The sequence below is a fragment of the Rhodococcus sp. 06-156-4 genome (assembly GCF_002259345.1).
GTDB lineage: Bacteria > Actinomycetota > Actinomycetes > Mycobacteriales > Mycobacteriaceae > Rhodococcoides > Rhodococcoides fascians_E.
The window spans coordinates 230,303-274,862 of sequence record NZ_NPGB01000026.1; the positions used below are offsets into that span (position 1 = coordinate 230,303).

Consider the following 44,560-nt stretch of genomic DNA (forward strand, 5'->3'; position numbering starts at 1 on the left):
GGTGTTGGCGAAGGCGAGGTGATGACCACCGAACTGCAGCTCCCACGTTCCGGAGTCGGACGGTGTACCGAGGAAGGCGATGTAGTAATTCCCCGAGCCGTAGTCCGTGCCACCACCGTTGGCAGCAAGGTAGTCGTCGGCGTTCAGCAGCTGCTGGATCTCGTCGTACCCGTCGCCCGCCGACGAACCGGTAACGGCCTGAAGGAGGGTGTCGAGCGCTGCGAGCTGTGCGTCGTCCAAATCGCTGAGCTGCAATCCGATCCGACCCTGGCCTCCACGCAGGAGCGCCTGAGGCAGGTTCGACCACTTCTCCGCGTTTTCCAGCGAATACTCCTGCTGCAGCGACGTCTTCTGCTCGTCGGTCAGGGTCGCAGCGAATGCGTCGGCAGCGGCAACTACCGAGCCCCCCTCGGCAGCCGAGGTCGACGGAGAAACAGTGGTGGTAGCAGCGGCAACGCTTGTCGCTGCCGCGGTGGAGTCGCTGTCCGTGCCGCATGCAACGAGGGAAAGACCGAGGAACGCCGTCATCGATGACGCGACGACCAACTTTCTTGCACGTGTGTAGCGGTAGATGTGTGTTCGCATAGAAGAACAGTAAAAAGGAAGTGTCCGTTTTCTCTGTACGCTAGCTGTGAACTCACTGTGAGCCGCGTCCAGCAGAGGCTCGATCACGTGAGCCACATCGAAGAGGTACGGGCGAGTTCGTCGCGAACGGCATCACCGAGCGGGACAGTGGTTTCGTTGCCGCCCGGGTTGGCCGTCAGCGCTGATCTGTTCGGCGCCAGAACGGTCTCGACCGCGTTGAGGACAGCTACTCTGGCTTGGGGCCACCCCCGGCGGAGAGCGCGGAGACTGCGACAAATGCGTCAGTGGACAGAGCTCGAACCGCACGATTCACAGCAACCACCCAGCCGACAGACAGCTAGTCGACGCCCCGATGGCTCTACAGTCCCCGGTATGGCTCCTACACCACGGATCGGCCGGCGAGCGTTCCTCGGCGGCACCATCGGAGTACTTGCTGCAGCCGGGTTGTCGGCGTGCACCGGTACCAGTTCACAGTCCACTGCTACGACGTCGTCTGCCGAGACCTCGACCTCGGCAGCTGCAGAAGCTGTCACCGTTCCCAGCATCGACGAGCTCGTTGCCGCAGTCACCTCATCGTTCACGCAGGCGTCGTACACTGACATCGAGACCGGAATTGTGCTGCCCTACAACGTTTTTCTCCCCCACGACTACGACACCGGCACCAGATACCCACTCGTGCACTACATCGCGGACTCGAGCTTGGTCGGACAAGATGTCACCGCACCGTTGTCCCAGTACGGTGCCTTGATCTGGGCGAGCGAGGCCGAACAAGCGAAACACCCGAGCATCGTGGTTGTACCCGAATACCCCGAAGTGATTCTCGATGACCACGACAGTTTCACCACCACCGACTACGTCGAACTCACAGCGCGGTTCGTGAATTTTCTACGCGCCGAGTACAGCGTCGACACCAACCGTGTCTACGGCACCGGTCAGTCGATGGGTTGTATGACAACGATGTACCTCACCGCCAAGTATCCCGACCTCTTCGCCGCCGAGATGCTCGTGTCGGGGCAGTGGGACATCACCTCACTGCAGAACCTGGCCGACGCCACATTCGTATACACCGCCGCAGGCGGCGACGCTAATGCAACGGATGGCCAAACCGAGGTCGAAAACATGCTGAGCACTGCGGGCGTACCGTTCCAGACCGCAACCTGGGACGCAACGTGGGAGCCTACGAAGCTCGACTCCTCTGCCCAGGAACTCTTGTCGGCCGGTGACTCGGCCAACTTCGCCACCTTCGCCACCGGGACGGTCTTGACCGCGAACCCCGTGTCGAACATGGAACACATGGCCTCCTTCGAACCGGGCTACAAAATCACCGCGCTGCGTGACTGGTTGTTCGAACAACAGGCGTGAGACCGATGACGTATACGCGCCACACTCTAACACTCCCAAACCGTTGCGCGACAGCATCTTTCGCATTCTCGGGTCTCTCGTCATCTCGACGTTCGAAACGAGGTCGGGTGCGGCGACCTGGAGGTCTTGCAGGGACTCGAAGCTGCCCCGACAATCCACTAGGCCCGTTGTCGGTTCACAGCGGCTGTACGGTGTGCTGCAGTGTCGCCCGCAAGCGCAGTCACTGAGAACCGACACCGCTTGTCGATGCCCTCGCCAACAGGTCAGGGGGCAGTGTGCGCGTCTGTACGCCAGGAGCCACCGGGTGGGGACGGGGTCTTCGTACGGCGCAGATCCAGGCCTGTGAGCTCATCGAACTTGGTGAGACATTTTGCTGCACCAACGACTATTCGGGCCTGTTCCGATTCGTGCGACGGGCATACAGCCGCGCTGCGGACTCGTATGTTGCCAGCATCGTCTCGACGTTGTCGGTCACTTGGTCAGCGGCCGCACGGGCTCGAGAATCTCTTGACGCGCCTCGGGGGCGACGACACGCAAAGCATCGGCGGACTCGTCGTCGGGTTGCATCTGCGACTTTATCTCCGCTTCCACCCGCGCGTTGTAGGTCTCCACCTCACGGTCCACGGTCTCGGAGTCCCATCCGAGGATCGGCGCGACGAGGGCTGCGACCTGGCCCGCGCAGTTCACACCGCGATGGGAGTACTCGATGGAAATGCGGGTGCGACGGGACAGGATGTCCTCGAGATGCAGCGCACCTTCGGCGGCTGCCGCGTAGACCACCTCGACCTGAAGGTAGCTCGGCGCATCGGTGATCGGCTGGAGGAGGTAGGGCTTGTCCTTCGCGAGATCGAGCACCTCGTCGATGAGTGAGCCGTACCGGTCCAGCAAGTGCGTCACGCGGTAGGGATGCAGTCCGTACACCTCGGCAAGGTGATGCGTTTGATTGACGAGGGCGAAGTAGCCGTCGGCGCCGACGAGCGGCACCTTTTCGGTGATCGACGACGCAACCCGTGCCGGGATGTCGTCTGCTGCGAGATCGACCGCGTCCTCGGCCATGACGCGGTACGTGGTGTATTTCCCGCCTGCGATCGCGACCAGTCCGGGTGCCACACGAGCGACGGCATGCTCACGAGACAGCTTCGACGTCTCGTCGCTCTCCCCTGCGAGCAGCGGTCGCAGTCCCGCGTACACGCCGTCGATGTCCTCGTGCGTGAGCGGAGTCACCAGGACGGTGTTGACCTCACCCAGGATGTAATCGATATCCGCCTTGGTCGCGGCGGGGTGCGCCAGATCGAGCTTCCAGTCCGTGTCCGTCGTCCCGATGATCCAGTGTGCACCCCACGGAATGATGAACAGCACGGACTTCTCCGTGCGCAGAATGATCGCGGCCTCGCTGACGATGCGGTCGCGCGGAACCACGATGTGCACGCCTTTCGACGCGCGCACGCGGAAGCGTCCTCGCTGCGAGGACAACGCCTGGATCTCGTCGGTCCACACACCGGTGGCGTTGATGACGACGTGGCCACGCACCTCCGTCGTCGCACCGTTCTCCGAATCGCGCACGCGCACACCGGACACTCGGTCGGCTTCACGCAGGAAGCCGACGACCTGGGTGGACGTACGCACGACGGCGCCGTAGTGAGCTGCGGTGCGCGCGACGCTCATGGTGTGGCGTGCGTCGTCGACGACGGTGTCGTAGTAGCGAATCCCACCGATCAAGGACTTGCGCTTCATGCCGGGAGCCATCCGCAACGCACCGGAACGAGTCAGATGCTTCTGCGCCGGAACGGATTTGGCGCCGCCCATGGTGTCGTAGAGGAAGATTCCGGCCGCGATGTACGGGCGTTCCCACACACGATGTGTCAACGGAAAGAGAAATTTCAGCGGCTTCACCAAATGCGGCGCGAGCGTCGACAGCGACAGCTCACGCTCGTGCAGCGCCTCGCGCACCAGGCCGAACTCGAGCTGCTCGAGGTAGCGAAGGCCACCGTGGAACATCTTCGACGATCGACTCGACGTGCCCGACGCGAAGTCGCGTGCCTCGACGAGCGCTACCTTCAGGCCGCGCGTCGCGGCGTCGAGTGCAGCGCCCGCGCCGACGACTCCACCGCCGACCACGACCACGTCGAACTGTTCCGAACCGAGAGCCTGCCACGCGTCTTCACGTGCCTTCGGACCAAGGAAGGTGGTGTTCGATCGGTTGCTCAAGAGCTCGCTCCCCACGTGGATGGTTCGTTTGTCCGTCTGTCGGCGCCGAATCAAGGCTACCGTTCGAGGCGAGTACCCGCCCTGTGCATCGCACCTACGTAAGGAGAGACGTGACCTCCGACACCTTCATCGCTTCGATCGACCAAGGAACGACCTCGAGCCGGTGCATCATCTTCGGCCACGACGGGAAGCCCGTGGGGTCGGCACAGAAGGAGCACGAGCAGATCTTCCCCCGGGCGGGCTGGGTCGAACACGACGCCGAGGAGATCTGGGTCAACGTACGCGAGGTGGTCGGCGCGGCGCTCGGCAACGCCGACGTCAAAGCAGAGAACATCGCCGCGGTCGGCATCACCAATCAGCGTGAGACGACTCTGGTGTGGGACCGCGCGACGGGAAAGCCGGTGTACAACGCGATCGTGTGGCAGGACACTCGAACCGACGAGCTGTGCACCCGGTTGGCCGGTGACGAGGGAACGGACCGATATCAACACATCACCGGACTCCCCCTCTCCACGTACTTCGCCGGGCCGAAGGTTCGGTGGATCCTGGACAACGTCGATGGCGTCCGTGAGCGCGCCGAGGCCGGTGAGTTGTGCTTCGGCACGATGGATTCCTGGGTCCTGTGGAACCTGACCGGAGGCACCGACGGCGGAATCCACGTCACCGACGTCACCAACGCCTCACGCACGTTGCTGATGGATCTCGAGACGTTGCAGTGGCGCGAGGACATCTGCGCAGACTTCGACATTCCCGTCTCGATGCTCCCGGAGATCCGCACCTCCTCGGAGATCTACGGCGAGGTACGCCCGAAAGGAGTGCTTGCCGGAGTACCGATCGCCGGCATCCTCGGCGACCAGCAAGCCGCCACGTTCGGCCAGGCGTGCCTCGAGCCCGGTGAAGCGAAGAACACCTACGGAACCGGAAATTTCCTACTGCTCAACACCGGAACCACGCCCGTGCGCAGCGAGCACGGACTTCTCACCACCGTCTGTTACAAGCTGGGAGACAAGGACACCGTCTACGCCTTGGAGGGTTCCGTGGCCGTCACCGGCTCGCTCGTCCAGTGGCTACGTGACAACCTCGGAATCATCAAGAACGCGAAGGACATCGAAGACCTGGCGGGCACCGTCGACGACAACGGCGGCGTCTACTTCGTGCCTGCGTTCTCCGGGCTGTTCGCGCCGCGCTGGCGCCCCGACGCCCGCGGCGTGATCTCGGGACTGACCAGATTCGCCAACAAGGGCCACATCGCACGAGCAGCATTGGAAGCCACAGCGTTTCAGACCAGGGAAGTGATCGACGCGATGCGCGCCGATTCCGACGTGGAACTGACCACGCTCAAGGTCGACGGCGGGATGGTCGTCAACGAACTGCTGATGCAGTTCCAGTCGGACATACTCGGCGTTCCCGTCGTGCGCCCCGTCGTCAACGAAACCACCGCACTGGGTGCGGCATACGCTGCCGGGCTCGCCGTCGACTACTGGAGTGGCGAGGACGACATCCGCGCCAACTGGTCGGACGACAAGACGTGGGAGCCCGACCTCGACCCCACCGTTCGTGACGAGATGTACGCCCGGTGGAATCGAGCGGTCGAGCGCACCTACGACAGCGCGTGAGCCGACGCCAACCTGCGCACGGCCTCGTGTAGAACGTCGGGTTCGGCGCTGGCGAAGCACAACCGCATGGCGCCTTCGTACACCCTGTCGTCCGCGAAGGCTCTACCCGGGACGAACGCGACGCCGTGATCGAGCGCTCGCGGAAGCAGAGCCGTCGCGTCGGTACCGTCGTTCAGCGTCGCCCACACGAACATGCCGCCGTCCGCAGGCGACACCGACATGGCGTCACCGAACGTGGTGGTGAGAGCACGATGCAACGCGGCTGCGCGGCTGCCGTACTCGGCCCTCAACGTGTCCAGGTGCGCGGTCAACCACGGTGAGTCGCGGAGGAGCCGTGCCGCAATCTGCTGCGTCATCGACGATCCGCACAGGTCCGCGCCCTGCTTGAGCAGCTCGACGGCGTCGCACACGGGTTTCGGCGCGACCAACCACCCCACCCGCAGCGCGGGCGCCAGAATTTTCGACGCGCTCGACAGTCTGATGACGCGGTCCGAGTGCGACGCGATCGGTGCCGGAGGCTGTGCGTCGAACCAGATCTCCCCGTACGGGTCGTCCTCGAGAATCCAGAAGCCGTACCGTTCGGCCAGTTCGGCGAGTGCGTGTCGGCGATCGGCCGACATCGTCACTCCCCGCGGGTTGTGGAAGTTGCTGACGGTATGGACGAGGGCCGGCCGAAGCCCTTCTGCCAGCAGCCGTTCCAACGCTGTGACGTCCATGCCCTCGTTGTCGATCGGAACCGCACGGACGTCGGCGCCGGCAATCGAGAAGACCTGCAGGGCACCGGTGTAGGCGGGTTCGTCCACGACGACGACTGCCCCCGGGTCGACCACTGCTTGCGCGACCAGCGTCAAGGCCTGCTGCGAACCGTGCGTCACGACGACCTCGGACGCGTCGATTCTGCGTCCGATCGCGGCCGATTCGCGGGCGGCAACGATGTCTCGGAGCCCGCGAACGCCGGAGGTCTCGCCGTACTGGACCGACGCGGTCTCGGCCAGAACGTCGTGCGCGGCGTCGCGAATCCGGTGCAGCGGAATCAATTCCGTGGCCGGTAGCCCGCCCGCCATGCTGATCACGTCACCTCGCGCGGTGAGCGCGAGAAGATCACGAATGGCGGAACTGTGCACGGTGTCGAGTCGGCGTGCCAGGGTCGGAAAGGTAGAAGTCATGAGATCTCCCCGTGTCGGATGCGTCTGAAAGAACCCGAGGATCGACTGGGGTGTGGAGGAGCCGGATGGTGGTCGGCTCCTCCACTATGTCATGACAAATCAAAATATGAAATGCGGATCTCACATTTCGAGACAGCAGCTAGTCCAGGTCGTCGTGCCGCATGAGCTGACGAGCAGCTTCGGTGATCGATCCGGTCAGCGACGGGTACACCGAGAACGTCGCAGCGAGATCGCCCACGGACAGGTTGTTCTGCACGGCCATCGCGATCGGCAGGATCAGTTCCGATGCCGTCGGGGCGACGACGACGCCGCCGATGACCACACCCGTCGCGGGGCGGCAGAAGATCTTGACGAAACCACGCTTGAGGCCGGACATCTTGGCCCGCGGATTGGTTGCCAGGGGAAGCATGACGGTCCGGGCCGGCACCTCACCCTTGTCGATCGAGGACTGACTGACGCCCACCGACGCGATCTCGGGACGCGTGAACACCGCCGAGGCAACGGTCTTCAGCTTGATCGGCGTGACGCCCTCACCGAGAGCGTGGTACATCGCGATGCGGCCCTGCATCGCCGCGACCGAGGCCAGAGGCAGCAATCCGGTGCAGTCGCCTGCGGCGTAGATACCGGCCACGGACGTACGAGAGACGCGGTCGACGCGCAGGTAACCACCCTTGTCGAGCTCGATCCCCACGTTCCCCAGCCCCAGCCCGGAGGTGTTGGGAACCGAACCGACCGTCATCAGAGCGTGGGATCCCTCGACCGTGCGTCCGTCGGCCAGTTTCACGATGACACCGTTGTCGGTGCGCTCCACCGAATCCGCGCGGGCATGCTTGACGAGGGTGACGCCCCTCTCGTTGAACGCGTCCTCGAGCACCAGCGCTGCATCCTCGTCCTCGTGCGGCAACACACGATCACGGCTGGACACGGCGGTGACCTTCACGCCCATCTCCGTGTACGCCGAGACGAACTCGGCACCGGTCACACCGGAGCCGACGACGATGAGGTGCTCGGGAAGTGCATCGAGATCGTAGAGCTGACGCCAATTGAGAATGCGCTCACCGTCGGGCTCGGCGCCCTTCAGGATGCGCGGGCTCGCCCCCGTCGAGATGAGTACGACGTCGGCGTCGAGGATCCGCTCGGACCCGTCGGCGAGCGTCGCGCGAATCTGATGCGCGGCCATTCCCACCTTCGAGTCGATCAGCTCACCTCGACCCGAGATGAGCTCGACGCCCACCGATCGCACACGGGCGGCGATGTCCGCGGACTGCGCCTGCGCGAGCGACTTCACACGCTCGTGGATCTGCGGCAGAGCGATCGCCGCCTGCGACGGGTCGAGGGCGATGCCGAGATCGCTCGCGCGCCGCATCTCCGTTCTGATGCCGGTCGACGCTATGAAGGTCTTCGACGGCACACAGTCCCACAGAACACACGCACCACCGATCCCGTCGGCGTCGACGAGCGTCACCGTTCCCCCGTGCTGCGCCGCCACCAGTGCTGCCTCGTACCCAGCGGGTCCGCCACCGATGATCACGATCCGCGTCGTCATTGATCCTCTTTCTGAAGATTGGGGGAGCCTCGTTGCTGACATCGAGGCTATTCCAGTGACGCGCGTCATGCAGTGGTAAGGATTACTTCACTTCGCCTCGACCAGCACGAATGCCACGATCCGGGGTCGGCCCGCGACCGACCGCACGCCGACGGTTTAGGCTGGCCGACGTGCCAATCTATGCCGCCTACGGATCGAACATGCATCCGGAGCAGATGTTGCAGCGTTGCCCTCACTCCCCGCTGTCCGGAACAGGATGGTTGCATGGGTGGCGCCTGACGTTCGGTGGCGGCGATATCGGCTGGGAAGGTGCGCTGGCCACCGTTGCACCCGATGCAGACGAGAAGGTCTTCGTCGTGCTCTACGACGTATCGGACGAGGACGAGCAGAGCCTGGACCGGTGGGAAGGCTCGGAGCTCGGCATCCACCGCAAGGTTCGCTTGCGTGTCGACACCGCGGACGGGCCGGTGCTCGCGTGGCTCTATGTGCTGGACGCCTACGAGGGAGGCCTGCCGTCCGCGCGCTACCTCGGGGTCATGGCCGAGGCAGCGGAGATCGCCGGGGCGCCCGCCGAGTACGTCCGAGACCTCCGCACGCGCAACAGCAGGAACGTCGGACCCGGCACCCCCTAGCTCACGTCAGTGGGGGTCGAGGGCGATACCGGTCAGTACCTTGACGCCCACCGCGAGAGCGCGCTCGTCCAGGTCGAACGTCGGCTGGTGAATGTCGAGCTGGGGTCCGGAGCCGGACCACACTCCCAGCCTGGCCATGGCACCCGGAATATCTTCCAGATACCAGGAGAAATCCTCGCCTCCGCCGGATTGAGGCGTGTCCGCGAGCGCCGTCGGCCCGAGCCTGCGGATGGCGTTCTCGAACGTTCGCGTCACCTCGGGTCCGTTGACCACGGGCGGAACCCCGCGCCGGTAGTTCAGTTCGAATCGGACGCCCGTCGGGGCGAGCAAGCCCGCGACGATTTCCGTCACCAGTGGCTCGAGAAGTGCCCAGGTCTCGTGATCGCCGGTACGGACGGTTCCGGTGAGCATGCCTGTCTGCGGGATCGCGTTCGGTGCCTGACCCGCGACAACTGCGCCCCACACCATCACCGTGCTGGTCCGCGGGTCGATCCGCCTGCTGAGCATGCCGGGCAAGCCGGTGATCACGGTTCCGAGTGCGTGCACCAGATCCGCCGTCAGATGCGGGCGGGACGTATGACCGCCCGGGGAGTCCAGGCGTAGTTCGACGGTGTCGGCCGCGGACGTGATGGCGCCGACGCGCACTCCCACCTTGCCGACCTCGAGCCTCGGGTCGCAGTGCAGTGCGAAGATCTTGGACACACCGTCGAGACCGCCGGCGGCGACCACGTCGAGGGCACCACCGGGCATGACTTCCTCGGCGGGCTGGAAAATGAGCCTGATCCCGAACGGCAGGTCCGGCAGCGACGCCAACGCCAGCGCCGTGCCGAGAAGTACCGTCGTGTGGGCGTCGTGTCCGCAGGCGTGGGACACACCGGGGACCGTCGAGCTGTATGACGCGCCCGTGAATTCCTGCAGCGGCAACGCATCCATGTCCGCGCGCAGCGCGACGCGAGGGCCGCTGGGTCCGATGTCGCACGTCAGTCCCGTTCCGCCCGGCAACAATTTCGGGCTCAGGCCGGCGGCTTCGAGTTTCTGGACGACGAACGCAGTGGTGGCGAACTCCTGGCGAGCGAGCTCGGGGTTGGCGTGAATGTGACGACGCCACTCCGACAGCTCGTCGGTGTGGTCGAGGATCCATTTGTCGACGAGGGCGAACCGATCGTCGGTCGACGCGATCGTCATCTGCTCGCCCGCGCTTCCGCGCCGTCGAGCAGGCGATCGCGCACAGCCGGGTCCTGTGCCGCGCGCACTGCTGTTCGCGCGAGCAACCGCGCTCCGTCGAGCACCGCGGTATCCGCCGACTCGGTGATGCAGGCTGCCGCGAACTCCGGTTGATGCGTCACCGCACCTGCCGAATCCAAGCCTATGACCGGGTGGATCCCCGGCAGAACGTTCGTCACATTTCCCATGTCGGTGCTGCCCAGTGGGCGGAATCCTTCCAGCTCGGGTGCCAATGGTGAACGACCGATCGCTTCGGCCTCGCGCCGGAACTGCGCGACCAGCCACGGGTCGGGGGTCAGTTCCTCGTACGTCGGTGACACGGTGCGGATCTCGTGAGTACAGCCTGTGGCGACAGCCCCCGCTTCGAAGCAGCCGAACGCTTTGCGCGTCAGAGCCGCAAGCGATTCCGACGACGTCGCCCGCAGGTAGTACAGAAGCTCGGCATGGCCGGGAACGATGTTGGGCGCCAGCCCACCGTCGCCGACGATCCCGTGCAGTTGCTGTCCCGGCGACAGGTGTTGGCGCAGAAGACCGACGGCGACCTGCGCGACGGTGACGGCGTCACCGGCGTTGATTCCCCACTCCGGGGCAGCCGACGCGTGTGCCGCGCGCCCGGTGTACGTCACCGCGACGTCCGACAACGCCAACGATGTCGCCCCGACGATGTCGAGCGGGCCGGGATGCACCATCAGCGCCGCACCGACACCGTCGAAGACCCCGCGTTCGAGCATCAGCACCTTGCCGCCGCCGCTCTCCTCGGCGGGAGTGCCGAGAAGACGCACGGTGATGCCGAGGCTGTCGGCGAGCGGGGCAAGAGCCACCGCTGCACCCGCGGCGGCTGCGGCGATGATGTTGTGTCCGCACGCATGGCCGATCTCCGGTAGTGCGTCGTACTCCGCGCAGATGCCGATGACCAAATCTCCGCTACCGAACGTCGCCGTGAATGCGGTGGGAAGATCGGCCACACCGCGTTCGATCTCGAAATCGTGGGCGGCGAGTAGATCGGTCAGTTTGGCGACACTTCGATGCTCCTCGAACGCGAGCTCGGGCTCGGAATGAATCGAGTGCGACAGCGCGAGCAGCTCTGGTGCGGCGCGGTGGACACCGCTGTCGGTCTCATCGATCACCGCACCAGTCTGTCACTACTGGTTTCCGAAGCTGAAGTTGCTCTCACCGGTCGGAATGTTCAACGCTGCGAGGACGTCGGCGTGGATCCCTGCCTTGATCCCCGCCAGGCTCTTCCCCCGCGTGCTCGTCGACGCGGCGGCCCGCTCGACAGCAGCGACCAGCACCTGATCCTCGTCGACGGCGGCGTCGGCGATCCCCGCCGCGACCGCGTCCGCACCTCCGTAGCGGCGTCCTGTCGTCATGGCCTCGACCGCGGTCTGCTTCGGCAACCGGCCGTTGACGAGGGCGGACATGCCCACCGTGAACGGCATGTTCAGGTTCACCTCCGGAAGGCAGTAGAACCCTCGGTCGGCCCGCACGATCCGAAAATCGTGCGCGGTGGCCAACATGGCACCTGCGCCGAACGCATGGCCCTGCACCGCGGCGATCGTCGTCATCGGAAAGGTCAACAGCCGTGTGTAGAGCGTGTGGACGCGGTCGAGGTAGGACGTGATCTTGTCGAGGTTGGCGAACAGCCAGTCGGTGTCGAGTCCGTTGGTGAAGAACTTGCCGGTCGCCGTCGTCACCAGCGCCGCCGGGCCTTCCACGGCCTCCACCTCGTCGAGCAGTGCGTGCACACGGTCGATCCAGTCGGGATGGAAGCGGTTCTCGTTGTTCTCGGGACCGTCCTGGTCGCCGAGGAAGAGAATGTGGACGTCACCGTTGCGCTCGAGATATGGCATGCGGCAATCCTACCCATCGGTAACATGCGATGGTCCAAGAACCACGGGACACCCATCTCCTAGGGTGGTCAACCGTGGGAACTTCTGACTCGAACTCCAGCACTGCAGACCCGACGGTCGACCCGGCCGGTGCCGCCGCCGGCGCTGCGCAGGCCATCGCCGACGCGACCGGTGTCGCCTCGCACTCGGTCGCGATCGTGCTCGGCTCCGGGTGGCAGGCCGCAGCCGACCGATTCGGCGCACCGACCGCCACGGTGTCGATGAGCGACCTCCCCGGGTTCGCCCCGCCGTCGGCGTCCGGGCACTCGGGCACCATCACATCCGTGAAGGTCGGAGACACCGACACCCTGCTGCTGCAGGGACGCACCCATGCGTACGAGGGCCACGAGCTCCGCCGTGTAGTCCACCCGATTCGCACGGCCATCGCGACGGGTGTCGGCACGGTGGTTCTCACCAACGCCGCGGGCGGAATCCGCGAGGGCATGAGCGTCGGACAGCCCGTGCTGATCTCCGATCACCTGAATCTGACGGCGCGATCCCCACTGATCGGGGCAGAGTTCGTCGACCTCGTCGATGCCTACTCGCCCGAGCTGCGTGCCCTGGCCCAGGACATCGATCCGACCTTGGAGGAGGGTGTCTACGCGGGCCTGCCAGGGCCGCACTACGAGACTCCTGCCGAGATCAGGATGCTGCGAGCGCTCGGTGCGGACCTGGTCGGTATGTCGACGGTGCACGAGACCATCGCCGCACGTGCGCTGGGCGCCCGTGTCCTCGGCGTGTCCCTCGTGACCAACCTTGCAGCCGGAATGACCGGCGAGCACCTCGATCACAAGGAAGTACTGGAAGCCGGGAAGGCGTCGGCGGAGCGGATGGGCGAGCTGCTGCACCGCCTGGTCGGCGCACTGTGACCTCCGACCTTCAGGCGCAGGTCGCGGCGTGGATCGCCGCCGATCCCGACCCTGCCACCCGAGAAGAGCTGGCCGAGCTCCCGGAAAGCGAACTCGCGGAACGATTCTCGGCACCACTGAGTTTCGGCACTGCAGGACTGCGAGGCGCAGTGCGTGCAGGCCCCAACGGCATGAACGTCGCGGTCGTCACCCGCACGTCCGCCGGAATCGCAGCGTGGCTGCACAAGCAGAAGCTCGACGGAAGCACGGTCGTCGTCGGCCGCGATGCGCGACACGGTTCCGATGCCTTCGCAACGGCAGCCGCCGAGGTTTTCGCAGCACAGGGCTTCGACGTCGTCCTGCTCCCCCGACCACTGCCGACACCCGTCCTCGCGTTCGCCGTGCGAGCCCTGAACGCCGAGTTGGGCGTCCAGATCACGGCGTCGCACAATCCCGCCGCGGACAACGGATACAAGGTGTACCTCGGTGGAGGCGCGCAGTTGGTTCCGCCCGCAGACAAAGAGATCGAGGCGGAGATCGCCGCAGTCGGTCCCGCCGCCGACGTCCCACGAACCATCGTCTTCTCCGGTGGCTCCGACGTCACCGCACGCTACCTCGACACGATTGCGCCCCTGGCACGTTCGACCGAACGCGGCATCCGCATCGCACTGACGCCGATGCACGGCGTCGGCGGCGAGGTCGCGGTCGCAGCGTTACGCAGCGCCGGATTCCGCGACATCTCATTCGTGACAAGCCAATTCGACCCAGACCCCGAGTTTCCGACGGTGGACTTCCCCAACCCGGAGGAGCCTGGCGCCGCCGACGCCGTGCTCGCGCTGGCCCACGAGATCGAGGCAGATCTGGCGATCGCGTTGGATCCGGACGCGGATCGCTGCGCGATCGGGGTCCCGGGCCTCGACGGGTGGCGCATGCTCAGCGGTGACGAGACCGGTGCACTGCTCGCGGAGCACATCCTGAGCAACGCACCTCCGAACTCGTTGGTGGCCAACACCATCGTCTCCTCGCAGTTGCTGTCGAAACTTGCACCGGCCCGGGGTGCGCGCCACGCACGAACCCTCACCGGATTCAAGTGGCTCGTCCGTGCGGGTGACGGCCTGGTGTACGCCTACGAGGAAGCGATCGGGCACTGCGTCGACCCACAGTCGGTCAACGACAAGGACGGAATCTCCGCTGCCGTGATGCTGGCAGATCTCGTTGCGACGCTGAAGCAGAACGGACGCACGCTCCTGGACGCTCTCGACGATCTCGCCGTCGAGTTCGGAGTGCACGCGGGCGCACAGGTGTCCAAGCGAGTCGAGGACACCGATCGGATCACCCGGATGATGGCGGATCTGAGGCACGCTCCACCGACCGACTTGGGCCCTCGCCCACTCACCGTCACGGATTATCTGCAGAATGCAGGCGCGCTGCGCACCGACGCGGTGGAGCTCGCCGGACAAGGCGTACGCATCATCGTCAGGCCGTCCGGGACGGAGCCCAAAGTGAAGGCGTACCTCGAGGTCGTCGAACCCGTGGACTCCCGCGAGGGACTGGCGGACGCACGAGTCCGGGCGCAGGCGGCGCTCGACGAACTGAGGGCCTTCGCGCAGGACCTGTGACCTAGAACAGTGCGGTCTGGACGGCGGGAAGGTCGGACGTGTAGTCCCCGAACCTGATTCGGCGCCCTTTCAGCGCGTGCAGATCCACCACGTACGACGTCTCGTCGGCGGCGTCTCGTCCCGTGGTCGACGTGGTGATGTCCACGATGGCCGTTTGACCGATGCAGGCATTCACGGTGAATCCGTGCGGGCCGCTCGTGAGGTCGCCGGGGTAGGCGAGCCGGTTGCCGGAGGCAAGGTCGCGGAACCCTGCCACCTCCCAGGATTCGGTGACGACGCGATACCCGGGGTCGTCGGACACCGGAGCGAGGTCCTCGCGCACCGTCGTCGCCAGTGACGCCGTCGCAGCACCCAACCGTGCAGTGTCGACGGGGAGGGCCAGGGCCGCGGCCTTCGCCGACGACCGGACGGCTTGGCGTACCTGGAGTCGCTCGGTGACGCGATCTTCGAGCACCCGTACGATCTTGCCGTCGTCGGCCCGCGCCACGTACTCGGCGCAGACCGCTCCCTGCTCGGCGAGCCTGCCCCATTTCCTGGTATCCGCTGCGGTACCGACCTTGTGCACTCCGCCCGCGAACGTCGCGATGTACAACCAATGCGGTTGCATCACATGAGGTTCGAGATCCTTCGACACGAATCCTCCGCGGTGGACGGTGTGCACGAACCGGAACGGATCCTTCGACTCGCACTCCTCGCACTGACTACCGCTGTCCACGGGACGTTGATCGGGGCACGGTACATATCCGGGCGCCGCCCCGAACGCCACACGCCCGGTGCACCAGCGCTGGGCACCGAGCGCGTGGAACCCGAGATGCCCGCCGCGCAGATCGACCGTTCTCACCTCACGCGACTCGACGTCCAGCACACGCAACCGAGGGTCACCCTCCTGCGCGGGCCAGGTGACCCCGAGGACCAGCGAGACGCTCAGCGTGGACCGAACTGACGGTCACCGGCGTCGCCGAGCCCGGGAACGATGAAGGCATCCTCGTTCAGACCGTCGTCGATGCTCGCGGCGACCAGTCGCACCGGCAGTCCCGACGCCTCCAACGCCGCCACGCCCTCCGGTGCGGCAACGACGCAGATGCACGTCACATCCGCTGCACCCCGCTCGACGAGCAATTCGATCGTGTGAACCATGGACCCGCCGGTCGCCAGCATGGGATCGAGCACGTACACGGGCGTCGTCGACAGGTCGTCGGGCAGCGATTCCATGTACGGCACCGGCTGGTGCGTCTGCTCGTCACGCGCCATCCCGACGAAGCCGACACGCGACTGCGGGATGAGACCGCTCGCTTTCTCGACCATCCCCAGTCCTGCGCGGAGGACGGGAACCAGCAGTGGCGGCTTGCTCAGCCGCGTGCCACTGGTGACGGCGACCGGAGTCTTGACGTCGAACGTCTCGATCGCCGCGTCGCGGGTGGCTTCGTAGACCAACATGTGGGTGAGTTGGCGAAGGGCGGAGCGGAAGGTTGCGTTGTCGCTGCGCTCGTCGCGCATCCTCGTGAGCAGTGCTGCGGCCAGTGGATGTTCGACCACGTGAGTTTCCATGGATCCAAGGATAATTGTGGGAACCGATCGGCCCTCGGTTGCGTCGAAGATAAATGTAGGGATTTCCCTGCGCGGATCGAGCGGCTCGAGCAACCTGGGGGAACCGGTGACGGAGATTTCGGCAGTGGCAGCGGGGATACACGCGTTCTCGTCGACGGCGGGGTCCATGGCGGCCGAGGTCGCCGTCGCGGCCGCCGCCACGGCCGCGACGGGCCCGGCCGTGCTCGCGCCGGTGTTCGGCGCAATCGGGACGGAATTCCTCGCCGCGTTCACCGCGGTGCACACTGCCCACACCGCTGCGGTGTCCCGGCTGGCCGGCACCGTCGCGAGCATCGGGGTTGCTGCGTCCGCGTCGGCCGCCGGGTACGACACCACCGATGCGTCGACGGCTGCGAGCCTGGCGTGATCGATGTGCTGGCGAAACCGATCACGGATCTGCTGGGCGGATTCGGGTCGGGAATCATTCCCGCAGGTGGTCCGGCGGATGTACTGAGATCGTCGTCTCGGGCACTCGACTCCGTGCAGAGCATCGGGCGATCCGCCATCGGAGAACTGGCTGCTACGTGGAGTGGTCCGGCCGCGACGGCGGCGCTGGACCTCGCCGGACAGGTGCAGACGAGCGCGATCGGGTTGTCCGAGCACGGTGACGATATCGCGGCCGTCGTGGACCGCGCATGCGACAAGGTACAAGCCGGCTTGGCCGAGCTCCACGGCATCCTGCAGTCCTTCGTCGCGGTGGCCACCACTGCCGCACCCGTGCTGTTCACTCCGGCCGGGTCGACAATGCTGATCGGTGCGGCAATCGATCATCTGCAGCGGGCGCTCGCCGTCGTCGCACGTGTGCGAGCCGAGCTCGCCGGCCACGCAGCGGAGATCGGCGCGTACGCGGCGCCACCGCCGGTTCCCGAGCCCGCCGGGGCTGCTCCCACCGCCGCCTCCCCTGCCCCGGACCCGGACCCGGACAGGACCGTGACGGCCGCGGCGCCTGGATCCGATCCGGGAAGCCAGTTCGGTCAGAACTTCCTTCGCACGGTGTCCGCGTCGGCACCCTCGATGCCCGACGCACCGTCCTCGCTCCTCTCACCGTCCTCGGGTCCGGCCGCATCGCCTCCCCCGTCGGGCATGTCGATGTACACCGGAACTCCGGACCGCACGACAGCCGACACCGGCGCGCCCGGCCGCGGCGTTCAGGTCGCTCTGCCCGACGGCAGCGTCGCGACTGCTCCCAACGAGCAAGCCGCGGGTGCAGTCAGAAGCGCTCTGACTCAGCAGGGCACTCCGTACGTCTGGGGAGGCACGTCCCCCGGGCAGGGCCTCGACTGCAGCGGGCTCACCCAGTGGGCGTACGGAGAGCAGGGAGTCGAGATTCCGCGGCTGGCTCAGGAACAGAACGTCGGCACCCAGGTCGGGCAGGACGAGCTGATGCCGGGCGATCTGGCTGTGTGGGACGGCCATGTCGCGATGGTCATCGGGAACGGCCAACTCGTGGAAGCAGGTGACCCGGTACAGGTCGGCGAGATCAGGACGACCAACTCCGGCATGGGCTTCAAGGGCTTCTACAGGCCCACCGAATGACGGACGAGACGACGAGCGAGCCGATGATCGCGCAGGCGGCTACTCGAGACGACTCGGTACGGGTACGTGCATCCGAGTCCGGCTTGCCTGTGTCCATTCACATCGATTCGGCCGAACTCCGCTACGGGGGTGCAGAATTGGCTGCCACGGTGCTCGATCTCTGCAGGCGCGCAACCGAACGAGCGCGTGCCGAACGGAGAACACTTCTCGAACAATCGGGGATGAGCAGGGACGTCCTGGACATGCTCGGCCTGCCGTCCGCATCCGACGTCGCGGACGCGGAGAACGAACTGATGGACACCGAGCAGCCACCGTCGTCGTGGATGACACCACTGTGACCGATCCGATCGTCATGCTCGTGGCACACGCGGACCGTGCTCTGGACACCATGCACGACGCGTCGGAGGCACTGGCATCGCTGCAGGTCACACGTCGCACCGAGGACGGGCACGTGTCGGTCACCGTCGACGGCAGCGGTGCGTTGACCGCGCTGGAGCTGGCACCCGACCTCACGGGAACGTCGGCCCGGGACCTCGGACGAGCAATCGTCGAACTGTCCTCCGACGCGGCGCGGGAAGCTCTCGAACGTCGCGCGGCGATCTTGGACAGGATGCAAAGTTCCCTCTCAGAGACCTGAGATAGGCTTCCGGCCATGGCTGGCGACATCATCCCGATCGAACTTGGTCTCACCCGCGGCGACTTCGTCACCCTGTGGGCTCCGGAGTGGCGAGAGGGCGACGACGAGTGGGAGGCGTTCCTCGGGCACGAGGAAGACCTCTACGGCTTCGAAGCCGTTGCTCACCTCGCCGCATTCATCCGGAACGACAACGACAACGACCTCGTCGACCATCCGTCGTGGACGGTCGTGTCCTCGCTTGCGGCGAACGAGCTCGAGCCCGACGATCTACACCGGTTCGATCTGGTCGGTGTGCCGGAGCTCGTCGCCGAGGAACCCGACTCCGACGTCCTGGCCGAGCTCACTGCCATCTTCGAGATGGTTCAGACCATCGGCGACGTCTGTGAGATCAACTCTGTCGCTTCGTTCTTCGCCGGCAACCCCCACCTGGGTTCGGTGGGTCTCGGCGTCGACGCCTACGTCGGCAAGGACGGCCAGAAGCTGTGGGACCGCATCGGTGCGTCCATCGCCAAGAGCTGGGACGACATCATCGACGCCATCGACTCGGTGGTCACCACACCCGACGTCGACGCCAAGGCCGTGGACGTCGCGGAGGCGGAACTACTGGCCGCCGCGGAGAACATCGTCGACGCCGACGATCTCAGCGAGGACGACCCCGACGAGGACACCGAGGACGGCGAGAGCGACACCGAGGAGGATCCGGATCCCATTGCCGTGCACGCCGCCGAGGACGATTTCTGGGCGGGTGTCGGTATCGACCCGGTACGCATCATCACGTCCGAGGACACCTACTACACCCTGCGGTGCTACATCGACGACGAGCCGATCTTCCTCGGGCGCACCGGGTCCATCACCGTGTTCGGGTCCGAGCGTTCGCTGGCCCGCTACCTCGCCGACGATCACGATCACGATCTCGCCAAGGTCAGCACGTTCGCCGACGTTCAGACGGCCGCGATCGACGGCTCACTGCAGATCGAGGTGACCGACGACAACGTCTACGTCCTCCCCGGCCTGGCCGACGACCTCGCCGAGGGTCCGGATTCGGTGGATACCGACCAGCTGGATCTGGCCGTCGAATTGTTCACCGATGCAGCGGACTTCGCCGACGACGATTCGGTGGAGGAGGCGCTCGCCAGTTCCACGCCTCTGGGGTGGTACGTGTCGTACACCCTCGAGCCGGATCCGAACAGGCTGGCGCCGAGTCCGCCGTTCGCCGTCGAAGCCGAGGCGTGGCGGGCGCTCGAACGCGAATTCGAGGCCCGCCTACGCAAGGAGTGACCTGTGGCCGGTTCAGCCGACGAGTACCGCATAACCCGGTTTGACGACGTCGTCGATCAGCTCGAGTCGTTCGTCGAACGGGATGAACGCGGACTTCATGGCATTGATGGTGAACCGCTCGAGGTCCGTCCAGCCGTATCCGAATGTGCTCACCAGCTTGTGCATCTCGCGTGACATGGTGGTGTCGCTCATGAGCCGGTTGTCGGTGTTGACGGTGACGCGGAAACGCAGCCGGGCCAACAGATCGAACGGATGCTTCTCGAGGCTGTCGACTGCACCTGTCTGAACGTTGGAGCTGGGGCACAGTTCCAGGGGCATCCGCTTGTCCCGCACGTATGCGGCGAGCAGGCCGAGGTTCGGGACACCGTCGGAGGAGACGTCGATGTCGTCGATGATTCGCACTCCGTGCCCGAGTCGGTCCGTCCCGCAGAACGCGACGGCCTCCTGGATCGACGGCAGCCCGAAGGCCTCACCGGCGTGGATGGTGAAGTGCGCGTTGGCTGCTCGCATGTACTCGAATGCGTCGAGGTGACGACTCGGAGGGAAGCCTGCTTCCGCACCGGCGATGTCGAACCCGACGACACCGCGATCACGGAAGCGCACCGCCAGCTCGGCGATCTCCCGAGACCGCGCCGCGTGGCGCATGGCCGTCAGCAGACAACCGACCCGAATCCTCTTGCCGTTCACCCGTGCCGCCGACTCGCCGGCCCGGAATCCTTCGAGAACGTGCTCGACGACCTGGTCGAGCGAGAGCCCTCGATCCAGATGTTGCTCGGGTGCGAAGCGGACCTCTGCGTAGATGACCCCGTCGTCGGCGAGATCCTCGGCGCACTCACGCGCAACCCTCGACAACCCCTCCGGTGTCTGCATCACCGCAACGGTGTGCGCGAAGGTTTCGAGGTACCGCTCGAGCGAACCACTGTCGGCGGCAGTGCGAAACCACTCCCCGAGAGCCTGTCCGTCCGTCGCGGGCACGCCGTCGTATCCGCATTCCTCGGCGAGCTCCAGGACGGTCTGCGGCCGCAGACCGCCGTCGAGATGGTCGTGCAGCAGTGCTTTCGGAGCGGTCTTGATGGTGGGGAGGTCGAGCGGCGACGACCCGCCGGTGGACTCTGTCGATCTGGTCGCGGTACTCATGGTCCGACGGTAGCGCGATCGTCGAACGTTCGCGTGTCATCGGCCCCGCGCCGCACCCACGGCTGCGCGCTACCCGCCCACTCGTTCCAGGACGATAGGCGACGCCTCGAACGTGTCTCCGAAAGACCAGGCGTCGGCCATCGCCGCCGTCGCGTACTCGAACTTCTCGGGGGTGTCGGTGTAGAGGGTGGCGATCTTCTGCCCGGCGGTGACGCGGTCCCCAGGCTTCGCGTGCAGACGTACCCCGGCGCCCGCCTGCACCGGCTCGCCCTGCCGCTCCCGCCCCGCGCCGAGCCTCCAGGCGGCGACGCCCACACCCATCGCATCGAGGCCCGTGATCACACCGTCGGACTCGGCGGTGATGTCGTGCGACTCCGCCGCGACCGGAAGCGGAGCCGACGGATCTCCGCCCTGCGCGGAGATCATCGCCTTCCACCGGTCCATGGCAGTACCGTCGGCCAGCTTGTCCGCGGGGTCGACACCTTCGATTCCGGCTGCGGACAGCATCGTTCGGGCAAGCGTGACCGTCAGTTCGACGATGTCCGCGGGCCCTCCGCCGGCGAGAACTTCCAGCGATTCCTCGACCTCGAGCGCGTTGCCTGCGGTCAGTCCGAGCGGTGAATCCATCGCTGTCAGAAGAGCGATGGTGCGCACACCTGCGTCGCTTCCGAGATCGACCATGGCTTCCGCCAATGTCCGAGCGTCGGCGAGGTTCTTCATGAACGCGCCCGCGCCCACCTTGACGTCCAGGACGAGTGCGCCGGTTCCTTCGGCGATCTTCTTGCTCATGATGGAACTGGCGATCAACGGGATCGACTCGACGGTTCCGGTGACGTCACGCAGGGCGTAGAGCCTCTTGTCGGCGGGCGCGAGGTCCGCGTTGGCGGCGCAGACGACGGCACCGACCGCGGGATCGGCGAGGATCCGGTGGATGTCGTCGCCGGTCAGGTCCGCGCGCCACCCAGAAATGGACTCCAACTTGTCGAGCGTGCCCCCGGTGTGGCCCAGCCCCCGACCGGACAGCTGGGGAACCGCAGCGCCGCAGGCGGCCACCAGCGGGGCGAGGGGCAACGTGATCTTGTCACCCACTCCCCCCGTCGAGTGCTTGTCGACGGTGGGCCGGGGCAGACCGCTGAAGTCCATCGTCGATCCAGACGCGATCATCGCCGACGTCCATCGGCTCAGTTCGGAGCGCGTCATGCCTCGCCAGAAGATGGCCATCGCGAGGGCGGCCATCTGCTCGTCGGCGACGACGCCCCGAGTGAAGGCGTCGATCACCCAATCGATCTGGTCGGCGGTGAGCTCGTGGCCGTCGCGTTTGGCGGAGATGACGGAAGTTGCGTCAGACATGGTTCCCTACTCTGCCCGATTCGAGGTCGTCCGGACCGAAGGCAAGCGGCAGCAGGTCCCCCAGCGGGGTCGGTCCGGATGCGGTGTCGACGAGCAATCCGGCCCCGCCGAACTCGAACAACAACTGCCTGCATCGGCCGCAGGGCATCAACTTCTGCCCGCGGCTGTCGCAACATGCGAAGGCGACCAAACGTCCGCCTCCGGTCGAATGAAGGTTGGACACGAGCCCACACTCTGCGCAGAGCCCCAAACCATATGAGACATTTTCCACATTGCATCCGGTGACAATTCGCCCATCGTCCACTAAAGCCGCGGCACCGACCGGATAGTCGGAGTACGGCGCATAGGCTTGCCTCATAACCTCATGAGCTTTGTCTCGCAACGTTTTCCAGTCGATTTCAGGCATGTTCACAATCAAATCACGGGCGAGTCCGCCGTGCACCACAGACGACTGAACCGATCCCGAAGAATTGGGAAGGCAAACCTAACAACGAAATGCAGGTCAGTACGAATCTCGAGTCGAATTAGTTCCAAGTTTCCAATGGGTTTAGAGTTCGAAGACGGCGGCATTCGATAACCGTTCGGAGCCGGAGTAAGACAAATCGAGCCAGGCATTCAAGCCCCGGCTACCAGGCTCGACGCGTCCACCAATGACGTTGGAGGCTTTGCACTCGATGAGTAGCACGACGGAAGTCGCTCCGGCCAAGGAGCGTAAGCGGTCTCTGTACCGCGGTGATCCCGGAATGTGGTCCTGGGTTCTGCACCGGATCACCGGTGTGTTGGTGTTCTTCTTCCTGTTCGTCCACGTTCTGGACACCGCAATGGTCCGGGTCAACCCCGAGACGTACGACGCGATCATCGACACCTACAAGACGCCGCTCGTCGGCCTCATGGAGATCGGTCTCGTCGCTGCAGTGCTGTACCACGCACTCAACGGCATCCGCGTCATGCTGGTCGACTTCTGGTCCAAGGGACCGAAGTACCAGAAGCTGATGCTGTGGGTCATCGCCGCGGTGTGGATCGTGGTCATGATTCCGGGAGCGGGCCGAATCTTCTACAACATGTTCACAGCGAGCGGGCACTGATGGCAACGACACACGGATCCGAGGCCAAGTCCCTCGGCAAGACCTACGACCGACCGGCAAGCCTGGACAACCCGCGCTCGCCGCGCCGGAAGTCCCGCGGCAACTTCGAGCTGTACGCATGGCTGTTCATGCGCTTCTCCGGACTCGCGCTCGTCGTCCTCGTTCTGGGCCACATGTTCATCATGTTGATGCTCGACGAGGGAGTGCACCGCATCAACTTCGCGTTCGTCGCCGGACGCTGGTCGAGCCCCTTCTGGCAGTTCTGGGACCTGACGATGCTGTGGCTGGCTCAGCTGCACGGAGGCAACGGCCTGCGCACCATCATCGCGGACTACTCGCGCAAGGACTCGACCCGATTCTGGCTGACGACGCTGCTCGTACTGTCGATGATCCTGATCATGGGCTTGGGCACCTACGTCATCTTCACCTTCGATCCGAACATTTCGGCGAGCTAAGGGAACTGAAGCATTCATGCAGGAACATCGTTATGACGTGCTCATCGTCGGCGCCGGCGGCGCAGGCATGCGAGCAGCCATCGAAGCCGGCCCCCGGGCCCGCACGGCGGTACTGACCAAGCTCTACCCGACGCGCTCGCACACCGGTGCCGCGCAGGGTGGCATGTGTGCCGCACTCGCCAACGTCGAGGAAGACAACTGGGAGTGGCACACCTTCGACACCGTCAAGGGTGGCGACTACCTCGCCGACCAGGACGCCGTCGAGATCATGGCCAAGGAAGCGATCGACGCCGTTCTGGACCTCGAGAAGATGGGTCTGCCGTTCAACCGGACACCCGAGGGCAAGATCGACCAGCGTCGTTTCGGTGGCCACACCCGTGACCACGGCAAGGCCCCCGTTCGACGTGCGTGTTACGCCGCCGACCGCACCGGCCACATGATCCTCCAGACGCTCTACCAGAACTGCGTCAAGCACGACGTGGAGTTCTACAACGAGTTCTATGCGCTCGATCTCTGCTTGACCGAGACGGACAACGGTCCGGTTGCGACCGGCATCATCGCCTACGAGTTGGCGACGGGCGAACTGCACATCTTCCACGCCAAGTCGATCGTCTTCGCGACGGGCGGCTCGGGCCGGATGTACAAGACCACCTCCAATGCCCACACGCTCACCGGCGACGGTATGGGCATCGTCTTCCGCAAGGGACTTCCCTTGGAGGACATGGAGTTCCACCAGTTCCACCCGACAGGTCTCGCAGGTCTCGGCATCCTCATCTCCGAGGCCGTGCGAGGCGAGGGCGGCATCCTCCGCAACGAGTCCGGCGAGCGCTTCATGGAGCGCTACGCCCCCACCATCAAGGACCTCGCACCTCGCGACATCGTCGCGCGCTCGATGGTCCTCGAGGTACTCGAAGGACGCGGTGGCGGTCCCAACAAGGACTACGTCTACATCGACGTCACGCACATCCCCGAGGAAGTTCTCGACGAGAAACTCCCGGACATCATGGAGTTCTCGCGCACCTACCTCGGCGTGGACCCCGTGAAGGAGCCCGTGCCCGTCTACCCGACGTGCCACTACGTCATGGGCGGTATCCCCACCAAGATCAACGGTGAGGTGCTGCGCAACAACGACGACATCGTCCCCGGCCTCTATGCGGCAGGTGAGTGCGCATGCGTGTCGGTGCACGGCGCAAACCGTCTCGGCACGAACTCGCTGCTCGACATCAACGTCTTCGGACGTCGCTCGGGCATCGCAGCGGCCAAGTACGCCAACTCCGTGGACTTCACCCCGCTTCCGGAGGAGCCGGCGAAGATGGTCGAGGAGTGGCTCGAGCTCGTTCTGTCCGACCACGGCCACGAGCGCGTCGCGGACATCCGCACCGAGCTGCAGCAGTCCATGGACAACAACGCCTCGGTGTTCCGTACCGAGGAGCGTCTCGAGACCGCGCTGAAGGACGTCCGCGCCCTCAAGGAGCGGTACAACCACATCACCGTGCAGGACAAGGGAACTCGCTACAACAGCGATCTCCTCGAGGCCGTCGAACTCGGCTTCCTGCTCGAGATGGCAGAGGTCACGGTCGTCGGAGCACTCAACCGGAAGGAATCGCGCGGCGGACACGCACGCGAGGACTACCCCAACCGCAACGACGACGAGTACATGAAGCACACCATGGCCTACAAAGAAGGCACTGGCCTGCTCACCGACATCCGTCTGGACTACAAGCCGGTAATCCAGACCCGTTACGAGCCGATGGAGCGGAAGTACTGATATGAGCGCCCCCACTCTCGACAAGCCAGATCAGGTCGCCGAGCCGCCCGTGCCCAACGGTGCAGTGATGGTCACCCTGAAGATCGCCCGCTTCAACCCGGAGAACGGCGAAGGACAGCACTGGGACAGCTTCCAGGTGCCGACGCTGCCGACGGACCGCCTGCTCAACCTGCTGCTGTACGTGAAGGGCTACCTCGACGGCACCCTGACGTTCCGTCGCTCCTGTGCGCACGGTGTCTGCGGCTCCGACGCCATGCGCATCAACGGCGTCAACCGTCTCGCCTGCAAGGTGCTGATGCGTGACATGCTGCCGAAGGACTCGTCCAAGTCGTTGACCATCACGATCGAGCCCATCAGGGGTCTGCCGGTCGAGAAGGACCTCATCGTCGACATGGAGCCCTTCTTCGATGCCTTCCGCGCCGTCAAGCCGTTCCTCATGGCCAGCGGCAACGAGCCGACGCGTGAGCGCATCCAGAGCCAGGCCGACCGCGCCCGGTTCGACGACACGACCAAGTGCATCCTCTGTGCATGCTGCACCACGTCGTGCCCCGTCTTCTGGAGCGACGGCAGCTACTTCGGTCCGGCCGCCATCGTCAACGCACACCGGTTCATCTTCGACAGCCGCGACGAAGGCGCCTCCGAGCGTCTGGACATCCTCAACGACGTCGAAGGCGTGTGGCGCTGCCGCACCACCTTCAACTGCACCGACGCATGCCCTCGTGGCATCCAGGTCACCAAGGCGATCCAGGAAGTCAAGCGCGCACTGTTGTTCGCTCGCTAGACCGCTGTCGCCACGGCGTCGCGGGTAGCCGCACCGCTGATCGCGTGAAAGGGCCGTGCATACGATCCACATCGTATGCACGGCCCTTTCGCGTATGTGATGGGTCGGACAGGCCCCGCTGCGTCGAGGGGGAATCAGTCGTCGTGCCGGTCGTCCCAGTCATCGTCGTGCCGGTCGTCCCAGTCATCGTCGTGCCGGTCGTCCCAGTCATCGTCGTGCCGGTCGTCCCAGTCATCGTCGTGCCAGTCGTCGTCGAACGGCTGCGGTGGTACCCCTGGATCGGTTGGGTTCGGCGATGCCGGCGCGGAGTCGGGTGCGGTCGGAGTCGATGTCGGTAGCTGTGCGGGCGCTGGGCTGTCGTCGGCGAGTGCGACGGCGCCGATTCCGCCGAGTGCGAGAAGTGTCGCCGCGGATCCGGCGACGGCGAGCGTGACTACTTTCCTCATGGTGTGTTCCCTTCGATGTCCGACTTTCGGTGACATGGCAAGCATGTCCGTCGAACGTGAGAGGAAGAGGAAGCCGAGATGAGGAAATTCTCATCGTCCACCAGGGTGGATCAGGCCGAGGTCTTGGGCTTCGTCACCGCGGCACCGGCATCGAACGGGAGGAGTAGGCCGCCGACCACCACGACGGTCATGAGGACCCCCAGTGAGGCGAAGGACAGTGCGAACGCCTGCCCCGACTGCCACCCCAACCCGCCGACGACGCCGGTGGACACGGTCAGGGCGATTGCTCCCAGCGCGACGCCCAATCCGGAGAACAGCTCTTGAGCCGACGCGTGGAACGTGTTGGCGTGGGTGAGTCGGTCGCTGTCGATGTCCGCGAAGGCCAGGGTGTTGTACGCGGTGAATCCGACGGACCGCAACGCCCCACTGATCACCAGGACGGCAGCGATGATCACCGGCGACGTGTCCACGTCGACGAGTGCTATCGCTCCGAAGCACAGCACCGACAACGCTCCGTCGGCGATGATGACGGTCCTGATTCCGAATCGTCGCATGAGCGGCGTCGTCGTCGGCTTGACGAGGATGTTGCCCGCGAACAGAGCGATGACCATCAGTCCGGAGACGAACGGCGACCAGCCGAAGCGAAGCTGGAACATCAACGGCAGCAGGAACGGGACAGCCGTGATCAGCATGCGGTAGAACGATCCGTAGGTCGCGGTGTTGCGGAACGACTCGATCTTCAGCACCGTCAGGTCCAGCAGCGGATGCTCGGTCCGGGTCAGGTGAACAGCGGCGACAGCCAGGACCAGCGCCGCGAAGACCACGCCGGTTCCCACCGTGAGCCAGTTCGTTCCCTCGGTGCGAACACCGTCTAGGGACACGATCAACACCGCGACACCGACGGCAGTAGCCACCAACCCGCGCCAGTCGAGTGGCCGACGCGCCCGGCTGCCGTCGACGCCGCGCACGAGCCGCAGTCCCACCACGAATCCGATGATGCCGAGCGGCACGTTGATCAGGAAGATCCACCGCCAGGACGCATAGGTGACGATTGCGCCGCCGACCGCGGGGGCGATGACCGGCGCGGTCAGTGCAGGCCAGGTGAGGTACGCGATCGCTCGCACGAGTTCGGTTTTCGTCGTGGCGCGCAGCACTGCCAGCCTGCCGACCGGCACCATCATGGCGCCGCCGACGCCTTGCAGTACCCGCATCACGACCAGAGCCGGAAGGGTCGGGCTCAGCGCACACCCGATCGACGCCGCGGTGAACACCACGATCGCAGCCAGGAACACACGTCGAACACCGAAGCGGTCGGCCATCCACCCGCTCGCCGGGATCAGAACGGCGAGCGTGAGGATGTACGACGAGATGGCGATACCGATGTCGACCGGATCCACTCCGAACGATTCGGCCATCGCGGGCACAGCGGTCGCGATGACCGTCGCGTCGAGAATTTCCATGAACAACGCGCCGGCGACGAGCAGCGCCAGCCCGCGAGGAAATACCGACGCGCCTGCGCCGGTCAGAACTCCTCGTGGGTGTCGGGATCCTGGCCCCAGATACGCCCACGCTCCAGTGACGAGATCGCCGCCACCTCGTCGTCGGTCAGGGTGAAACCGAAGATGTCGAGGTTCTGGCGCTGACGGTCAGGGTTGGACGACTTCGGTAGCGACACCGAACCGAGCTGATTGTGCCACCGCAGGACCACCTGGCCCGGCGAAACGTCGTGTGCGGCGGCTGCATCCGCAACCGGGTCGGCCTTCAACAGCTCCGAGCCTCGACCGAGTGGACTCCAGCTCTCGGTGACGATTCCGTGCTCGGCGTGGTACGCGCGCAACCGTGCTTGGGGGAAGTACGGATGGAGCTCGATCTGGTTGACCACCGGAGCAACTCCGGTCTCCTGCACCAGCCGGTCGAGATGCGCTTCGGTGAAGTTGGAAACACCGATCGACGTCGCGACACCGTCACGCTGGAGGTCGATCATCGCGCGCCACGTGTCCACGTACTTGTCCACCTTCGGCAGGGGCCAGTGGATGAGCAGCAGGTCGATTCGTTCCAGGCCCAGGTTCTCCAGCGAGAGCCGGACGGATTCCTTGGCCTCGTCGTAGCCGTGGTAGTGACCGGGAATCTTCGTCGTCACGAGAATCTCGTCACGAGGAACGCCGGACTCCCGGACAGCCTGTCCGACGCCTTCCTCGCTGCCGTACCGCAGCGCGGTGTCGATCAGACGGTAACCGGATTCGAGCGCCGACGTGACCGTCGCCGCCATGTCTTCCCCGTCGGCGACAACCGTCCCCAGACCCACTGCGGGGAGGACGGTTCCGTCGGCGAGCGGGAATGTCGATGTCATGGAACCTCTTTCGATCAGTATTCGACGGTGACCGTTCGGCCGCCCTCGTTCATCGATACCACGAGTGCGTCGGCGACGAGACCGGCGCGCAGGCCCGCGTCGGCGTCGGCGAGGGTGGAGGCGCGGCCTTCCTCGATCGAATCGACCCATTCCTGGAGTTCGAGTCGGTAGGCCTCGGCGTAGCGGGGAACCCAGTCGAGGGGGTATTCGATGGAGCGCTTGAGTTCGCTGTCGACGATGACGTGTGCCGGGATGGCGAACTGCGCGATCCCTTCTTCCCCGACGATCTCGCATCGCGTGTCGTAACCGTACCGTGCGTTCACGAACAGTTCGACGGTCATGAGAACGTCGGATTCGGTGCGCAGCAGCATGATCTGGGGGTCCTGACGAACTCCCGAGTACTTGCTGGTGCGTCCCGCATGCCAGCTGACCTCGGTGATGGGTGAGCCGAGCAGCCACGGCATGATGTCGAGCTCGTGGATCGCGGAGTTGGTGATGGTCGCGGCGGAGTCGCCGGGACCGGCCACCACGTTGCGGCTGATGCAGTGCGCAACGAGGGTGTCGCCGATCCGCTCGGGTGCCGCTGCGCGCTTGAGTTCGTTGTACGCGGGGTCGAATCGGCGCATGAACCCGACGGTGATGAGGTTGCGGTCGCCCTGTGCGGCGATGATCTCGCGGCACAGGTCGGCCGTCGGCGCGAGGGGCTTCTCGCACAGGACCGGCTTGCCCGCTGCGAGCGCGGCGTGCACGAGCTCGGCGTGGGTGGAGTCGTGCGACGCCACGACGATCGCGTCGACCGAGTCGCTGGCGATGAGCTCGAAGCCGTCGGCCGCCACGTCTGCGGCCTTCAGCTCTGCGGCGACGGTCTTGGCCCGGTCGGTGTCGAAATCGGCGACTGCCGACACCTCCGCACCCGAGATCGATCCGTTGATCTTGCGAGCATGATCGGCACCCATGACGCCGACTCCGATGATTCCAACGCGTACAGTCATGTGCTGAGTATTACATCCTGATGTCCTAACAAACTACCCTTCGACAGAACAGGTTTGCCGATGACTTCGCTACCCGTCTCCACCGTGCCGAATCCGAACGAGGCACCGGTACTGCGTTGGGGCATTCTCGGTCCGGGCTGGATCGCGGACCGCTTCGCCGAATCGCTGGCGAAGAACTCGACTCAGCAGGTCGTGGCCGTGGCCTCCCGAAGCGAAGATCGCGCAGCGGAATTCGCCGGGCGCCACTCCCTGCCGAAGTCCTACGGAAGCTACGACGCTCTGCTCGCCGATCCGGACATCGACGTCGTCTACATCGCGACGCCGCACACCGAACACCACACGAACGCGCTGGCGTCGATAGCCGCAGGCAAGCACGTGCTCGTCGAGAAGCCACTTGCCGTCGATGCAACTCGCGCCGCCGAGATCGGTGCAGCCGCCGCCGAAGCAGGCGTGTTCGTAGGCGAAGCCATGTGGACGAAGTTCCTGCCGAAGTTCGACGTACTCCGGCAGATCGTCGACAGCGGCGTGCTCGGCCCGATCCGGACGGTCCTGGTGGACCACGGCGAGTACTTCACCACCGACCACCGCATCTACGACCCGGCACTGGCAGGCGGCCCGTTGCTGGACCTCGGCACCTACGACGCATCGTTCATCCACACGATCCTGGGTGCGCCCGAGTCCATCACCGCCGTCGGCCAGCCCGCGAACGACGAACTGAACGGCCAGGTCTCCGCCGTGCTGACCCACACCGGCGGCAACCATTCGGTCATGAACACCACGATCCTGAGCAACACCCCGACGTCGGCGACGATCTGTGGCCGCGACGGAACGCTGACGGTCGAGGGCCCGTTCTTCATGCCGGGATCCTTCACCGTGACCCTCCGCGACGGCGAGACCCTCGAGTACCGCGAGGACAAGGGCGTGCAGGTGGACGGTCTCCACTACGCAGCCGTCGATGCTGCCCGCGCGATCGGCGAAGGACGCCTCGAATCGTCGGTGCACACGATCGAGGACGCCGTGCAGACGTTGGCGATCATCGACTCGATTCGCGGACAGCTGGGCATCACCGACGGCCCGTTCGCCCGGTAACGACGCGCGCCGGAGCCCTCAGCGCACAGCCGGGGTGTTGAACCTCGTCACGATCTGGATCGGAGACGGCTCGGCCGCGACGCCGTCGACGGCACCTGCGGCCTGCATCAGCAGGCGGCAGGCCGTCCTGGCGTCGGCGCGCAGGTCGTGGTGCAGCACGGCCGACAAGGCTCCGGAGCGCAGCAGCGGCCGGTTGTCGCCGTCGAGGTCGTGTGCGACGAACACCCGGCACCTCCTGCCCGCCCGTTCGAACGCCCGGACCGCGCCGGTGTTGCCGCCGCCGATGGAGTACACGGCCTCGATGTCCGGGTACTCCGCGAGCGCGTCCGAGACCCGTTCCTCCACCGTCGAGTCGAGCCCCTCACTGTCGGATATCTCGACGACGCGTCTGCCGGAGTCCAACGCCCGCAACGTGCTGCGGAACCCGATCTCCCTCTCCCCCTCGTTCCTGAAGATGTTGCTGGTCAACAAGATCAGTACCGAGGACTGCGCGTCGCCCAGCCAGGAGTCGACCAGGTAGGCCGCGGTGGATCCCGCCGCCCGATTGTCGATGCCGACGTAGCCGAGCCGCGCGCTGCTCGGCACGTCGGTCACGTACGTCACGACGGGAATACCGAGTGCCACGAGCCGGTCGACCGCCTCCACCACCTCGGGGTCGTCCGGCGCCTTGACGATGACACCGTGCGATCCGCGCGCGGTGAACCGGCCCAGCGTGTCCACCATCTCGGTCACCGATTCGGTCTCCCGGAAGTGGAACCGGCACCGAACCACGGCGGGCGAGAGCATCGGCAGTTCCGCCTCCAGCGCCGCCCTGAATTCCGCCGAGAAGCGCGCGGGTGTCTGCATGACGACGTCGAACAGAAACTTCCTGCCGTTCAGACGAAGCTGTGACCGCTGTTTGTCCAGGTCGGAAATCGCTTGCTGCACTTCCGCTCTGGTAGCACTGCGCACCCCCGGCCGCTCGTGAAGTACGCGGTCGACGGTGGCGCGACTGAGCCCGGCTTGCTGGGCGATCTCACTGACCTTGTAGCGATGCGTCACGACCATCCTCTGAGGCGTTTTTGATGCGTTCCGACGGTTGATCCTACGCCTCGATCTGAGTCACACTCGAGGTCTACATTTCTCCTGCAGAAAGACCACCACAGATGGGCGTAACCGTCGGCGTCATCGGCCTTGGCCGGATCGGCGCATTTCACACCGACACACTGAGCACGCTCGCCGGGGTCGACGGACTCGTCGTCACCGACGAGCGCCCCGCCGTCACGGAGGCAGTCGCCTCGAAGTTCGGCGCCACCTCGGTCGACAGCGCTGAGGCATTGTTGAAGTCCGGAGTCGACGGAGTTGTCGTCGCTGCGGCAACTCCGGCACATGCTTCGCTCGTACTCGCGTGCGTCGACGCCGGCATCCCCGTGTTCTGCGAGAAGCCGATCGCCGCCACCCCCGGCGAGAGCCTTGCCGTCGTCCAGGGCATCGAGTCGTCGGGCGTCCAGGTGCAGATCGGCTACAACCGCCGGTTCGCACCGGCGTTCGCCGCGGCCAAGAACGCTGTTGCGTCGGGCGATCTCGGATGGCTGCACACCGTCCGCTCGACCACTCTCGATCCTGCGCCCCCGCCGCTCGACTATGTCGCGGTCTCGGGGGGCATCTTCCGTGACTGCAGCGTCCACGACTTCGACATCGTCCGGTGGATCGTCGGCCACGAGGTCACCGAGGTGTCCGCGGCCGGGTCCAACCAGGGCGACCCGAAGTTCACCGAGTACGGCGACGTCGATACCGCTACGACGACGCTCACGTTCGAGAACGGAACGATCGGCGTCGTCTCGAACACCCGCTACAACGCGCGCGGATACGACTGCCGCCTAGAGGTGCACGGATCGAACGACGCCGTTGTCGCCGGCTGGGACCAGCAGGTTCCGGTGCGCAACCTCGAATCCGGTGCGACGTTCCCAGGTGGGACGCCTCACTCGTTCTTCATGGACCGCTTCACCTCGGCATACCAGGCCGAGCTCGGCGCGTTCGTCGACGTGATCTCCGGACGCATCGAATCCCCCTGCACCGCACGCGATGCGCTCGAAGTGGCCTACATCGCCGAGGCGGCCACCCTGTCCCTGCAACAGCACCGACCGGTGCGAATCGACGAGGTACGACTGTGACAACGACACACACCGACATCCGAATCGCCGGCGCGCCCATCTCCTGGGGCGTCTGCGAAGTTCCCGGCTGGGGATACCAGATCGACTCCCAGCGCGTCCTGACCGAGATGCGCGACGCCGGATTGACCGCCACCGAGGTCGGACCCGAAGGGTTCCTGCCCGCCGATCCCGACGAGCTGGCCGCAACCCTGGACAAGTACGACCTGAAATCCGTCGGCGGTTTCGCACCCGTGCTGCTGCATCACGCCCACCACGACCCGGTGCCCGGCATCGCCCCCCTGCTCGACGCGTTCGTCGCCTCCCGCGCCGAAGTACTCGTCCTCGCGGCAGCCACCGGCAGCGACGGCTACGACTCACGCCCCGAACTCGACGACGCACAGTGGAACACACTGCTCGGCAACCTCGATCGACTCCAAGCCGCTGCCGCGGAACGGGGCATCCGCGCCGTGCTTCACCCGCACGTCGGAACGATGATCGAACAGCGCGACGAGGTGCTGCGCGTGCTCGACGGCTCCTCGATCCCACTGTGCCTCGACACCGGCCACCTTCTCATCGGCGGAACGAACCCGCTCGAACTGGTGGAGGCCTACGCGTCGCGCATCACCCATGCACACCTCAAGGACGTCGACGCAGCGCTCGCCGGGCGCGTGCAAGCCGGTGAATTGACCTACACCGAAGCCGTCGCGCAGGGCATGTACACGCCACTCGGAACGGGCGACGTCGACATCGCGAAGGTGGTGAACGAGCTGCTCGACGCCGGTTTCGACGGCTGGTTCGTGCTCGAGCAGGACACCATTCTCGCCGAGGAGCCTGCCGGTGCCGGTCCTGTGAGCGACGTCATTTCCAGCGTCGCCTACCTTCGGAGCGTCGTGGAGGCCCGGGTACCGTCCTGAGACGTGAATCAACTCAGGATCGGCGTCCTCGGTGCATCTCGAATCGCCGAGGAAGCAATCGTCGAGCCCGCCACCGCCCTCGGACACCGCCTCGTCGCGTGCGCTGCGCGTGACAAGGCGCGTGCCGAGGCGTTCGGTGACAAGTACGGATTCGAGCGCGTGCTCGAGTCCTACCAGGACGTCGTCGACGACCCGGACGTCGACGTCGTCTACAACCCACTGGCAAATTCGCTGCATGCACCGTGGAATCTGGCTGCGATCCGTGCGGGCAAATCGGTATTGACCGAGAAACCGTTCTCGCGCGATCGTGAGGAAGCCGTCCGGGTCTCCGCTGCGGCGGACGCCGCGAACATCGTTGTCATGGAAGGGTTTCACTACCTCTTCCACCCCGTGACGCAGCGGATCTTCCAACTCGTCGCCGACGGCACGCTGGGCGAACTGCGCCACGTCGAGGTCGAGATGCGTATGCCCGCACCCGAGCCCGATGATCTTCGGTGGCCACTCGACCTCGCCGGCGGCGTCATGATGGACCTCGGGTGCTACGGGCTGCACGTTCTGCGCCACCTCGGTGCCTACGCGGGCGGCGAACCGACCGTTCGCGAGGCACGCGCCGTCGAACGGCACCCGGGAGTCGACGAGTCGTTCGACGCGAACGTCGAATTCCCCAGCGGCGCAACAGGTGCAACCCTGAACTCGATGACGGACCCAGACTATCTGTTCACCCTGCGCGTCACCGGATCCAGGGGCGAAGCGTTCGCGCACAACTACATCAAGCCCAGCACCGACGACCGCGTGAGCATCACCGTCGGAAACACCACCAGTACCGAGCATCTGGGAACCCGCTCGTCGTACTTGTATCAGCTCGAGGCGTTCGCGCGTCACCTGCAGCACGGAACCGAGCTTCCGATGGGCCCCGGCGACGCCGTCGCGAACATGGCGATGGTCGACGACGCCTACCGGGCCGCAGGAATGTCGCCCCGCTAACGGGGCGACATCTCGGCATCACGCCCCTGGCGTCACCCAGCTGCCCGAAGCAACCGACTGCGTCATCGCGTCGAGCACCTCGGCGCTACGAACGGCGTCCCACACCGTCGCACCGGCGGGCTTGCCGTCTGCAATCGACTGGAGGAACCGCTTGGCCTCGATGATCTTGAGATCGTCGTAGCCCATCGACGAGGCCGAACCCGGTTGGAACGCACCGTATTCACCGTGCTTGGGACCGACGTACACCGTCTGGACGGACTGATCCTGGTACTTGTCTCCGACGCTCAGCCCGAGTTCACCCAGCCGGCGGAAGTCCCAGAAGACAGCGCCCTTGGTGCCGTGGATCTCGAAGCCGTACGCGTTCTGCTCCCCTACCGACACTCGGCTCGCCTCGAGCGTTGCGCGGGCACCCGACGCGAGCCGGATCTGGCTCGAGACATAATCCTCGTTCTCCACCGGACCCAGCTCCCCGCCCGTGGCGAGCGCATGTCCACTGGTCGCGCCGGTCGGCTTGGCGCGCTGCGGGACGAACACCGCGGTGTCGGCAACGAGGGACTCGATGTCTCCCAGCAGGTACCAGAGCAGGTCGGCACCGTGCGAGGCAAGGTCACCGAGGACGCCGTTGCCGCCGCGCGCCCGCTCGAAGCGCCAGCTCAGTGCACCGTCCGGGTGTGCGGCGTAGTCGCTGAAGAATCGGAAACGCGCGTGGGTGACGGTTCCGATCTCACCCGCGGCAATGAGCGCCTTCGCTTCCTCGACCGCGGGCGCGTTGCGGTAGTTGAAGCCGACGGCCGTCTGCACGCCCGCCTTGTCCGCCGCGACGGCGACTGCGCGCGCATCGTCGGACGACAATCCCACGGGCTTCTCGATCCAGATGTGCTTGCCCGCCTCGACCATGGCGGTGCCGATGGTGCGATGCAGGAAATTCGGGGCCGTGATCGACACTGCACCGATGGTCGAATCGTTCTCGATGTCGTGCCAGTCGGTGGTGGCGTCGGCGAAACCGAACTGCGCAGCGGCTTCCTCGGCGCGCCCGGGAACCTCGTCCGCGACGGAGGCCAACACGGGCGTCAGCGCCAGATCCGGGTAGTGATGCCGGACGCGGGCATAGGCCTGGGTGTGCACCCGGCCCATCCAGCCGAATCCGGCAACTCCGACGCGAATGTTCTGCACTGAGCTCACGAGCTGTTCTCCTGACGTTTACGTGAGTGGAAATGTAGGCCAGGCCTACATTTCCACTCACGTGAAGGGGACGGTGGCGAATGGACGTCAGCTTTGGACCGGTCCAATCTATGTAAAGTGTGAACCACGCAGGACGGTCGAGTCAACACCGAACTGCTAGCGTTCACCCGGACCACCGGGATACGAGGAGAGGACGGCGCAGTGAGCAGGCCGACCATCCGCACCGTGGCAGCCCACGCAGGCGTGTCCAAATCTCTTGTCTCGCTCGTCCTCCGCGGATCCAGCTCGGTCAGCGACGAGAAACGCGCCGCTGTGGAACACGCCATCACCGAGCTCGGCTACCGCCCCAACCTGAGCGCCCGCAGCCTGACCCAACGCCGTACCGACATCGTCGGCGTTCTTCTCAACGACCTACGCAACCCCTGGTTCGTCGACTGCCTCGAAGGCATGAACTCGGTTCTGCAAGAACAGGACCTGAAGATGTTCCTCGCCGACGGCAGGCTGGACCGCAGCTCCGATTCGTCCTTCGTCCGAAGCTTCATGGATCTGCGCCTCGACGGCCTCGCGCTCGTCGGCACCCGGACACCGACCCCCACGATCCTCGAGGCGGCTCGCACCATTCCGACGGTCGTGGTCGCCAGCCGCGATCTGGATCTGCCCGGCGTGGACGTCGTCGCGAACGACGATGCGATGGGCACCGCACTCGCGATCGATCACCTCGTCGCACTCGGGCACACCAGAATCGCTCATCTCGCCGGAACCGGTGCAGTCGCGAACATTCGGGCCGCCAGTTACCGCGCTGCCATGGCCGAGCACGGACTGGACCGGTTCGCCTCGGTCGTCCCGAGCGGTATGACCGAGGACGACGGGTACGCCGCCGCGTCGGCGATTCTGGACGGTACCGACGCACCGTCGGCGATCTTCGCCGTCAACGACATCGTGGCCATCGGCGCGATGACGGCCTGCAAGGAACGGCAGATTTCCGTGCCCGAGGACATTTCCATCGTCGGCTACGACAACACCTCGCTCGCCGGACTACGGCACGTGTGGCTCACCAGCGTGGACAACGCCACCTACGAACTGGGGCGACTGGCGGCTACAGCGCTGGTCGGCCGAATCTCGGACGCCGCCGCACCGGGCACGCTCACCCTCATCCCCCCGAGCCTGCAGGTTCGGGGTTCGACAGCGGCGCCGCGCTGACGTACTACCGGTCGACCACCGTGGTGTCGAAGTAGTACCGCGACGCCCGATAGGCGTGCGATCCGAACTCGACGACACTGCCGGAGTCGTCGAACGCGGTGCGGTGCATCGTGAGGAGCGGGGCCTTGTACTTCTCGTCCAGCAGCAGCGCCTCGTCGCGGTCCGCGGCCTTGGCGCCGATGCGCTGGCGAGCGAGCCGGATGTGCACTCCACGCGTACGCAGCGACTGGTAGAGACCGTGCGTCTCGAGTTCGTCCGGGTCGGGAGCGATGGCAGTGGGCAGATGGTTGGTCATCAGCGCCAGCGGCTCGCCGTTGGTACTTCTGAGTCGCCGAATGGTCGTGACCTCGGTGTCGTCGGAGATGTTGAGCTCACGCGCGACCTCGTCCGTCGCGATACCGACGTGATAGTCGAGAAGCTTGGTGGATGGGCTCTGGCCTGCGCGGGCCAGGTCGTCGAACAGGCTCGTCAGCTCGACGGGGCGGTGCACCGGACTCTGCACGACCTGGGTCCCGACGCCACGCTTGCGTACGAGCAGGCCTTTGTCGACCAGCTCCTGGATGGCGCGGCGGGTGGTCGGACGGGACAGGTTCAGCCGTTTGGCCAGGGCCAGTTCGTTCTCGAACCGGTCCCCCGGAGCCAATTGCCCACCGAGAATCGCGGCTTCGATCGCCTGCGCGAGCTGGAAGTAGAGAGGTACCGGGCTGCCCCTGTCGAGCTCGACGGACAAGGGCGTGGCGACCGACGACCCCACGGGGGGTGTGCCGGTGTCGCCTGCGGACACGTTGGACGCAGTCACAGTCCAGCTCTCCATATCTCCTCGAAGGGCGAGCAGATCCACGCCCAGCTTGATCGAGAGTGTAGGCGAACACTAACATCGGCATGACTGGAAGTAAGAATGTCAGGACAAAGTATTGACATGACGCTGTGGTCTGAAGCACAGTAATAGCAGACAGGCTTTCCTGCGTAGCACCTCGCATGTTGTGTCCCCAATACCCTCTGGAGTCGATCTTGACCACCTCAGCCGATGCGAACACCACGGCCTTCGACGTCCTCGCCATCGGGCGCAGCGGCGTGGACATCTACCCCCTGCAGACCGGAGTCGGACTGGAACAGGTCGAGACCTTCGGCAAGTTCCTCGGCGGTAGCGCAGCGAACGTCACCGTCGCCGCAGCACGCCTGGGCAACAAGTCGGCTCTGATCTCGGGCGTCGGCAACGACCCGTTCGGCCGGTACGTCGCAGGCGAACTGGCCCGACTCGGTGTCGACAATCGCTTCGTCGTCACCGACTCGCAGTACGCGACACCGGTCACCTTCTGCGAGATCTTCCCGCCCGACGACTTTCCGCTGTACTTCTACCGCAAGCCGTCCGCACCCGACCTGCAGATCCGACCCGAAGACATCGACGTCGAAGCCGTGAAGAACGCACGCCTCTACTGGTCCACCGTCACCGGACTGTCCGAGGAGCCGAGCCGCAGCGCGCACTTCGCCGCCTGGGAAGCACGCGGCCGGGCACCACTGACGGTCCTCGACCTCGACTACCGGCCGATGTTCTGGGAAACCACCGCAGCCGCAACCGAACAGGTCCAGAAGGCACTCCAGCACGTCACCGTCGCCGTCGGGAACAAGGAAGAGTGCGAGGTGGCCGTCGGCGAGACGGACCCGCACAAGGCCGCCGACGCCCTCCTCGACCTCGGTGTCGAGCTCGCGATCGTCAAGATGGGCCCGAAGGGCGTCATGGGCAAGACCCGATCGGAAACCGTCACCGTTCCCCCCAACTTCGTCGACGTCGTCAACGGCCTCGGTGCAGGAGACAGCTTCGGCGGCTCGCTGTGCCACGGATTGCTCGGTGGCTGGCCGCTCGAGAAGATCCTCCGATACGGAAACGCTGCAGGCGCCATCGTCGCCTCGCGGCTCGAGTGCTCCACCGCAATGCCCACCGCGGCCGAGGTCGCCGCTCTCGCAGAAGATTCCGCCACAGAAGAGAAGAAGACCGAGGCCGCCAATGTCTGAGACCACTTTGACCCCTGCACCTGCAGCGTCCAGCTACGCCGAAATTGCTGCCATTCGTGCGAGCGACCCGCAGGCCATCGAACGAGCATGGGCAACCCGCGCCACGCGTGAGACCATCCGCGGAAACGGCCGGCTCATGATCGTCGCCGCCGACCACCCCGCCCGCGGCGCACTGTCGGTCGGATCCAACATGACCGCGATGAACAGCCGCACCGAGCTGCTCGACCGTCTGCGCACCGCACTGGAGAACCCCGGCGTCGACGGTGTCCTCGCCTCCTCGGAGATATTGGACGACCTGGTGCTCCTCGGCGCACTCGAGGACAAGGTCGTCTTCTCGTCGATGAACCGTGGCGGGCTCGCGGGCGCATCGTTCGAACTGGACGACCGTATGACGGGCGCCACCGCAGCATCCACCGCCAAGGCCCGGATGAACGGCGCCAAGATGCTCACCCGCATCGCCCTGGACGATCCGGGAACACTGGAGACGATGACCGCCTGCGCCCAGGCGATCGACGAGCTCGCCGAGCGTCAGCTCATCGCCATGGTCGAGCCGTTCCTGTCCAGCCGCGTCGAAGGCCGCGTCAAGAACGATCTCAGTGCCGACGCCGTCATCAAGTCCATTCACATCACGCAGGGCCTCGGTTCGACGTCCGCCTACACGTGGATGAAGCTCCCCGTCGTCGACGAGATGGAGCGCGTCATGGACGCCACGACGCTCCCCACGCTGCTTCTGGGTGGAGATCCTCAGACCGCACCGGAGGAGACGTACGCGAGCTGGGCCAAGGCGCTCGAGATCCCGGCCGTCCGTGGTCTGATCGTCGGACGCACCCTGCTGTACCCCCAGGACGGCGATGTCGCAGGCGCCGTTGCCACCGCTGTGAACATGGTGAGGTGAGTCGATGAATTCCGAGTACTACATCGCAGCTGGATCCGGTAGCAAGGACGGCTTCGACGTCGTCGTGACACCCGAGTCCGCAGCCAGGAGTGGAGCCGGCGGAACGACCCGAATCGACTGGACGGAATCGAGTCTCTGGACGGTGACACTCGCGGCCGGACAGTCCGTCGATCTGAACTCCGGTTCCGACGAGATCATGGTCGTGCCGCTGTCGGGTTCGGCCACCGTCACCAGCGAAGGCACCAAGTTCGATCTCGCGGGGCGCGCATCCGTCTTCGACGGGCCCTCCGACTTCGCTTATGTCGGAAGAGATTCCGCGTACACGCTCTCGAGCGTCGACGGCGGACGCTTCGCACTGTGCGGCGCCCGCGCCGAGAAGAAGCTTCCGTTCCGCTACGTCCCCGCAGCCGACATCTCTGTGGAACTGCGCGGCGCAGGAAACTGCAGCCGGCAGGTTCACAACTTCGGCACCGCCGACACCTTCGAAGCCGACTCGCTCATCGCGTGCGAGGTCATCACCCCCGGTGGCAACTGGTCGTCCTACCCGGGCCACAAGCACGACGAGAACACCGAGCACGAGTCCGCCCTCGAGGAGATCTACTACTTCGAGATCGCACCGGGCCCCGATAGCAGCAACGGTTTCGGTTACCACCGCGTCTACGGAACCCCGGCACGTCCCATCGAGGTCCTCGAAGAGGTCCGTACCGGAGACGTCGTCCTCGTTCCGCACGGCTACCACGGCCCGTCCGTCGCTGCACCGGGTTACCACATGTACTACCTGAACGTCATGGCCGGTCCGGGCCGCGAACGGGCATGGAACATCGTCGACGACCCCGAGCACACCTGGATCCGCGGCACCTGGGCAGACCAGGCCGTCGATCCTCGCCTTCCCCTCAACTCCGCATCGACAGGAGCATGACCGTGGTGTCCACCGCACCGATTTCGGCGAGCAAGACCGAAAACACCGAAGGCACGGTACATCTCACCGTGTCCCAGGCAACCGTGAAGTTCCTGGCGAACCAGTACGTCGAGCGTGACGGCGTGCGCACCAAGTTCTTCGCAGGCGCGTTCGGCATCTTCGGACACGGCAACGTGGCCGGCCTCGGCCAGGCGCTTCTGCAGGCCGAGATCGACGCCGTCGAAGCCGGCACCGAGCCGGAACTCCCCTACGTCCTGGGACGCAACGAGCAGGCGATGGTGCACAGCGCCGTCGCCTACGCACGGCAGAAGGATCGTCTCCAGGCGTGGGCCGTCACGGCCAGCGTCGGACCCGGCTCGACGAACATGCTGACCGGCGCTGCTCTGGCGACGATCAACCGCCTGCCGGTCCTGCTGCTGCCTGCCGACACGTTCGCCACCCGCGCGAGCGCCCCGGTGCTGCAGGAACTGGAGCTGCCGTCGAGCGGCGACGTCACGGTCAACGACTCGTTCAAGCCTCTCTCCCGCTACTTCGACCGCGTGTGGCGCCCGGAGCAGTTGCCCGGCGCACTGCTCGGTGCAATGCGCGTGCTCACCGATCCCGTCGAGACCGGTGCCGCCACCGTCGCCATCCCGCAGGACGTTCAGGCCGAGGCATTCGACTGGCCGGAGTCGCTGTTCGCGCCGCGTACCTGGCACGTCGCACGCCCGCTGCCCGAGAAGTCCGTGATCTCGCGAGCGGCCGAGGTAATCCGCACCGCGAAGAAGCCGCTGATCGTCGCGGGCGGCGGCGTGATCTACTCCGGCGCCACCGATGCACTCGCTGCACTGTGCGAGAAGACCGGCATTCCGGTCGGCCAGAGCCAGGCAGGCAAGGGCTCGCTGAAGTACGACCACCCGCAGTCCGTCGGCGCTCTCGGATCCACCGGCACCACCGCTGCCAACGCGCTGGCCACCGACGCCGACGTCATCATCGGGATCGGTACGCGCTACAGCGATTTCACCTCTGCATCGCGCACCGCGTTCAACAACCCCGATGTTCGGTTCGTCAACATCAACGTCGCGTCGATCGACTCGGTCAAGCAGGGCGGCATCTCCGTCGTCTCCGACGCTCGCGAGGCCCTGGAGGCGTTGATCGACGCCATCGGCGACTACGAGGTTCCCGCCGAGTACCGCACTCTCGTCTCCGAGCTCGCTCAGCAGTGGGACGACACGGTTTCCTCGGTCTACAAGATCGAGGATTCCACCGCACCTCTGAACCAGAACCAGGTCATCGGCCTCGCGAACACGCTGTCCGACCCGCGCGACGTCGTCGTCTGCGCAGCAGGCTCGATGCCCGGAGATCTCCACAAGCTCTGGCGCACACGGGATTCCAAGGGATACCACGTCGAGTACGGCTTCTCGTGCATGGGCTACGAGGTGGCGGGCGGCATCGGCGCCAAGATGGCCGAGCCCGACCGCGACGTGTTCATCATGGTCGGTGACGGCTCCTACCTCATGATGGCGACCGAACTGGTCACCGCCGTGCAGGAAGGCGTCAAGGTCATCATGATCCTGGTGCAGAACCACGGGTTCGCGTCGATCGGATCGTTGTCGGAATCGCTCGGTTCCCAGCGCTTCGGCACCGACTACCGCTACCGCGCCGAGAACGGACGACTGCAGGGCGGCATTTTGCCGGTCGACCTCGCTGCCAATGCAGCCAGCCTCGGTGTCGACGTGGTGCGCGTGAACAACGGCAACGAGTTCACCGACGCGGTCAAGGCCGCCAAGGCGAGCGAAACGTCCACCGTCATCCATGTGGAGACCGATCCGCTGATCGCGGCACCGGACTCCGAATCGTGGTGGGACGTACCGGTCAGCGCGACCTCGACTCTCGAATCGACACAGACCGCGTACGCCACCTACGAGAAGTGGAAGAAGATCCAGCGCCCCTTCCTCCGCCCGTCCGGCAACTGACAACACTAGGACCAAGCCGACACCATGAAGATCGCACTCGATCCCACCCCGTTCCATCACGATTTCTCGCTGCTGGAGCTGCCCCGCGTCGTAGCCGACCTCGGCTACGAGTACCTGCAGCTGACCCCGCACGTCGACATGATCCCGTTCTACAACCACCCGAAGGCCGACGACGACCTGGTCGCCAAGTTCAAGAAGGCCTGCAAGGATGCCGGCGTCGGCATCGCCTCCGTGCTCCCCGTGTTGCGCTGGGCAGGCCCGGACGAGGATGCGCGCGAGGCCGCAGTTCGGTACTGGAAGCGAGCCATTCAGATCACCGTCGACCTCGGCGTGAACGTCATGAACACCGAGTTCAGCGGACGCCCGGAGAAGGCGGAGGAGTCCGAGCGAGCGTTCTACCGCTCGATGGAGGAACTGGTTCCGATCGTCGAACGTGAAGGTATCGACGTTCGCATCGACCCGCACCCCGACGATTTCGTCGAAGACGGACAGGCTGCCATCCGGGTCATCCGCGGCATCAACTCCAAGAACTTCGGCATGGTCGTCGTCGCGTGCCACCAGTTCCACATGGGTGGCGATCTGCCCAGAATCTTCGAGACCGCAGGCGATCTCGTTCGTCTGGTGCACGTCGCGGACACGATGGACCACCACCGCTCGCACGGGCTTCGCTACATCACGAACCCGCCCGGAAATGCAGTGCGCGTTCACCAGCACCTCAAGATCGGGGATGGCGACGTCAACTGGGACGAGTTCTTCGGCGGCCTGAGCAAGCTCGGGTTCTACGACAAGGACAACACCGTCATGGTCTCCAGCGTGTTCGGCGAGAACGAGAACGCCGACGAAGTGTCGCGTTACCAGCTGAAGACCATCAACGACTACATCGCACGGCACCGCTGACATCAGTTACAAAGGACAAGGACACTCATGAGCAACGTAATCGGACACTGGGTGGACGGTAAGCCGTTCGCTGGTACCTCCACCACCACCGCACCGGTCACCAACCCCGCCACCGGCGAGGTCACCGGCCAGCTCGCACTCGCCAACCTCGACGACGCACGCACCGTCATCGACGCCGCCGCAACCGCCTTCCCCGCCTGGCGCGACACCTCCCTCGCCAAACGCACCCAAATCCTCTTCAACTTCCGCGAACTACTCAACAAGAAAAAAGGCGAACTCGCCG

Annotated in this window: 45 protein-coding genes (1 of these 45 only partly in view); 26 read left to right on the forward strand and 19 right to left on the reverse strand. The window is 65.5% G+C overall.

Annotation, left to right across the window (positions count from 1 at the left end; translation table 11 throughout):
• A protein-coding gene (locus CH290_RS18555) for a DUF3500 domain-containing protein (protein WP_052083285.1) crosses the window boundary here: on the reverse strand, positions 1–585 show its 5' portion. It extends 543 nt beyond the left edge of the window; 585 of the gene's 1,128 nt are visible here — the first part of the coding sequence; it begins with the start codon at positions 583–585; the stop codon falls past the left edge of the window.
• A gap of 372 nt (positions 586–957) precedes the next feature.
• Between CH290_RS18555 and CH290_RS18560 the strand changes: the two genes are divergently transcribed.
• The gene (locus tag CH290_RS18560; protein WP_033190499.1) at positions 958–1,947 is read left to right on the forward strand and encodes a carboxylesterase family protein; all 990 of its coding nucleotides are present in this window, start codon (positions 958–960) and stop codon (positions 1,945–1,947) included.
• 471 nt (positions 1,948–2,418) lie between these two features.
• On the opposite strand, the gene glpD is transcribed toward CH290_RS18560, so the two are convergent.
• On the reverse strand, positions 2,419–4,155 hold the full coding sequence (gene glpD, locus CH290_RS18565) for a glycerol-3-phosphate dehydrogenase (protein WP_033190631.1): 1,737 nt from the start codon (positions 4,153–4,155) through the stop codon (positions 2,419–2,421).
• 110 nt (positions 4,156–4,265) lie between these two features.
• Here glpD and glpK point away from each other — a divergent pair, with 110 nt between their 5' ends.
• Positions 4,266–5,771, forward strand: coding sequence for a glycerol kinase GlpK (gene glpK / locus CH290_RS18570; RefSeq protein WP_020112167.1), 1,506 nt, complete (start codon positions 4,266–4,268; stop codon positions 5,769–5,771).
• Here glpK and CH290_RS18575 read toward each other — a convergent pair.
• Positions 5,756–6,937 carry an aminotransferase-like domain-containing protein gene (locus tag CH290_RS18575; RefSeq protein ID WP_033190498.1) on the reverse strand — a complete coding sequence of 394 codons (1,182 nt, stop codon included), beginning with the start codon at positions 6,935–6,937 and terminating at the stop codon, positions 5,756–5,758. The two genes, glpK and CH290_RS18575, sit on opposite strands and share 16 nt — an antisense overlap.
• A 139-nt stretch (positions 6,938–7,076) precedes the next feature.
• The gene (locus CH290_RS18580; protein WP_019666193.1) at positions 7,077–8,483 is read right to left on the reverse strand and encodes an NAD(P)H-quinone dehydrogenase; all 1,407 of its coding nucleotides are present in this window, start codon (positions 8,481–8,483) and stop codon (positions 7,077–7,079) included.
• A gap of 170 nt (positions 8,484–8,653) precedes the next feature.
• Here CH290_RS18580 and CH290_RS18585 point away from each other — a divergent pair, with 170 nt between their 5' ends.
• A complete protein-coding gene (locus tag CH290_RS18585; protein WP_026347963.1) occupies positions 8,654–9,115 on the forward strand; it encodes a gamma-glutamylcyclotransferase family protein in 462 nt (153 codons plus the stop codon).
• Positions 9,116–9,121: 6 nt separating this feature from the next.
• Here the strand turns inward: CH290_RS18585 and CH290_RS18590 are convergent, their stop codons facing one another.
• From CH290_RS18590 to CH290_RS18600, 3 genes are read right to left on the reverse strand one after another with little or no spacing between them, the layout of a single operon-like run.
• Positions 9,122–10,300 (reverse strand): M20 family metallopeptidase, encoded by a 1,179-nt coding sequence (locus CH290_RS18590; RefSeq protein ID WP_020112170.1) that lies wholly within the window; start codon positions 10,298–10,300, stop codon positions 9,122–9,124.
• Complete coding sequence (locus tag CH290_RS18595) at positions 10,297–11,466, reverse strand: M20 family metallopeptidase (RefSeq protein ID WP_033190497.1); 1,170 nt, start codon at positions 11,464–11,466, stop codon at positions 10,297–10,299. The genes CH290_RS18590 and CH290_RS18595 overlap by 4 nt, the downstream gene beginning before the upstream one ends.
• 15 nt (positions 11,467–11,481) lie before the next feature.
• Positions 11,482–12,189: an enoyl-CoA hydratase/isomerase family protein gene (locus tag CH290_RS18600; RefSeq protein ID WP_033190496.1), complete on the reverse strand. Its 708-nt coding sequence runs from the start codon at positions 12,187–12,189 to the stop codon at positions 11,482–11,484.
• Positions 12,190–12,263: 74 nt separating this feature from the next.
• On the opposite strand from CH290_RS18600, the gene CH290_RS18605 reads away from it, so the two are divergent.
• Both CH290_RS18605 and CH290_RS18610 read left to right on the forward strand, forming a co-directional pair.
• A complete protein-coding gene (locus tag CH290_RS18605) occupies positions 12,264–13,097 on the forward strand; it encodes a purine-nucleoside phosphorylase (protein ID WP_033190495.1) in 834 nt (277 codons plus the stop codon).
• On the forward strand, positions 13,094–14,695 hold the full coding sequence (locus CH290_RS18610) for a phospho-sugar mutase (RefSeq protein ID WP_033190494.1): 1,602 nt from the start codon (positions 13,094–13,096) through the stop codon (positions 14,693–14,695). Before CH290_RS18605 ends, CH290_RS18610 begins: the two co-directional genes overlap by 4 nt.
• Position 14,696: 1 nt before the next feature.
• Here CH290_RS18610 and CH290_RS18615 read toward each other — a convergent pair whose 3' ends face one another.
• The gene (locus CH290_RS18615) at positions 14,697–15,302 is read right to left on the reverse strand and encodes a DUF2797 domain-containing protein (protein WP_230594159.1); all 606 of its coding nucleotides are present in this window, start codon (positions 15,300–15,302) and stop codon (positions 14,697–14,699) included.
• Positions 15,303–15,305: 3 nt separating this feature from the next.
• Here CH290_RS18615 and CH290_RS18620 point away from each other — a divergent pair, with 3 nt between their 5' ends.
• On the forward strand, positions 15,306–15,638 hold the full coding sequence (locus CH290_RS18620) for a hypothetical protein (RefSeq protein WP_230621115.1): 333 nt from the start codon (positions 15,306–15,308) through the stop codon (positions 15,636–15,638).
• Here the strand turns inward: CH290_RS18620 and upp are convergent.
• Positions 15,620–16,243, reverse strand: coding sequence for a uracil phosphoribosyltransferase (gene upp, locus CH290_RS18625; RefSeq protein WP_026347964.1), 624 nt, complete (start codon positions 16,241–16,243; stop codon positions 15,620–15,622). The two genes, CH290_RS18620 and upp, sit on opposite strands and share 19 nt — an antisense overlap.
• Before the next feature lie 16 nt (positions 16,244–16,259).
• Here upp and CH290_RS18630 point away from each other — a divergent pair, with 16 nt between their 5' ends.
• The 5 genes from CH290_RS18630 to CH290_RS18650 are packed head-to-tail and all read left to right on the forward strand — an operon-like array spanning position 16,260 to position 19,733.
• Entirely contained in the window at positions 16,260–16,649 is a 390-nt protein-coding gene (locus CH290_RS18630; protein WP_230621114.1) for a type VII secretion target, read from the forward strand.
• Complete coding sequence (locus CH290_RS18635; protein WP_033190493.1) at positions 16,646–17,818, forward strand: C40 family peptidase; 1,173 nt, start codon at positions 16,646–16,648, stop codon at positions 17,816–17,818. The genes CH290_RS18630 and CH290_RS18635 overlap by 4 nt, the downstream gene beginning before the upstream one ends.
• Positions 17,815–18,156 (forward strand): hypothetical protein, encoded by a 342-nt coding sequence (locus CH290_RS18640; RefSeq protein WP_020112177.1) that lies wholly within the window; start codon positions 17,815–17,817, stop codon positions 18,154–18,156. The genes CH290_RS18635 and CH290_RS18640 overlap by 4 nt, the downstream gene beginning before the upstream one ends.
• The gene (locus CH290_RS18645; protein ID WP_230595720.1) at positions 18,153–18,455 is read left to right on the forward strand and encodes a YbaB/EbfC family nucleoid-associated protein; all 303 of its coding nucleotides are present in this window, start codon (positions 18,153–18,155) and stop codon (positions 18,453–18,455) included. Before CH290_RS18640 ends, CH290_RS18645 begins: the two co-directional genes overlap by 4 nt.
• Positions 18,456–18,470: 15 nt before the next feature.
• The gene (locus CH290_RS18650; RefSeq protein ID WP_020112179.1) at positions 18,471–19,733 is read left to right on the forward strand and encodes a SatS C-terminal domain-containing protein; all 1,263 of its coding nucleotides are present in this window, start codon (positions 18,471–18,473) and stop codon (positions 19,731–19,733) included.
• Between the two features lie 12 nt (positions 19,734–19,745).
• Here the strand turns inward: CH290_RS18650 and CH290_RS18655 are convergent, their stop codons facing one another.
• From CH290_RS18655 to CH290_RS18665, 3 genes are all read right to left on the reverse strand, one after another.
• Entirely contained in the window at positions 19,746–20,870 is a 1,125-nt protein-coding gene (locus tag CH290_RS18655; protein ID WP_033190492.1) for an adenosine deaminase, read from the reverse strand.
• 69 nt (positions 20,871–20,939) lie between these two features.
• Positions 20,940–22,220: a thymidine phosphorylase gene (locus tag CH290_RS18660; RefSeq protein WP_020112181.1), complete on the reverse strand. Its 1,281-nt coding sequence runs from the start codon at positions 22,218–22,220 to the stop codon at positions 20,940–20,942.
• Positions 22,213–22,626 (reverse strand): cytidine deaminase, encoded by a 414-nt coding sequence (locus CH290_RS18665; RefSeq protein ID WP_080748804.1) that lies wholly within the window; start codon positions 22,624–22,626, stop codon positions 22,213–22,215. Before CH290_RS18665 ends, CH290_RS18660 begins: the two co-directional genes overlap by 8 nt.
• Positions 22,627–22,894: 268 nt before the next feature.
• Between CH290_RS18665 and sdhC the strand changes: the two genes are divergently transcribed.
• From sdhC to CH290_RS18685, 4 genes are read left to right on the forward strand one after another with little or no spacing between them, the layout of a single operon-like run.
• Complete coding sequence (sdhC, locus tag CH290_RS18670; protein WP_094620628.1) at positions 22,895–23,305, forward strand: succinate dehydrogenase, cytochrome b556 subunit; 411 nt, start codon at positions 22,895–22,897, stop codon at positions 23,303–23,305.
• Positions 23,305–23,760: a succinate dehydrogenase hydrophobic membrane anchor subunit gene (locus CH290_RS18675; RefSeq protein WP_019666214.1), complete on the forward strand. Its 456-nt coding sequence runs from the start codon at positions 23,305–23,307 to the stop codon at positions 23,758–23,760. The genes sdhC and CH290_RS18675 overlap by 1 nt, the downstream gene beginning before the upstream one ends.
• A 16-nt stretch (positions 23,761–23,776) precedes the next feature.
• Complete coding sequence (sdhA, locus tag CH290_RS18680; RefSeq protein WP_019666215.1) at positions 23,777–25,528, forward strand: succinate dehydrogenase flavoprotein subunit; 1,752 nt, start codon at positions 23,777–23,779, stop codon at positions 25,526–25,528.
• A gap of 1 nt (position 25,529) precedes the next feature.
• Positions 25,530–26,309: a succinate dehydrogenase iron-sulfur subunit gene (locus tag CH290_RS18685; RefSeq protein WP_019666216.1), complete on the forward strand. Its 780-nt coding sequence runs from the start codon at positions 25,530–25,532 to the stop codon at positions 26,307–26,309.
• Between the two features lie 134 nt (positions 26,310–26,443).
• On the opposite strand, the gene CH290_RS29995 is transcribed toward CH290_RS18685, so the two are convergent.
• The 4 genes from CH290_RS29995 to CH290_RS18705 form a co-directional block, all read right to left on the reverse strand.
• The gene (locus tag CH290_RS29995) at positions 26,444–26,755 is read right to left on the reverse strand and encodes a hypothetical protein (RefSeq protein WP_020112183.1); all 312 of its coding nucleotides are present in this window, start codon (positions 26,753–26,755) and stop codon (positions 26,444–26,446) included.
• Between the two features lie 110 nt (positions 26,756–26,865).
• Positions 26,866–28,245: an MFS transporter gene (locus CH290_RS18695; RefSeq protein WP_027498885.1), complete on the reverse strand. Its 1,380-nt coding sequence runs from the start codon at positions 28,243–28,245 to the stop codon at positions 26,866–26,868.
• 32 nt (positions 28,246–28,277) lie between these two features.
• Positions 28,278–29,105 carry an aldo/keto reductase gene (locus tag CH290_RS18700; RefSeq protein ID WP_020112185.1) on the reverse strand — a complete coding sequence of 276 codons (828 nt, stop codon included), beginning with the start codon at positions 29,103–29,105 and terminating at the stop codon, positions 28,278–28,280.
• 14 nt (positions 29,106–29,119) lie between these two features.
• A complete protein-coding gene (locus tag CH290_RS18705; protein ID WP_019666220.1) occupies positions 29,120–30,097 on the reverse strand; it encodes a Gfo/Idh/MocA family oxidoreductase in 978 nt (325 codons plus the stop codon).
• Positions 30,098–30,157: 60 nt separating this feature from the next.
• Here CH290_RS18705 and CH290_RS18710 point away from each other — a divergent pair, with 60 nt between their 5' ends.
• Complete coding sequence (locus CH290_RS18710) at positions 30,158–31,186, forward strand: Gfo/Idh/MocA family protein (protein WP_020112186.1); 1,029 nt, start codon at positions 30,158–30,160, stop codon at positions 31,184–31,186.
• Between the two features lie 18 nt (positions 31,187–31,204).
• On the opposite strand, the gene CH290_RS18715 is transcribed toward CH290_RS18710, so the two are convergent.
• The gene (locus CH290_RS18715; RefSeq protein ID WP_033190630.1) at positions 31,205–32,227 is read right to left on the reverse strand and encodes a LacI family DNA-binding transcriptional regulator; all 1,023 of its coding nucleotides are present in this window, start codon (positions 32,225–32,227) and stop codon (positions 31,205–31,207) included.
• A gap of 104 nt (positions 32,228–32,331) precedes the next feature.
• On the opposite strand from CH290_RS18715, the gene CH290_RS18720 reads away from it, so the two are divergent.
• The 3 genes from CH290_RS18720 to CH290_RS18730 are packed head-to-tail and all read left to right on the forward strand — an operon-like array spanning position 32,332 to position 35,216.
• Entirely contained in the window at positions 32,332–33,339 is a 1,008-nt protein-coding gene (locus CH290_RS18720) for a Gfo/Idh/MocA family protein (RefSeq protein WP_033190490.1), read from the forward strand.
• On the forward strand, positions 33,336–34,232 hold the full coding sequence (locus CH290_RS18725) for a sugar phosphate isomerase/epimerase family protein (RefSeq protein ID WP_020112189.1): 897 nt from the start codon (positions 33,336–33,338) through the stop codon (positions 34,230–34,232). Before CH290_RS18720 ends, CH290_RS18725 begins: the two co-directional genes overlap by 4 nt.
• Before the next feature lie 3 nt (positions 34,233–34,235).
• Positions 34,236–35,216, forward strand: coding sequence for a Gfo/Idh/MocA family protein (locus CH290_RS18730; RefSeq protein WP_033190489.1), 981 nt, complete (start codon positions 34,236–34,238; stop codon positions 35,214–35,216).
• An 18-nt stretch (positions 35,217–35,234) separates the two neighbouring features.
• Here the strand turns inward: CH290_RS18730 and CH290_RS18735 are convergent, their stop codons facing one another.
• Complete coding sequence (locus CH290_RS18735; RefSeq protein WP_020112191.1) at positions 35,235–36,389, reverse strand: Gfo/Idh/MocA family protein; 1,155 nt, start codon at positions 36,387–36,389, stop codon at positions 35,235–35,237.
• Positions 36,390–36,599: 210 nt separating this feature from the next.
• Between CH290_RS18735 and CH290_RS18740 the strand changes: the two genes are divergently transcribed.
• The gene (locus CH290_RS18740) at positions 36,600–37,598 is read left to right on the forward strand and encodes a LacI family DNA-binding transcriptional regulator (RefSeq protein ID WP_019666227.1); all 999 of its coding nucleotides are present in this window, start codon (positions 36,600–36,602) and stop codon (positions 37,596–37,598) included.
• 4 nt (positions 37,599–37,602) lie between these two features.
• Here CH290_RS18740 and CH290_RS18745 read toward each other — a convergent pair whose 3' ends face one another.
• A complete protein-coding gene (locus CH290_RS18745; RefSeq protein WP_230594144.1) occupies positions 37,603–38,412 on the reverse strand; it encodes a GntR family transcriptional regulator in 810 nt (269 codons plus the stop codon).
• 164 nt (positions 38,413–38,576) lie between these two features.
• Here CH290_RS18745 and iolC point away from each other — a divergent pair, with 164 nt between their 5' ends.
• The 6 genes from iolC to CH290_RS18775 all read left to right on the forward strand — a co-directional run.
• Positions 38,577–39,611 carry a 5-dehydro-2-deoxygluconokinase gene (gene iolC / locus CH290_RS18750; RefSeq protein ID WP_495677181.1) on the forward strand — a complete coding sequence of 345 codons (1,035 nt, stop codon included), beginning with the start codon at positions 38,577–38,579 and terminating at the stop codon, positions 39,609–39,611.
• On the forward strand, positions 39,604–40,506 hold the full coding sequence (locus tag CH290_RS18755) for a Cgl0159 family (beta/alpha)8-fold protein (protein ID WP_020112193.1): 903 nt from the start codon (positions 39,604–39,606) through the stop codon (positions 40,504–40,506). The genes iolC and CH290_RS18755 overlap by 8 nt, the downstream gene beginning before the upstream one ends.
• A 4-nt stretch (positions 40,507–40,510) precedes the next feature.
• Positions 40,511–41,425: a 5-deoxy-glucuronate isomerase gene (gene iolB, locus CH290_RS18760; protein WP_033190488.1), complete on the forward strand. Its 915-nt coding sequence runs from the start codon at positions 40,511–40,513 to the stop codon at positions 41,423–41,425.
• Positions 41,422–43,380, forward strand: a complete 1,959-nt coding sequence (gene iolD, locus CH290_RS18765; RefSeq protein WP_170947478.1) for a 3D-(3,5/4)-trihydroxycyclohexane-1,2-dione acylhydrolase (decyclizing) — start codon at positions 41,422–41,424, stop codon at positions 43,378–43,380. The genes iolB and iolD overlap by 4 nt, the downstream gene beginning before the upstream one ends.
• 24 nt (positions 43,381–43,404) lie before the next feature.
• Positions 43,405–44,277: a sugar phosphate isomerase/epimerase family protein gene (locus CH290_RS18770; RefSeq protein ID WP_033190487.1), complete on the forward strand. Its 873-nt coding sequence runs from the start codon at positions 43,405–43,407 to the stop codon at positions 44,275–44,277.
• Between the two features lie 27 nt (positions 44,278–44,304).
• Positions 44,305–44,560: aldehyde dehydrogenase family protein (locus CH290_RS18775; RefSeq protein ID WP_141216119.1), on the forward strand; the 256-nt coding region annotated here is incomplete at its 3' end.

What these genes read in the sequence shown, in the direction of transcription:
- CH290_RS18650 (WP_020112179.1), top strand. Translation starts at nt 18,471, where the DNA reads ATGGCTGGCGACATCATCCCGATCGAACTTGGTCTCACCCGCGGCGAC.
- iolB (WP_033190488.1), top strand. Translation starts at nt 40,511, where the DNA reads ATGAATTCCGAGTACTACATCGCAGCTGGATCCGGTAGCAAGGACGGC.
- sdhA (WP_019666215.1), top strand. Translation starts at nt 23,777, where the DNA reads ATGCAGGAACATCGTTATGACGTGCTCATCGTCGGCGCCGGCGGCGCA.
- CH290_RS18675 (WP_019666214.1), top strand. Translation starts at nt 23,305, where the DNA reads ATGGCAACGACACACGGATCCGAGGCCAAGTCCCTCGGCAAGACCTAC.
- CH290_RS18755 (WP_020112193.1), top strand. Translation starts at nt 39,604, where the DNA reads ATGTCTGAGACCACTTTGACCCCTGCACCTGCAGCGTCCAGCTACGCC.
- CH290_RS18720 (WP_033190490.1), top strand. Translation starts at nt 32,332, where the DNA reads ATGGGCGTAACCGTCGGCGTCATCGGCCTTGGCCGGATCGGCGCATTT.
- CH290_RS18770 (WP_033190487.1), top strand. Translation starts at nt 43,405, where the DNA reads ATGAAGATCGCACTCGATCCCACCCCGTTCCATCACGATTTCTCGCTG.
- sdhC (WP_094620628.1), top strand. Translation starts at nt 22,895, where the DNA reads ATGAGTAGCACGACGGAAGTCGCTCCGGCCAAGGAGCGTAAGCGGTCT.
- CH290_RS18615 (WP_230594159.1), bottom strand. Translation starts at nt 15,302, where the DNA reads ATGCAACCGCATTGGTTGTACATCGCGACGTTCGCGGGCGGAGTGCAC.
- CH290_RS18660 (WP_020112181.1), bottom strand. Translation starts at nt 22,220, where the DNA reads ATGTCTGACGCAACTTCCGTCATCTCCGCCAAACGCGACGGCCACGAG.
- CH290_RS18665 (WP_080748804.1), bottom strand. Translation starts at nt 22,626, where the DNA reads ATGCCTGAAATCGACTGGAAAACGTTGCGAGACAAAGCTCATGAGGTT.
- CH290_RS18655 (WP_033190492.1), bottom strand. Translation starts at nt 20,870, where the DNA reads ATGAGTACCGCGACCAGATCGACAGAGTCCACCGGCGGGTCGTCGCCG.
- iolC (WP_495677181.1), top strand. Translation starts at nt 38,577, where the DNA reads ATGTTGTGTCCCCAATACCCTCTGGAGTCGATCTTGACCACCTCAGCC.
- CH290_RS18705 (WP_019666220.1), bottom strand. Translation starts at nt 30,097, where the DNA reads ATGACTGTACGCGTTGGAATCATCGGAGTCGGCGTCATGGGTGCCGAT.
- CH290_RS18700 (WP_020112185.1), bottom strand. Translation starts at nt 29,105, where the DNA reads ATGACATCGACATTCCCGCTCGCCGACGGAACCGTCCTCCCCGCAGTG.
- iolD (WP_170947478.1), top strand. Translation starts at nt 41,422, where the DNA reads ATGACCGTGGTGTCCACCGCACCGATTTCGGCGAGCAAGACCGAAAAC.
- CH290_RS29995 (WP_020112183.1), bottom strand. Translation starts at nt 26,755, where the DNA reads ATGAGGAAAGTAGTCACGCTCGCCGTCGCCGGATCCGCGGCGACACTT.
- CH290_RS18590 (WP_020112170.1), bottom strand. Translation starts at nt 10,300, where the DNA reads ATGACGATCGCGTCGACCGACGATCGGTTCGCCCTCGTCGACAAATGG.
- CH290_RS18745 (WP_230594144.1), bottom strand. Translation starts at nt 38,412, where the DNA reads ATGGAGAGCTGGACTGTGACTGCGTCCAACGTGTCCGCAGGCGACACC.
- CH290_RS18575 (WP_033190498.1), bottom strand. Translation starts at nt 6,937, where the DNA reads ATGACTTCTACCTTTCCGACCCTGGCACGCCGACTCGACACCGTGCAC.
- upp (WP_026347964.1), bottom strand. Translation starts at nt 16,243, where the DNA reads ATGGAAACTCACGTGGTCGAACATCCACTGGCCGCAGCACTGCTCACG.
- CH290_RS18640 (WP_020112177.1), top strand. Translation starts at nt 17,815, where the DNA reads ATGACGGACGAGACGACGAGCGAGCCGATGATCGCGCAGGCGGCTACT.
- CH290_RS18600 (WP_033190496.1), bottom strand. Translation starts at nt 12,189, where the DNA reads ATGCCATATCTCGAGCGCAACGGTGACGTCCACATTCTCTTCCTCGGC.
- CH290_RS18580 (WP_019666193.1), bottom strand. Translation starts at nt 8,483, where the DNA reads ATGACGACGCGGATCGTGATCATCGGTGGCGGACCCGCTGGGTACGAG.
- CH290_RS18620 (WP_230621115.1), top strand. Translation starts at nt 15,306, where the DNA reads ATGAGGTTCGAGATCCTTCGACACGAATCCTCCGCGGTGGACGGTGTG.
- CH290_RS18710 (WP_020112186.1), top strand. Translation starts at nt 30,158, where the DNA reads ATGACTTCGCTACCCGTCTCCACCGTGCCGAATCCGAACGAGGCACCG.
- CH290_RS18560 (WP_033190499.1), top strand. Translation starts at nt 958, where the DNA reads ATGGCTCCTACACCACGGATCGGCCGGCGAGCGTTCCTCGGCGGCACC.
- CH290_RS18685 (WP_019666216.1), top strand. Translation starts at nt 25,530, where the DNA reads ATGAGCGCCCCCACTCTCGACAAGCCAGATCAGGTCGCCGAGCCGCCC.